This is a genomic window from Solwaraspora sp. WMMD1047 (assembly GCF_029626155.1).
Taxonomy (GTDB): domain Bacteria; phylum Actinomycetota; class Actinomycetes; order Mycobacteriales; family Micromonosporaceae; genus WMMD1047.
In genome coordinates this window covers 4,403,593-4,459,181 of record NZ_JARUBL010000001.1, presented here as the reverse complement: position 1 = coordinate 4,459,181, position 55,589 = coordinate 4,403,593, and the positions used below count along the sequence as shown (strand labels likewise).

53 protein-coding genes and 1 tRNA gene (2 of these 54 only partly in view) are annotated in these 55,589 nt (G+C 71.9%); 30 read left to right on the top strand and 24 right to left on the bottom strand.

Going from position 1 to position 55,589, the window contains the following annotated elements; all coding sequences use genetic code 11:
* Positions 1-1,113, bottom strand: the 5' portion of a protein-coding gene (locus O7627_RS20315; RefSeq protein WP_278095081.1) for a sensor domain-containing protein. Its footprint begins 135 nt before the window's first position; the window shows 1,113 of its 1,248 coding nt (coding positions 1-1,113); the start codon lies at positions 1,111-1,113; the stop codon falls past the left edge of the window.
* A gap of 140 nt (positions 1,114-1,253) precedes the next feature.
* On the opposite strand from O7627_RS20315, the gene O7627_RS20310 reads away from it, so the two are divergent.
* Positions 1,254-1,517, top strand: coding sequence for a GlsB/YeaQ/YmgE family stress response membrane protein (locus O7627_RS20310; RefSeq protein WP_278095080.1), 264 nt, complete (start codon positions 1,254-1,256; stop codon positions 1,515-1,517).
* A gap of 164 nt (positions 1,518-1,681) precedes the next feature.
* Positions 1,682-2,653: a sporulation protein gene (locus O7627_RS20305; protein WP_278095079.1), complete on the top strand. Its 972-nt coding sequence runs from the start codon at positions 1,682-1,684 to the stop codon at positions 2,651-2,653.
* Positions 2,654-2,738: 85 nt separating this feature from the next.
* Here the strand turns inward: O7627_RS20305 and O7627_RS20300 are convergent, their stop codons facing one another.
* The gene (locus tag O7627_RS20300; RefSeq protein ID WP_347404667.1) at positions 2,739-3,098 is read right to left on the bottom strand and encodes a hypothetical protein; all 360 of its coding nucleotides are present in this window, start codon (positions 3,096-3,098) and stop codon (positions 2,739-2,741) included.
* A gap of 204 nt (positions 3,099-3,302) precedes the next feature.
* Between O7627_RS20300 and O7627_RS20295 the strand changes: the two genes are divergently transcribed.
* Positions 3,303-3,704: a hypothetical protein gene (locus tag O7627_RS20295; RefSeq protein WP_278095078.1), complete on the top strand. Its 402-nt coding sequence runs from the start codon at positions 3,303-3,305 to the stop codon at positions 3,702-3,704.
* On the opposite strand, the gene O7627_RS20290 is transcribed toward O7627_RS20295, so the two are convergent.
* Together O7627_RS20290 and O7627_RS20285 are read right to left on the bottom strand one after the other, a co-directional pair.
* On the bottom strand, positions 3,688-5,943 hold the full coding sequence (locus O7627_RS20290; RefSeq protein ID WP_278098350.1) for an ATP-binding domain-containing protein: 2,256 nt from the start codon (positions 5,941-5,943) through the stop codon (positions 3,688-3,690). The two genes, O7627_RS20295 and O7627_RS20290, sit on opposite strands and share 17 nt — an antisense overlap.
* A 316-nt stretch (positions 5,944-6,259) precedes the next feature.
* Positions 6,260-7,390, bottom strand: a complete 1,131-nt coding sequence (locus O7627_RS20285; RefSeq protein WP_278098349.1) for a hypothetical protein — start codon at positions 7,388-7,390, stop codon at positions 6,260-6,262.
* A 172-nt stretch (positions 7,391-7,562) separates the two neighbouring features.
* On the opposite strand from O7627_RS20285, the gene O7627_RS20280 reads away from it, so the two are divergent.
* Both O7627_RS20280 and O7627_RS20275 read left to right on the top strand, forming a co-directional pair.
* The gene (locus O7627_RS20280) at positions 7,563-8,219 is read left to right on the top strand and encodes a response regulator transcription factor (RefSeq protein ID WP_278095077.1); all 657 of its coding nucleotides are present in this window, start codon (positions 7,563-7,565) and stop codon (positions 8,217-8,219) included.
* Between the two features lie 89 nt (positions 8,220-8,308).
* Complete coding sequence (locus tag O7627_RS20275; protein ID WP_278098348.1) at positions 8,309-9,724, top strand: ATP-binding protein; 1,416 nt, start codon at positions 8,309-8,311, stop codon at positions 9,722-9,724.
* On the opposite strand, the gene O7627_RS20270 is transcribed toward O7627_RS20275, so the two are convergent.
* Both O7627_RS20270 and O7627_RS20265 read right to left on the bottom strand, forming a co-directional pair.
* Complete coding sequence (locus O7627_RS20270) at positions 9,710-11,668, bottom strand: tetratricopeptide repeat protein (protein ID WP_278095076.1); 1,959 nt, start codon at positions 11,666-11,668, stop codon at positions 9,710-9,712. The genes O7627_RS20275 and O7627_RS20270 overlap by 15 nt on opposite strands.
* A gap of 57 nt (positions 11,669-11,725) precedes the next feature.
* Complete coding sequence (locus O7627_RS20265; RefSeq protein WP_347404666.1) at positions 11,726-12,202, bottom strand: MarR family transcriptional regulator; 477 nt, start codon at positions 12,200-12,202, stop codon at positions 11,726-11,728.
* A gap of 47 nt (positions 12,203-12,249) precedes the next feature.
* Here O7627_RS20265 and O7627_RS20260 point away from each other — a divergent pair, with 47 nt between their 5' ends.
* Entirely contained in the window at positions 12,250-12,771 is a 522-nt protein-coding gene (locus tag O7627_RS20260; RefSeq protein ID WP_278095075.1) for a VOC family protein, read from the top strand.
* A 46-nt stretch (positions 12,772-12,817) separates the two neighbouring features.
* Entirely contained in the window at positions 12,818-13,768 is a 951-nt protein-coding gene (locus O7627_RS20255) for a hypothetical protein (RefSeq protein ID WP_278095074.1), read from the top strand.
* A gap of 87 nt (positions 13,769-13,855) precedes the next feature.
* On the opposite strand, the gene O7627_RS20250 is transcribed toward O7627_RS20255, so the two are convergent.
* The 4 genes from O7627_RS20250 to O7627_RS20235 all read right to left on the bottom strand — a co-directional run bounded on the left by O7627_RS20250 (position 13,856) and on the right by O7627_RS20235 (position 16,278).
* Positions 13,856-14,035, bottom strand: a complete 180-nt coding sequence (locus O7627_RS20250) for a DUF4236 domain-containing protein (RefSeq protein ID WP_278095073.1) — start codon at positions 14,033-14,035, stop codon at positions 13,856-13,858.
* 123 nt (positions 14,036-14,158) lie between these two features.
* Positions 14,159-14,614, bottom strand: coding sequence for an Rrf2 family transcriptional regulator (locus O7627_RS20245; protein ID WP_278095072.1), 456 nt, complete (start codon positions 14,612-14,614; stop codon positions 14,159-14,161).
* Between the two features lie 22 nt (positions 14,615-14,636).
* Positions 14,637-15,737 carry an AraC family transcriptional regulator gene (locus O7627_RS20240; RefSeq protein ID WP_278095071.1) on the bottom strand — a complete coding sequence of 367 codons (1,101 nt, stop codon included), beginning with the start codon at positions 15,735-15,737 and terminating at the stop codon, positions 14,637-14,639.
* 82 nt (positions 15,738-15,819) lie between these two features.
* Entirely contained in the window at positions 15,820-16,278 is a 459-nt protein-coding gene (locus O7627_RS20235; RefSeq protein ID WP_278095070.1) for a hemerythrin domain-containing protein, read from the bottom strand.
* A 415-nt stretch (positions 16,279-16,693) separates the two neighbouring features.
* Between O7627_RS20235 and O7627_RS20230 the strand changes: the two genes are divergently transcribed.
* Positions 16,694-17,470 (top strand): glucose 1-dehydrogenase, encoded by a 777-nt coding sequence (locus tag O7627_RS20230; RefSeq protein WP_278095069.1) that lies wholly within the window; start codon positions 16,694-16,696, stop codon positions 17,468-17,470.
* Between the two features lie 91 nt (positions 17,471-17,561).
* Here the strand turns inward: O7627_RS20230 and O7627_RS20225 are convergent, their stop codons facing one another.
* Complete coding sequence (locus O7627_RS20225; protein WP_121159322.1) at positions 17,562-17,993, bottom strand: SsgA family sporulation/cell division regulator; 432 nt, start codon at positions 17,991-17,993, stop codon at positions 17,562-17,564.
* 476 nt (positions 17,994-18,469) lie between these two features.
* Here O7627_RS20225 and O7627_RS20220 point away from each other — a divergent pair, with 476 nt between their 5' ends.
* Positions 18,470-18,889 carry a TIGR02611 family protein gene (locus O7627_RS20220; RefSeq protein WP_278098346.1) on the top strand — a complete coding sequence of 140 codons (420 nt, stop codon included), beginning with the start codon at positions 18,470-18,472 and terminating at the stop codon, positions 18,887-18,889.
* A gap of 67 nt (positions 18,890-18,956) precedes the next feature.
* Positions 18,957-19,031: transfer RNA gene (locus tag O7627_RS20215), tRNA-Val, on the top strand.
* A 142-nt stretch (positions 19,032-19,173) separates the two neighbouring features.
* Here the strand turns inward: O7627_RS20215 and O7627_RS20210 are convergent.
* The 4 genes from O7627_RS20210 to O7627_RS20195 form a co-directional block, all read right to left on the bottom strand.
* On the bottom strand, positions 19,174-19,272 hold the full coding sequence (locus O7627_RS20210; protein ID WP_278095068.1) for a non-reducing end alpha-L-arabinofuranosidase family hydrolase: 99 nt from the start codon (positions 19,270-19,272) through the stop codon (positions 19,174-19,176).
* Positions 19,273-19,556: 284 nt separating this feature from the next.
* Positions 19,557-20,069 carry a hypothetical protein gene (locus O7627_RS20205; RefSeq protein WP_278095067.1) on the bottom strand — a complete coding sequence of 171 codons (513 nt, stop codon included), beginning with the start codon at positions 20,067-20,069 and terminating at the stop codon, positions 19,557-19,559.
* A gap of 252 nt (positions 20,070-20,321) precedes the next feature.
* Positions 20,322-21,359 carry an aminotransferase class V-fold PLP-dependent enzyme gene (locus O7627_RS20200; RefSeq protein WP_278095066.1) on the bottom strand — a complete coding sequence of 346 codons (1,038 nt, stop codon included), beginning with the start codon at positions 21,357-21,359 and terminating at the stop codon, positions 20,322-20,324.
* A gap of 123 nt (positions 21,360-21,482) precedes the next feature.
* Positions 21,483-22,061: a TetR/AcrR family transcriptional regulator gene (locus O7627_RS20195; RefSeq protein WP_278098345.1), complete on the bottom strand. Its 579-nt coding sequence runs from the start codon at positions 22,059-22,061 to the stop codon at positions 21,483-21,485.
* Between the two features lie 199 nt (positions 22,062-22,260).
* Here O7627_RS20195 and O7627_RS20190 point away from each other — a divergent pair, with 199 nt between their 5' ends.
* Entirely contained in the window at positions 22,261-22,920 is a 660-nt protein-coding gene (locus tag O7627_RS20190; protein WP_278095065.1) for a CatB-related O-acetyltransferase, read from the top strand.
* Positions 22,917-23,807 (top strand): virginiamycin B lyase, encoded by an 891-nt coding sequence (locus O7627_RS20185; protein ID WP_278095064.1) that lies wholly within the window; start codon positions 22,917-22,919, stop codon positions 23,805-23,807. The genes O7627_RS20190 and O7627_RS20185 overlap by 4 nt, the downstream gene beginning before the upstream one ends.
* Before the next feature lie 49 nt (positions 23,808-23,856).
* On the opposite strand, the gene O7627_RS20180 is transcribed toward O7627_RS20185, so the two are convergent.
* Positions 23,857-24,591, bottom strand: coding sequence for a class I SAM-dependent methyltransferase (locus O7627_RS20180; RefSeq protein ID WP_278095063.1), 735 nt, complete (start codon positions 24,589-24,591; stop codon positions 23,857-23,859).
* 73 nt (positions 24,592-24,664) lie between these two features.
* Here O7627_RS20180 and O7627_RS20175 point away from each other — a divergent pair, with 73 nt between their 5' ends.
* The 5 genes from O7627_RS20175 to O7627_RS20155 all read left to right on the top strand — a co-directional run bounded on the left by O7627_RS20175 (position 24,665) and on the right by O7627_RS20155 (position 32,030).
* Positions 24,665-25,255, top strand: a complete 591-nt coding sequence (locus O7627_RS20175; protein ID WP_278095062.1) for a TetR/AcrR family transcriptional regulator — start codon at positions 24,665-24,667, stop codon at positions 25,253-25,255.
* Between the two features lie 267 nt (positions 25,256-25,522).
* Positions 25,523-27,049, top strand: a complete 1,527-nt coding sequence (locus O7627_RS20170) for a family 43 glycosylhydrolase (protein WP_278095061.1) — start codon at positions 25,523-25,525, stop codon at positions 27,047-27,049.
* Positions 27,050-27,062: 13 nt separating this feature from the next.
* Positions 27,063-28,574, top strand: a complete 1,512-nt coding sequence (locus O7627_RS20165; RefSeq protein ID WP_278095060.1) for a family 43 glycosylhydrolase — start codon at positions 27,063-27,065, stop codon at positions 28,572-28,574.
* A 106-nt stretch (positions 28,575-28,680) separates the two neighbouring features.
* Positions 28,681-31,032, top strand: coding sequence for a glycoside hydrolase N-terminal domain-containing protein (locus O7627_RS20160; protein ID WP_278095059.1), 2,352 nt, complete (start codon positions 28,681-28,683; stop codon positions 31,030-31,032).
* A complete protein-coding gene (locus O7627_RS20155; protein ID WP_278095058.1) occupies positions 31,029-32,030 on the top strand; it encodes an aldo/keto reductase in 1,002 nt (333 codons plus the stop codon). Before O7627_RS20160 ends, O7627_RS20155 begins: the two co-directional genes overlap by 4 nt.
* Positions 32,031-32,045: 15 nt before the next feature.
* Here O7627_RS20155 and O7627_RS20150 read toward each other — a convergent pair whose 3' ends face one another.
* From O7627_RS20150 to O7627_RS20130, 5 genes are read right to left on the bottom strand one after another with little or no spacing between them, the layout of a single operon-like run.
* Positions 32,046-33,101: an oligopeptide/dipeptide ABC transporter ATP-binding protein gene (locus tag O7627_RS20150; protein WP_278095057.1), complete on the bottom strand. Its 1,056-nt coding sequence runs from the start codon at positions 33,099-33,101 to the stop codon at positions 32,046-32,048.
* Complete coding sequence (locus O7627_RS20145) at positions 33,098-34,105, bottom strand: ABC transporter ATP-binding protein (protein ID WP_278095056.1); 1,008 nt, start codon at positions 34,103-34,105, stop codon at positions 33,098-33,100. Before O7627_RS20145 ends, O7627_RS20150 begins: the two co-directional genes overlap by 4 nt.
* On the bottom strand, positions 34,105-34,983 hold the full coding sequence (locus O7627_RS20140) for an ABC transporter permease (RefSeq protein ID WP_278098344.1): 879 nt from the start codon (positions 34,981-34,983) through the stop codon (positions 34,105-34,107). Before O7627_RS20140 ends, O7627_RS20145 begins: the two co-directional genes overlap by 1 nt.
* Positions 34,984-35,003: 20 nt before the next feature.
* Complete coding sequence (locus tag O7627_RS20135; RefSeq protein WP_278095055.1) at positions 35,004-35,948, bottom strand: ABC transporter permease; 945 nt, start codon at positions 35,946-35,948, stop codon at positions 35,004-35,006.
* Positions 35,949-35,955: 7 nt separating this feature from the next.
* On the bottom strand, positions 35,956-37,512 hold the full coding sequence (locus O7627_RS20130) for an ABC transporter substrate-binding protein (RefSeq protein WP_278095054.1): 1,557 nt from the start codon (positions 37,510-37,512) through the stop codon (positions 35,956-35,958).
* Positions 37,513-37,791: 279 nt separating this feature from the next.
* On the opposite strand from O7627_RS20130, the gene O7627_RS20125 reads away from it, so the two are divergent.
* The 6 genes from O7627_RS20125 to O7627_RS20100 all read left to right on the top strand — a co-directional run bounded on the left by O7627_RS20125 (position 37,792) and on the right by O7627_RS20100 (position 47,572).
* Entirely contained in the window at positions 37,792-38,316 is a 525-nt protein-coding gene (locus O7627_RS20125) for a CopG family transcriptional regulator (RefSeq protein WP_278095053.1), read from the top strand.
* Complete coding sequence (locus tag O7627_RS20120) at positions 38,313-39,224, top strand: DUF4097 family beta strand repeat-containing protein (protein ID WP_278095052.1); 912 nt, start codon at positions 38,313-38,315, stop codon at positions 39,222-39,224. Before O7627_RS20125 ends, O7627_RS20120 begins: the two co-directional genes overlap by 4 nt.
* Before the next feature lie 37 nt (positions 39,225-39,261).
* Positions 39,262-40,230, top strand: a complete 969-nt coding sequence (locus O7627_RS20115) for an ATP-binding cassette domain-containing protein (protein ID WP_278095051.1) — start codon at positions 39,262-39,264, stop codon at positions 40,228-40,230.
* Complete coding sequence (locus O7627_RS20110) at positions 40,227-41,009, top strand: ABC transporter permease (protein ID WP_278095050.1); 783 nt, start codon at positions 40,227-40,229, stop codon at positions 41,007-41,009. The genes O7627_RS20115 and O7627_RS20110 overlap by 4 nt, the downstream gene beginning before the upstream one ends.
* Positions 41,010-41,177: 168 nt before the next feature.
* Positions 41,178-47,288 carry an HYD1 signature containing ADP-ribosyltransferase family protein gene (locus O7627_RS20105; RefSeq protein WP_278095049.1) on the top strand — a complete coding sequence of 2,037 codons (6,111 nt, stop codon included), beginning with the start codon at positions 41,178-41,180 and terminating at the stop codon, positions 47,286-47,288.
* A 2-nt stretch (positions 47,289-47,290) separates the two neighbouring features.
* Positions 47,291-47,572, top strand: coding sequence for a hypothetical protein (locus O7627_RS20100; RefSeq protein WP_278095048.1), 282 nt, complete (start codon positions 47,291-47,293; stop codon positions 47,570-47,572).
* A gap of 152 nt (positions 47,573-47,724) precedes the next feature.
* Here O7627_RS20100 and aceB read toward each other — a convergent pair whose 3' ends face one another.
* Positions 47,725-49,311, bottom strand: coding sequence for a malate synthase A (gene aceB / locus O7627_RS20095; RefSeq protein WP_278095047.1), 1,587 nt, complete (start codon positions 49,309-49,311; stop codon positions 47,725-47,727).
* Positions 49,308-50,579: an isocitrate lyase gene (gene aceA, locus O7627_RS20090; protein ID WP_278095046.1), complete on the bottom strand. Its 1,272-nt coding sequence runs from the start codon at positions 50,577-50,579 to the stop codon at positions 49,308-49,310. Before aceA ends, aceB begins: the two co-directional genes overlap by 4 nt.
* Before the next feature lie 184 nt (positions 50,580-50,763).
* On the opposite strand from aceA, the gene O7627_RS20085 reads away from it, so the two are divergent.
* The gene (locus O7627_RS20085; RefSeq protein WP_278095045.1) at positions 50,764-52,149 is read left to right on the top strand and encodes a short-chain fatty acyl-CoA regulator family protein; all 1,386 of its coding nucleotides are present in this window, start codon (positions 50,764-50,766) and stop codon (positions 52,147-52,149) included.
* 103 nt (positions 52,150-52,252) lie between these two features.
* The gene (locus tag O7627_RS20080) at positions 52,253-52,636 is read left to right on the top strand and encodes a GNAT family N-acetyltransferase (RefSeq protein ID WP_278098343.1); all 384 of its coding nucleotides are present in this window, start codon (positions 52,253-52,255) and stop codon (positions 52,634-52,636) included.
* Positions 52,637-52,642: 6 nt separating this feature from the next.
* On the opposite strand, the gene O7627_RS20075 is transcribed toward O7627_RS20080, so the two are convergent.
* The gene (locus tag O7627_RS20075; RefSeq protein ID WP_278095044.1) at positions 52,643-53,377 is read right to left on the bottom strand and encodes an SDR family oxidoreductase; all 735 of its coding nucleotides are present in this window, start codon (positions 53,375-53,377) and stop codon (positions 52,643-52,645) included.
* 102 nt (positions 53,378-53,479) lie between these two features.
* Here O7627_RS20075 and O7627_RS20070 point away from each other — a divergent pair, with 102 nt between their 5' ends.
* The 5 genes from O7627_RS20070 to O7627_RS20050 form a co-directional block, all read left to right on the top strand.
* A complete protein-coding gene (locus O7627_RS20070) occupies positions 53,480-54,325 on the top strand; it encodes a LysR family transcriptional regulator (RefSeq protein ID WP_278098342.1) in 846 nt (281 codons plus the stop codon).
* An 85-nt stretch (positions 54,326-54,410) separates the two neighbouring features.
* Positions 54,411-54,581 (top strand): hypothetical protein, encoded by a 171-nt coding sequence (locus tag O7627_RS20065; protein ID WP_278095043.1) that lies wholly within the window; start codon positions 54,411-54,413, stop codon positions 54,579-54,581.
* Positions 54,578-54,865: a hypothetical protein gene (locus O7627_RS20060; RefSeq protein WP_278095042.1), complete on the top strand. Its 288-nt coding sequence runs from the start codon at positions 54,578-54,580 to the stop codon at positions 54,863-54,865. Before O7627_RS20065 ends, O7627_RS20060 begins: the two co-directional genes overlap by 4 nt.
* A gap of 176 nt (positions 54,866-55,041) precedes the next feature.
* Positions 55,042-55,524, top strand: a complete 483-nt coding sequence (locus O7627_RS20055; RefSeq protein WP_278095041.1) for a hypothetical protein — start codon at positions 55,042-55,044, stop codon at positions 55,522-55,524.
* A 54-nt stretch (positions 55,525-55,578) separates the two neighbouring features.
* A protein-coding gene (locus O7627_RS20050; RefSeq protein ID WP_278095040.1) for an MSMEG_1061 family FMN-dependent PPOX-type flavoprotein crosses the window boundary here: on the top strand, positions 55,579-55,589 show its start. Its footprint extends 649 nt past the window's final position; 11 of the gene's 660 nt are visible here — the first part of the coding sequence; its start codon is at positions 55,579-55,581; its stop codon lies beyond the right edge, outside the window.

Below are 55,589 nucleotides of genomic sequence, written 5' to 3'. Positions count from 1 at the left end.
GGCGCCCCCGGCACCGTCGTCCTGGATCTCCACCACCAGCCGGTCGCCGTCGAGCGCGCCGCGCACCGTGGCCCGGCCCGCCCGGCTGTGCCGGGCCACGTTCGTCAGCGCCTCGGTGACCACGAAGTACGCCGTCTGCTCGGCCGCCGCCGGCAGCCGCCCGGTCAGCGCCAGCTCGACGTCGACCGGTACCGGAGACCGGCCGGCCACCTCCTCGACCGCCGCCCGCAGGCCCCGGTCGCTGAGCAGCTGCGGATGCACCCCGCGAATCAGCTCCCGCAGCTCGGCGAGGGCCTGCCGGGCCTGCTCGTGGGCGGTCGCGACCTGCGCGGCGGCGGGCGAGCCGGCCGGCAGGTCGAGCCGGGCCAGACCGAGCGTCATGCTCAGCGCCACCAGCCGCTGTTGCGCGCCGTCGTGCAGGTCCCGCTCGATGCGCCGCCGCTCCAGCTCGAACGCGTCGACCAGCCGGGCCCGGGACCGGGCCACCTCGACCAGCCGCTCGGTCAACTCCGCGTCGCGGGGGGCCAGCACGGCCCGGGCGATGGCCGCCCGGGCGCCCGCCCAGGCCATGATCGGGTACGTGGCCAGCGGCAGCCCGGCGAGGCCGACCAGCATGGCCCCTATCAGCAGCACCGCGGGCGTCTCGCCGCCGGCGTACAGCGGCGCGGCCAGCAGCACCAGCGGCAGGTAGAGCACGGCGAAGACCAGCATCGCGTCCACCCACCAGAGCGCGAGGGTGGCCACCAGCAGATAGCCGAACTCGCGCCAGGTCACCGGCTCGCGGGCCCGGGTGGTCAACCAGCCCCGCCAGCCCGGCCGGTCCGGCGGCCGGTGCGGGTCGACCACCGGTTCGGTGTCGACCAGCCGCAACCGGCGCCGCTCGTAGCGGGCCACCACGATGCCGAGCCAGACCATCGCCGGGAACGCCAGCAGGCCGACCAGGCCGACCAGCAGGATCACCCCGAGGAGACCGAGCGCGAACAGCGCGGCGGCGGTGACCGCGCCGAGCAGCGCGCCGGACGCCAGGTACGCCAGCGACCGCCACGGCCAGGCCGAGCGGAGCAGCCGCAGCGGCGGCAGGGTCAGCGCCTCCAACGCGGTACGGGGAACCACACTGCGACGCTACCGGTGGCCGACCCGTAGCGCGGTAGCGCTGGATATACCTTCGGTCCGGCAGGCCACGACGTCGGTTTACCGGACTCGGACGCCGGGGTAACTACCCGCTCGTTACTCCTCGACGAATGGAGCGTCCCGTGGAAGTGACCGGCCTCTTCGCCGCCATCATCATCGGCCTGATCATCGGGGCACTCGGCCGGTTGGTGGTGCCCGGAAAGCAGGACATCCCGATCTGGCTCACCCTGGCCATCGGCGTGGTCGCCGCGCTACTCGGCACCATCGTGGCCGACCTCGCCGGCGTGGCCGAAACGCCCGGCGTGGACTGGATCGAGATTTTCATCCAGATCGCCTTCGCCGCCATCGGCGTCATCCTGATTTCCCGGTTCTACAAGCGCACCTGACCCGCACCTGCATCGCGATCGGCCCGGCACCGGATGGTGCCGGGCCGATCGCTTTCAGCAATCTCCCAGGTAGGGCCGTTAGCCTCGCTGGCTGGTGTGTGCTCCACGGTGGATGGTCCACACCGGGCAGCGGCGGGACTCCGCCCCATCACAGGAGTGGTTCCATGGTCTTCAAGAAGATGTTGAGCGCCTTCGGTGTCGGCGGGCCCAGCGTGGACACCGTCCTCGCCAACCCCAACACCCGGCCTGGACTGACGCTCGCGGGGCAGGTGAACCTGATCGGCGGGGACAACCCCGCCGACATCGAGCAGATCACCCTCTCGCTGGTGGCCCGGGTGGAGATCGAGAGCGGCGACTCCGAGTTCGCGGCCGGCATGGAGTTCTACCGGCTGCCGGTCAGCGGCCCGATGCGACTGGACGCCAAGCGGGACCTTTCACTGCCGTTCGAGCTCCCGGTGCCGTGGGAGACCCCGATCACCGACGTCTACGGCCAGCGCCTGCGCGGAATGGTGCTCGGTCTGCGTACCGAGGTCGCGGTGGCCCGGGCGGTCGACAAGGGTGACCTGGACGCGGTGTCGGTGCACCCGCTGCCGGTGCAGCAGCGCATCCTCGACGCCTTCGCCCAGCTCGGCTTCCGGTTCAAGAGCGCCGACCTGGAGCGCGGCCACCTCTACGGGGTGCAGCAGACGCTGCCGTTCTACCAGGAGATCGAGTACTTCGCCGCGCCGCAGTACGCGCACGCGATCCGGGAGGTGGAACTCACCTTCGTGGCCAACCCGCACACCGTCGACGTCATCATCGAGTGCGACAAGCGCGGCGGCATGTTCAGCGCCGGCCACGACAGCGTCGGCCGGTACGTGGTCGACCACGCCACCGCCGACCAGGTGGACTGGGCCCAGCGGGTGCAGGAGTGGATGGGGCAGACGGTGGCGAGCTACAGCAGCATGGGCGGCTACGGCCAGCCGGCCGGCTATCCGGGCGGCTACCACGGTCACCGCCATCGCGGCGGGCACCGCGGCGGCGGGATGGGTGGCGTGGTGGCCGGCGCCGGCCTCGGCTTCCTGGGCGGCATGGTCGCCGGTGAGATGCTCGACGACGCTTTCGAGGGCGGCGACGACGGCGGCTTCGAGGAGTAGCCCGCCACCAGCGCCTGCGCCGGCGTGTCCCCCCGGCCGAAGCCGGGGGGACACGCCGGGCAGCCGTTACCGGCCGCGGCGGCCGTTACCCGCCGTGCCGCCAGGAACTACCGGCCTTCGCCAGGCCCCGGCTGACCAGGTAACCGATGGTCAGTAGGGCGATCAACCACCACGCCCGGTCGGCGCGGAAGATGTCCACACCGTCGGCGTTGCGGCCGACCAGCTGCGAGGCGAGCAGCGTGCCGCCCACCGCCAGCAGGTAGATCCAGAACTCGGTGCTGCGAACCGCGGGCTTCGTCTCGCTGCCGCGCATCAGCCCACCACGCCTGCCACCGCGCATCTCGGGCTGGTTCTCCGAGTGCATCGCCGGGATCTGCTGCGTGTTCATGTACTGCTCGTCCGGCATCTGACTGTTAGACGCCCGGTACGGGGTCTGCGTACTCATCTGTCCCTCCTCGGATTCGATGAGACTGCCGGTGCGATCTCCCGGTATCCGCCCATGGCGCAGCGAACTGCCGGGCACCCGCTGGCTACCCGCCGGCTCCGCCGGCAAACGACCGCCCGCCGGCCGGTTGATCCCGTCCCGCCGGGGAAGTCGACGGCCGGCGCCCCGAGGGTGGGCGGCCGGCACGACGGAGGGGGTGGCGGCGTGGGCGATCAGGAGCGGTCGCGGGATGCGGTACGACAGGCGCGGGACCGGGTGACCGGGGACGACTACGGACCCGACGCCGCCGAGGAGGTGACCCTGCCGCCCGGCGACGAGCTGATCGAGGCGGCGGAACGGGACCTCGACGATCCGGCCGACGCGCAGGCCGATCCGGACACGCTGCGCGACGGCGGCCCGACCCGCCACCGGGGCGTGATCACCACCACCGGCGGCCGGGCCGGACCGGCGAGCGTCCGACGCCGCCCCCGCCGTCCGGGCGGCAAGGTCGCGCCTACCACCACCGGCGACGCCAACACCGGGGGCCTGAGCACCCCGGCGGGCGGCAGCACCAGCGACGGCGCCAGCCAGGCGAGTCAGGTCGGCAACTTCACCGATCGACGTTGAGCACGCCCAGCCGGCGGGTCGCCCGGGTCAGCGCCACATACAGGTCGTTGTGCCCGCGCGGCGACTCGGCCACGATCCGGTCCGGGTCCACCACGACCACCGCGTCGAACTCCAGGCCCTTGGCCTGCGCCACGGTGAGCATCACCACCCGGCTGGTCAGGTCCGGCTGGTCACCGACGGCGGTGTCGGGCACGGCGGCGGCGACCGCCGGCCCGAGCTGGCCGGTGAGCGCCGCCGGGACCAGCACCCCGACCCGGCCGTCGCCGACCTCGGCGAGTTCCCGCCCGGTCAGCTCGGCGAGCCGGTCGGCCAGCCCGTCGGCCGGTACCCGCAGCTCCCACGGCGACACCCCGGCGCGGCGGACCGCCCGGGGCGGGGTCAGCGCCGGATCGATGCGGGCCAGCACCTTCGCCGCGACCGCCATGATCTCGGCCGGCGTGCGGTAGCTGACCGTCAGCTCCTCCAGCCGCCACCGGTCGCCGACGTAGCCGGCGAGCACGTCGTCCCAGGAACCGGCGCCGGCCAGCGCCCCGGTCTGGGCCACGTCCCCGACCACCGTCATGGACCGGCTCGGGCACCGGCGCATCAGCACCCGCCAGGCCATCGGGGAGAGCTCCTGCGCCTCGTCCACGATGATGTGCCCGAACGTCCACCGCCGATCCGCCGCGGCCCGCTGCGCGGTGGTCAGCTGCTCGCGGTCGACCTGCCGCTCGTCGAGGCGGTCGGCGTCGATCAGGTCGGCGACGGTGAGGATCTCGCCCTCGTCCTCGTCCTCCAGGTCGATCGACCGGGAGCCGTGGGTGATGTCGAGGACGCCCTCGGCGTACTCCAGGCGGGCCCGGCGGGCCAGCTCGTCGCGGCGCGACCCGGACCGTTCGCGTTCGCCGAGCAGTTCGGCCGCCTCGTCCAGCAGCGGCGCGTCGGACGGTGCCCAGCCGCCCGGTTCGCGCCGCAACAGCCGGCGCTGCTCGTCGGTCAGGTCGGGGGTCGCGGCGGCGATCCGATCCTCGTCGCGGAACAGGTCGGCGAGCAGCCGTTGCGGGGTCAGCCGGGGCCAGAGCCGGTCCAGCGCGGCCCGGACCTCGGGTTCGGCGCGCAGCTCGCGGCGGATCTCGGCCAGGTCGGCCTCGTCGAGCAGGTTCTCCCCGCCCAGCGGGTCCGCCCCGATCCGGTCGGCGACCTGACCGGCCAGCGCGTGCACGATCTCGATGTCGAACAGCTCGCGGGCCAGGTTGTGCGGCCGGCCGGAGCGGCGAGCCCGGTCCCGGGCCGCGACGCAGGTGGCCCGGTCCAGCCGCAGCGTCTCCCGCTCGACGACGATCTCGACGGCCTCGTCCGGCACCTCCTGGCGGTCCCGGATCGCCGCGGCGAGCACCTCGGTCATCGCCAACCGGCCCTTCAGCGCGGCGGTGGCGGCCGGCTCGGCGCGGGTCGCCACCACCCCCGGATACAGCTCGCCGACGGTACGCAGCAGCACCCCGGTCTCGGCGAGCGCCGGCAGCACCTGGGAGATGTAGCGCAGGAAGGTCGCGTTCGGGCCGACCACCAGCACACCCCGGCTGGAGAGCTGCTGGCGGTGGGTGTAGAGCAGGTAGGCCGCCCGGTGCAGCGCGACCGCGGTCTTGCCGGTGCCCGGCCCGCCCTGCACGACAAGCACGCCGGGCAGCTCCGAGCGGATCACCCGGTCCTGCTCGGCCTGGATGGTCTGCACGATGTCGCTCATCCGGCCGGTCCGGCCGGCGGAAACCGCGGCCAGCAGGGCCGCCTCGCCGGTCAGCTCCACGTGGTCGGAGGGGCGGACGCTGCGCAGGTCCAACACCTCGTCGTCGAGGCCGACCACCGTGCGGTTCCGGGTGCGGATGTGCCGGCGGCGGCGTACCCCGTCCGGGGCCGCCGCGGTGGCCAGGTAGAACGGCCGGGCCGCCGGTGCCCGCCAGTCCATCAGCAGCGGTTCGTCCGGATCGCGGTCGGCGCCGTCGGCGGCGTCGGCGGCGTCGGAGTCGGAGTGGTCGAAGATTCCGATCCGGCCGATGTAGCGGCGGGTTCCGTTGTCGAAATCGAGTCGGCCGAAACAGAGCCCGCTCTCCACCGCGCCGAATCGCTGGACCTGCTCGCTGTACATGGCGACCGTGCTGTCCCGCTGGGAGCGGGCCTGCTGGGTGCCGCCGGTGTACCGCAGATGTTCGGCCAACCGCCCGGCGGCCAGCGCGCGCAGTTCGTCGAGGCGACCGTAGAGCATGGTCACGTACCGCTGCTCCTGGGAGATCTCCCGGTCCTGGCCCTCGGGCCGCGGGTCGCGGTCCGGTTGTGCCAGGCCGGCGCCGTCGTGACGCTGGTCCGGCCGCTGAGGTGCGGAACGGGTGTCTGTGCCGCCGGATTGCCTTGACAAACCAACTCCCTGTCGAATAAAATCGGTGCTCTGAACGGCATTAATTTGCCGTTCTTTTTTGTGTCCCAAAACGTCGAAGATAGCCTGCCACAGCGCGTCCGCCAAGACGGAGGCACGGGTAGGCGGCTGTCGGCGGGATGCCGACAGCCGCCAGGGTGCCTGAGCCTCAGCGGGCCGCGGCGACCTCGTACAACCGCTGCGGGGTGACCGCGCCGACGAGCAGCCGGCCGTCGTCGGTGAGTAGGGCGCTGAACAGGTTCGAACTCAGCAGCCGGCCGCTGCCCCAGTCGCCGGAGACGGCCGGGAGCTGCTCCAGCAGTGCGGTCAGGGCCGGCTCGCGGTCGGCCGGCGCGCTCGCGTCCCCGGCCTTCGCCGGACCGTCGCCCTGGCCCGTCCGGGCCACCAGCACGGTGGTCCAGCCGGTACCGGCCGTGGTCCAACCAGCCCCGTCGGCTCCGTCGGGCTTGCCGGCCTCGGAGCCCGGGATGCCGGGCTTGCCGGCGTGGGGATCGCCGGCGCCGTCGAGCGGCTCCTCCTCGGTCACGGTGGTGCCGGCGGGCGGGTTGAACACGAACTGCTCGGGGTCCGGCCGGGCGAAGTCGACCTGGGTGAAGGCGACCTCGAAGGCCGCGTCGTCGGCGCCGGTGGCGAACACCTCGAAGCGCAGCGGAACATGCTCGGTGGCGTCGATGGCGATCCGCACCTGACCGATCAGGGAGGTGGCGTCGCGCGGATCGAGAACCAGCTCGTACGCCTCCCGGCCGGCGATGGTGGCCGACCGGCCGACACTCACCTCGGTGCTCGGGTCGATCGCGGCCAACGCGCGATCGGCGGCCTGCTGCGGGGTCAACGCCAGCTCCGCCGGGCCGGCGATGTGGCCGTCGGGTTCGGCGCGGTTGACCAGCACCCGGTGCTGCGCCTCGTTGGTGCGGCTGTTCCAGACCCACACGTCCGATCCGTTGCGGATCACGTCGGTCTCGCCGAGGGTGCCCAGCACCGCCACCCGGACCTGTTCCGGACCGGCGTACCAGACCCGGACCGTGTTGCTGCCGGCCACCAGCGCCGAGAGGTTCTCGGTGGCCTGGGCGCCCAACCCCGGCAGCGCCGGCAGACCGAGGTCGGCCCGCTGCACGACGGTGCCGGAGAGCCCGCCCAGCCGGGCGGTCTGCAGATCGACGAGGAGCTGCGCGGCGCTGCGGGGCGGCAGGCTCGGCTCGGCCGACGCGGTGAAGACGCCGACCGCGGCGCCGCCGCCCACCAGGACGGCCGCCGCGCTCACCGGCACCAGCCAGCGCATCAGGGGCCGACCGCGGGTCGGCGATTGGTCACCGGCCACGGGCCGATCGGGTCGTTCGGACATCGGGCACCTCCTGCGTTCATCCTGCCTCGGATTCCAGCCTGCGTCGCGACCACTGTGAGAGCCCTGAGAGCCGGGCCGGCCGGTTGGCCCGGGATGGCACTCTTGACGGGTGCGGTTGCTGTTGGTGGAGGACGAGGCGCGGCTGGCCACCGCGCTGCAGCGCGGGCTGCGGGCCGAGGGATTCGTGGTGGACGTCGCCGGCGACGGACCGAGCGGTCTCGACCTGGCCCGGCACGGCGGCTACGACGCCATGATCCTCGACGTGATGCTGCCCGGGCTGTCCGGTTACCGGGTGGTCCGACAGCTGCGGTCCGAGGACCGCTGGCTGCCGGTGCTGATGCTCTCGGCCAAGGACGGCGAGTACGACGAGGCCGACGGGCTGGACTGTGGCGCCGACGACTACCTGACCAAGCCCTTCTCGTACGTGGTGCTGCTGGCCCGGCTGCGGGCGCTGCTGCGGCGCGGCGCGCCGCAACGGCCGGCGGTGCTGACCGCCGGTGACCTCAGCCTGGACCCGGCCCGGCGGCGGGTGGCCCGCGGCGAGGTCGACGTCGACCTCACCGCCCGGGAGTACGCGCTGCTGGAGTACCTGATGCGTCGGGGTGGGGCGGTGGTCTCCAAGACCGAGCTGCTCGACCACGTCTGGCAGGCCAGCATGGAGACCACGCCGAACACGGTCGAGGTCTACATCGGTTATCTCCGGCGCAAGATCGGTCGGGACCTGCTGCAGACGGTCCGCGGTGCCGGTTACCGACTAGCGGTATGAGCCGGCGCGCGGCCGGCGACACGGCCGGGTCCGCCCGCCGGCGGGTCCGGGGGATACCGGTGCCGATCCTGGGCCTGCGCGCCCGGCTGATGGTGATCAGCGTCGCCGGGTTGGCGGTCGGCCTGGCCGTCGGCGGCGTGGTCCTGCTGGCCGCGCTGGGTTACACCCTGCACCGCACGGTCGACGCGGAGGCGTTCAAGACCGCCGACGCGGTGGCGATCCTCGCCGGCCAGGAGGCGCTGCCCGATCCGCTGCCGGTGGCCGGCGGCGAGGTACGCGTCCAGGTGGTCGACGCATCCGGCCGGGTCCGGGCCGCCTCCATCGGCGCCGACCGGCTGGTGCCGATGCTCTACCCCCGGGAGCTGGCCGAGCTCGGCACCCGGGACGGCCGCTACGTTCCCGGCGAGCGGCTCGGCATCGCCGGGCCGGTGCGGGTCGTGCTGGTCGCCACCGGATCGCCCGACGACCCGCAGACGGTCCTGGTCGCCAAGTCGCTCACCGACGTGCGGCACAGCCTCAAGGTGGTCCGTGGCATCCTGTTGGTCGGGTTCCCGCTGCTGCTGGTCGGGCTGGCCCTGGTGGCCTGGCGGATGATCGGCGCCACCCTGCGGCCGGTGGAGCAGCTGCGGGCCGGGGCCGACGAGATCACCGGCAGCGCCCGGTCCGGCCGGCTGCCGGTGCCGGTCTCCGGCGACGAGATCCACCGGCTGGCGGTGACCCTGAACGGGATGCTGGACCGGCTGGAGGGCGCCCGCCAGCGGCAACGCGCGTTCGTCGCCGACGCCGCGCACGAGCTGCGCAGCCCGTTGGCGAACATGCGGATCCAGCTGGAGGTGGCGCAGCGGCTGGCCGACCAGACCGACTGGTCGGCGGTCGCCGAGGACCTGCTGGCCGACAACCGGCGGTTGAGCCGGCTGGTCGACGACCTGTTGCTGCTGGCCCGCGCCGACGACGCCCCGACCGGCCGCCGATCGGCCGCGGCGCCGGTGGAGCTGGCCGACCTGCTGGCCGGCGTGGCGGCCGGCTATCCCGCCGACCGGCTGCGGGTCGCCCCGCCGGCGGCGCCGCTGTGGACCACCGGTGAGCCGGAGGAGCTGCGGCGGGTGCTGGCCAACCTGGTCGACAACGGACTGCGGCACGCCGCCGAGGAGGTGGTCCTCGCCGCGGAGCCGGCACCCGACGGGTCCGGCGACCACCTGGTGACGGTCACCGACGACGGGCCGGGCATCGCGGTCGAGGACCGGGACCGGGTCTTCGACCGGTTCACCCGGCTCGACGACGGGCGAGCCCGCGACGGCGGCGGCGCCGGCCTGGGACTGGCGATCGTCCGCGAGCTGGTGCGCCGGCAGGGCGGCGAGGTGCGGCTGCGCGACGCCAGGCCCGGAGCGGACCGGCCGGGCCTGCGGGTCGAGGTGCGGCTGCCCGGGTACGACCCGGCCGCGGACCCGTCCGACCCAGTGGGTCCGGTGGACCCGGTGGACCGGCAGGGTTCACCGGTCGGGTGAGGCGCCGGACCGGCTGGTGCAGACCGGGCGGGCCCGGCCGACCGTGTCGGTGGAGTAGACCACCGCGACCGAGAAGCAGAAGTCGGTGTTCTGGTCGAGGCCGTACACGACGAAGCTGGTCGCGCCGGCCGGCAGCTCCTGGATGGCGCTCGGCTCCTGGCCGGCCCGCCCGCCGGAGACCACCACCGGCCCTTCGGCGCCGGCCGGATAGACCCAGTCCAGCGTGACCCGGTCCCGCCCGTCCACAAGCGTCACCTCGGTCGGCGGGCTGCCGGGTGCGGCGGCGGTGGTCGGCACCGGGGTCGGGCCGGCGCTCTCGGCGCCCGGCGGTGGGCCGGCGCTGCGGCCGCCCGGCTCGGGCTCCTCGCCGTCCACCAACGCGAAGCCGGCGATCACCGCTCCCGCGCCGAGCAGGACCACCACCAGGCCGGCCAGGATGACCGGGGTGTTGCGGCGTTGGGCCGTGGGCGGCCGGTGGATCCGTACCGGCAGCGCCGCGTGCCGCCGGGCCGGCAGGTGCTGCACCCGCCGGACGCCGTCGCCGCCGTCCGGCGGGTCGCGGTGGGTTGGTGGTGGCAGCGCCCGGGTGGCGCGGGCCAGCGACGCCAGCGCCGGCACGGTGGGCGGCAGCGGCGGTACGGCGCGCGGCTCGTCCGCTCGGGCGGCCGGGTCGGGGCCGCCGCTGGACGGCTGATCCTCGTACGGCGGCCAGTCCTGCCCGGTCGCCCGGCCGGCCCAGCCGCCGCCGTTCTGCCCGGCCGGATGATCGCCGGCCCCGGTCCCGGCGGGGGACCGGTCCCAGCCGGCGGCGTCCGGTTGCGGCGGTATCCGGTACGACGGGTGCGGGGGATCGTCATGAGCCGGCGGGTACGCCGATCGGGTCGCGAGGCCGGGGGCCGGATGGGTGGTCACCCCGGTGTGGCCTGGCGGGTGATCGCCCGGCGGTCCGGGCACGTACCGCCCGGCAGCGGCCTGACCGGTCGGATGGTCCGCGACCCGGCCGGCCGGGTGCTGATCTCCGGCCTGGTTGGTGGGGTGATATTCCCCGGCCCGGCTGGTCGGGTGGTCTCCGGTCCGGTCGGCGCCGGCGGCATGCCGCCCGGTCGATTCCGCGGCCGATCCGACCGGCCGCTCGCCGCCGTGACCGCCGTACTGGCGCGGATGGCCGAGGTCGGACGGGTGGCCGGGGGTGGCCTGTTCGGTGGTCGGCCCGGCCAGCGGCTCCGGCCCCGCCACGGCGTCCTCGTCGGCGCAGACGTGGTCGGGGTTGGCCGCGGCCCGGGCCAGCGCGGCGACCTGGGTGGCCAGCGGGTGGTCGGCCGGCAGGTGCTCCCGGCAGAGTTCCCGGGCCAGGGCGAGGTGCCCGTGCCCCTCGGTGAAGTGCCCGCAGTCGCGCTGCATGGCGCCCAACCTGGCCAGCATCTTGATGCCGCTGAGGTGGCCGTCGCCGTACACCTCCCGGTGCAGCTCCCAGGCCTCCTGCAGCCGGGTCCGGGCGACCTCGCACTCGCCGCGGGCGTACTCGACGGTGGCCAGGTCCGCGTGCGCCGCCAGCACCCGCAGCGACTCCGGGCCGTCGGTGGCGGTCAACTCGATGATCACGTCGCGGTAGAGCAGCGCCGAGCGGTCGTGGCTGCCGACCCGGTGCAGGACCGCGGCGAGGGTGGCCGCGGCTGCGACGGTGCGCTGGTCAGCGGGGCCGTGGAGCCGGCTGGCCGCGGCGTACGCGAAGGCGGCCCAGCCCCGGGCCGAGTGCGGCTCGCCGAGCGCCACCAGGACCCGGGCCTGCAGTCCGGCCGCGTCCGCGAGCTCTGCGGAGGCGTTGGCCGGACTGGGATCGGCGTTGGCCAGGGCCGCCCCGAGCAGTTCCTGGGCACCGGCGAGATCGCCGGCGGCCACCAGCTGGTTGGCCTGTCTGGTCAGATCGCCGAAACCGGAGGACACGCCCCATCGTGCGTGTCCGGCGACGATGAGTACAAGAGCCGGTTGGCGACAGTTTAGTCATGTTGTCGGGCGATCCGGGTCGAGATGGTCGGCGAGCGCCTCGCTGATCCGCCGGAGCTGGTCGATCTCCGCCGGGCTGAGCTGATCGAAAAGGTGTCTCCGTACCCCCTCGACGTGGCCGGGGGCGGCCGCCGCCAGGGCCTGGAAGCCGGCCTCGGTGAGCACCGCCACCTGGCCGCGCCGGTCGGTCGGACAGCTCTCCCGGCGGACCCAGCCGGACTCCTCCAGCCGCGCGGCGGCGTGCGACAGCCGGCTGCGGGAGGAGCTGTTCAGCTTGGCGAGTTCGCTCATCCGCAGCCGTCGGCCGGGTGCCTCGGAGAGTCGGACGAGGATCTCGTAGTAGGCGTGTGGCATGCCGGCATCGCGCTGCAGTTCGCGGTCGAGGGTCTCCATCAGTCCGCGGGAGGCGGTCAGGAACGCCCGCCAGGTCCGTTGTTCGTCGGGATCGAGCCACCGGGTCATGACGCCGATCATACTCGGACTGGTTGAATTCTCAACTAAAACGCGCTACGGTCGTGGTCATGGGCATCCATCGACTCAACCACGCGGTCCTCTACGTCAGTGATCTCGCCCGCAGTGTCGCCTTCTACCGCGACGTGCTGGGCTTCCGGCCGATCCCGATGACCCCGGACGGCTTCGCCGGCGCGGCCTTCCTGCAGGCACCGGACTCCACAAACGACCACGACCTCGGCCTGTTCGAGATCGGCTCCGCCGCCGGGCCGTCGCAGGCCGGCCGGTCCACGGTCGGCCTCTACCACCTGGCCTGGGAGGTCGACACCCTCGACGAGCTGTCGGCCACGGCCGCCCGGTTGGCCGACGCCGGGGCGCTCGCGGGCAGCTCCGACCACGGCACCACCAAGAGCCTCTACGGCCGGGACCCGGACGGACTGGAGTTCGAGGTGGTCTGGCTGATCCCCGCCGACCTGCTCGACGACCGGGCGGTCGAGGCGCGCAAGCGGATCGGTCGGCTCGACCTGGCCCGCGAGAAGCAGCGCTACGGCGGACAGACCCGCGGCGGCGTCGGCGTCTCCGTACCGTCCTGACCGGGTTCGGGTGACAGCGGCCCGGCCACCGGGGTAGAACCTCTGCATGACCGCCGCCCCGATCGCCGTGCTGAAACGGGAGCTGCTGGTCCGCCTGCTCGACTCCTGGACCCCGTACGCCGCCCACCGGTCCCGGCGGCTGACCTACGCGCAGGTCGGTGCCGACCCCGACGGCGCCCGCACCGATCTGCCGCTGCGGGTCTTCGCCGAGTTCGCGGACCTGCTGCGGGGGCGGCGGATGGCGGTGTTGTCGCTCGGACCGGTCGCCGACGAACCTCTCGACCGGGTCGGCACCGCGCAGGCCGAGTTGCCGGCGGAGGTGGGCGTCCACCTGCTGGCCGGGACCGCCGAACGGCTGCCGGTCGCGCTCACGGCCGCCGGGGCCGCCGGCGCCCCGATCCTGGCCTTCGTGGACGCCGAGTTGGGTGCGGCGCCGGCACCGGCCGTGCTCGCCGCCCTGACCGATGCCGGCCGACCCGCCGAGTTGCTGCTGGCCCTCGGCCCCGAAGCGCGGCGGCAGTGGCGGGAGATGTCCGGTGGGGACGACCGCGCGCCGCTGCTGACGGCCGGGTTCCCGTTGGCCACGGCGGTGGAGCTGGTCACCGGCGTCGACCCGGACGCCGCCGGGCCGGTCGAGCTGGTCGTCTACGGCACCGGGTCGGGCAACCGGCTGACCGCCTTCAAGGACGCGATGTGGGCGGTGGACGAGTTCGCCGGGGTGCGCTACCGCGATCCCGGCGACCCGGACGCCCACCCTTTGGACATCTCGCTGAGCCCGCATCCGGGTCCGCTGCGCCGGGAACTGCTGGCCCGGCTCGACGTGGTCGGCGGCGCGTCGCCGGTGGTCGAGTTGCGCCGCTTCACCCTGGAACAAACGGTCTACCGCGCCGCCGACACCACCCGGGCGTTGACCGCGCTGCTCGCGGCCGGCCAGGTGACCCGCGAACCGACGCACGGCCGGCTCGGCGGCGACGTCGTCATCCGGCTCGCCGGCTGACCGGCCGGCCCAGCGGCGAAGAACGGCGGAGACGTCGGTGGGCGCCACCCCGGCCGGGGTGGCGCCCACCAACGCGATATCCGCCCGTCAGCTGCGGGACTTGTCCTGCTTCCAGGAGAGCGGGCCGGGCAGGTCCACACGGTGCGCGCGGGCCCGCGAGTTCCAGGACCAACGGCCGATCTTGATGCTCCACGACGAGAAACCGTTCTCGGTGAAGTTCAGGATCAACGGGCCGTACCGCTTGCGCTTACGGAACATCAGACCCATCGCTGTGCTCCCTTCGTTCTTGTCAGATGTCGACCGGGGTGCCGGGTAGATGCCCCGAACGCCTGTTCGCCAAACCTGCGCGTCGATCTTGCGCAGCGGAGCCGCCAGGTCCTGATCGGAGGGTCAGCGTGGCTGCCAGGCGTCCGGGCGGGCGGTGAGCTTACGCACGTGCGCCGGCATTCGGCCGCTGACCAGTTCGGCGAGGCTCACCTCGTCGACCACCTCACGGACCGCCGCCCGCACCGCGACCCAGAGCCCGGGGAGGTTCTCGGCCGCACCGGCGTACGTCGTCTCCTCCGGGCGCAGACCGCGGACCCCGGCGAGCGGGCCGTCGACCGCGCGCAGCACCGTACCGATGGTGATCTCCCGGGGTGGCTGCGACAGCGTGTAGCCACCCTCGGCCCCGCGTTGGGCCCGGACGACCCCGGCCCGGCGCAGGTCGGCGAGGACCGCCTCCAGAAACTTGCGGGGCATCTCCTGCTGCTGGGCGATCGCCAGGGCGGACAGCAGTGACGGGTACGCGGCGGCGAGGCTCAGCGCCGCCCGGACCGCGTAGTCCCCGCGCGCGGATATCTGCACCTGCCCATCATGCCCGCTCGGCTCACCCGCTGTGACGCTGGCCGGGCAGCCGCGGCGGGCGGGGCTCGGCGGCGGGCCGCCCGGCCGGGTCCGACCGGCCGCCGCCCAGGGTGGCCCGGAACGCTCCGGGACTCTGCCCGACCTCACGCTGGAAGAACCGCCCGAAGTTCGTCGGTTCGGGGAAGCCGAGCCACCGTCCGATGTCCGCGATCGGCGTGTCGGTGGCGGCCAGCAGCCGCATCGCCTGCAGGGCGACCCGGTCGTCGATGACCTGTTTGGCGCTGCGTCCGGTGACGGCCAGGCAGGCCCGGGTGAGGGTCCGGACCGAGCAGTCCAGCCGCTCCGCGTAGTCCTCCACCCGCCGGGTGTCGCGGTGCGACCGCTCCAACTCGTGCCGCAGGCGCTGGTACGTACCGGCCATGCCGCCGCTGACCGCGCCGTTGCCGGAATCGCGTACCGGCGGGCCGTCGTTGCGGGGGCGGCCGGGCGCGGTCGCGCCGCCCGGGTACCGGTCCAGGGTGAGTAGCCGGCCGGCCGCGGGACGCCCGGCGCCGGCCCCGGCGCGGTCCCCGGTCCGGGCCGGCGGTCGGTCCGCGCTGCCGGTGCGGGCGCCGTCGGTGGGCAGCAGGGCGAGGCGCAGGAGCAGCACCGCGAGCTGGTGGCGTAGCAGGTCGGCGGCGGGTTCGCCGGCGCGGTGCCGCTGGCAGTCGACCACCAGTTGGCTGACCTCGTTGATCACCGCGTCCTCGTCCTCGCCGGCGAGCTGCCAGTACCCGGTCCCGTGCCGGATCGTGGACGGGTCCGCGGAGCCGAGACCGGTCAGCACCTCCGGACGCCAGGTCACGATGATGGCGTCCAGGCCGGGCTGCCCGCCGGAGCGGACCACCTGGCCGGGCCGGGCCCAGATCAACGTCCCGGGCCGGCAGGGGTGGACCTGGAAGTCGACCTCCTGGGTTCCGTGCCCGACCGTGCAGAGCAGCAACAGGTGCTGGTCGAGCAGCCGAGGTCGGCGCAGACGGCTGGTCCCGGAGAGATCACGCAGGGTGATGGTGGCAATGCCGGCGTCGCCGTGGACGGGCGGTTCCCCGTCCGCCTCACCGGTGTGCTGACCGAAACGGACCATCTCCCCGACGGTAACCGGAGGCGCCCACCCGCGCACCCCCGCGCGCCGATGCGGACCGCCCGCCACCTGCGGCTTTCCGGATTCATCCCGAGGTGTCGTCGATGCCGTACACGCGCAGTTCCTGGCGGCGACGGGCGTCGAAGATGGCCGTCGCCGCGGAGAGCGTGTCGGGATCGATCCGCCTACCGGCGTGCAGCAGCAACTCGGCCTCCTCCTCGCCGACGTGCCGGGTGAACACCATGGTCAGCTCCCGCAGCGCGCGGTCGAACTCGGCGTCGTCCGGATCGGCCGCCCGCAGGATCCGCAGCCGCTCCTCCACCTCGCCGCTGGCCGGTACCCCCCGGTGCACCTCGCCGTACTCGACCGGGTCGGTGCCGGCCAGAATCGGGTACACCTTCTCCTCGGCCCGCAGGTGGGCGGTGGCCCGGGCGACCGTGTCCTCGACGAGCGTCGCCCGGTCGGCGGCCGGATCCCGCATCCGGTCGAGAAGCGCCGCGAGCGTCCGATGGTCCTGTTGGATCAGGGTTACCGCGTCCGACATCGCAGACCTCCTCCGGTTACCCGTCATGGGCGGGGGCGCGCGCCACCCGCCGACCGGTGGTCGTCGGCGCTGGGTACCCGGCGGGTCCGCCGCGAAACGCGGTCCCGCGCCATCGGGGCGCTGACCGCAGCGGCACGTCGACCCAGCTGCCATCGGTGATGGTCACCCCGGCTCCCGGGGGATTGGTATGCAGATTCGCCCGCAGGGCAGGCCGTCGTGACCGGGAACGTCGAGGAACCGCCAGCCGGTGGTCGCCGGGGCCACTGCGGCGGCGGCGGTCGGCTCGGTGTTTGATGGTGGTGCGGCGGCGGCCCCACCGCCGGCGAGTGCCAGGGTGAGCAGGGCGGGCAGGGGCGGTAGCTGAGGTGTTGGCGCCGTCACCAGAGTGATGCCGAACGATTTTCAAGGGGTGCGCATGGCGGGACTCTTCTCGGTCGAAGGCAAGACGGTGCTCGTCACCGGCGGGTCGCGGGGGATCGGCCTGATGATCGCGCGCGGCTTCGTCGAGGCCGGCGCCCGGGTGATCGTCTCGTCCCGCAAGGCCGAGGTCTGTGCCGAGGTCGCCGATCAGCTCTCCCAGCTCGGCCACTGCGAGGCGATCCCGGCCGACCTGTCCAGCGACGCGGGCGCCGCCCGGCTGGCGGCGGACGTGCTGCGTCGCGGGCCGGCACTCGACGTGCTGGTGAACAACGCCGGCGCGACCTGGGGAGCGCCGCTGGAGGCCTACCCGGAGAGCGCCTTCGACAAGCTGTGGGCGGTGAACGTCAAGGCGGTCTTCCGGCTCACCACGGCACTGTTGCCGGCGCTGCGCGCCTCGGCCAGCGCCGACGATCCGGCCCGGGTGATCAACATCGGGTCGATCGACGGCATCCGGGTGCCATGGATGGAGGTGTACGCATACTCGGCCACCAAGGCGGCCGTGCACATGCTCACCCGCAGCCTCGCCCACCAGCTCGCGCCCGAGCACATCACGGTGAACGCGATCGCTCCCGGCCCGTTCGAGAGCAAGATGATGGCCTTCGCACTGGACGATCCCGCCAGTCGCGCCACCATCGAGCACCAGGTGCCGCTGGGTCGGATCGGTCGTCCGGACGACATGGCCGGGGCGGCGATCTACCTGGCCTCCCGGGCCGGGTCGTACCTGACCGGGGCGGTGATCCCGGTCGACGGCGGGATCACCACGCACGGTTGACCCGGTGAGCGCGACCGGGCGCCGTACGGAGTCGGCAGCTCCGTGCGGCGCCCGGCTGGCGCTGTGCTTCCCGGCCCGCGCCGGGTGGTGGTCAGCGACCGGCCAGCAGCCGGTTGACCGCCGCGTCGACGTCCAGGTGCTCGCTCTCCCGGCCGCGGGGCACCACGACGTAGGTGCGGCGGAGGAAGCGGACCAGAACGCTGCGCGGAACCTCGAAGAGGGCGTTTCCGTCCGGCGACGAGAGAGCCAGCGCAACGAAGTCTCCGCGCGGTGTCGCCCAGGGCCACACCCGGACGTCACCAATTCCGGCCGGTTCGTCCAGCCCGGTCACCAGAAGTTCACGGGCGAAAGACCAGCTGACCGCCTCACCCCCGGCAGATTCGGCATGAAACAGGACATGAACCGCATATGGATCGGCTGGGTCGTACCGTAGACTGGCGCGCACCGGCAGTGCCGTGGCGTCAGGTGCGACGAGTCTCAACGACGTCTCTACCTCGACTGTCGTGGGTCGGATGACACTCATGGACGTTCTCCCCCCGGCACCGCTGCGGGACGTATGTGTCCCGCTTTTCCCATCCTCAGGTGATACTCGTGGTTACGCTCCGCCATACGCCGATCTCACCCAGTAGTGGGAAGACGATCCCTAAACGCCGCTCGAAATCCAAGATTTAGGTAGGATGTCTAGTTCTATCCAGGTAACCGATCCCCACCCGGTGCCGGATGGTTCGGACGTCGACTCACTCCGGTAACGTCCAGTCGTCCTGTTGAGTGACGGGCTGGCGTGACACTGGGGGTCGAATGACCACGAAAGCATCCTCAATGGATCGCCTCACCGCGGCGTCGGCGGCTGCGGTTGGCTCGCCGCCGGACGGGGTAGCCGGTCAGGGGGAGCCGATAGGGGACCTGGCGCATGGGTCCGCCGGGGCGGGGAGGAATGCCATGCCGAAGGACAAATGCGCCGGACCGGGACACGCCCCGGCCGATGAGGACGGGGACACCATGCTCGCGGCCCCCCGGCAGCGCAGCACCGTGCGGCAGCGACTGCGGACCACCCTGGAGCTGATCCGTTCCAATCCCACCGGCCGCCTCGCCCTGAAGGGCGTCGTCTCGATCGCCGGCGCGCTGGTGGTCGTGATCGGCATCGCCCTGATCCCGTTGCCCGGCCCCGGCTGGCTGCTGGTCATCGCCGGCCTGGGCATCTGGGCGATCGAGTTCCACTGGGCCAAGCGGCTGCTCGCCTTCACCCGGCGCAACGTCCAGGGCTGGACCAGGTGGGTGACCCGGCAGTCCTGGCCGGTACGCATCATGATCGGACTGGTCGGCGTGGTCTTCGTCAGCGGCGTCGTGCTGCTGTCGCTCAAGTTGAGCCTGGGCATCGACGTCATCGCCCGGGTACTGGCCTATCTGGCCACCAACTGAGGCCCGGCGCGCGGGGGACCCGGTGGTGCGGGCGGCCGACCGGATCGGGTACAGTCAGGCGCGCTGAGGGCGATTAGCTCAGCGGGAGAGCGCTTCGTTCACACCGAAGAGGTCACTGGTTCGATCCCAGTATCGCCCACCAGGTCAGAGGCCGTGCCCCATCGACGGGCATGGCCTCTGCTCATCCCTGGGTGACAGCATGGGATGACGAAGCTTTACCTCCGTCGTTGTGTCGTCAGTACTGCAGGGTCAGCAGGCCCGGCCGGTACGGCAGCGGATCGTAATCATTGCCGGATCTTGGGTCTCGTCCCGCTGTTGGCCTTACTGGTGGCCGTGAACGAACGGAAGTAGCGGCCATTCGCTCCGATCGCCTCGACGAGCATGAGGTACCGGCTCTGGCCCCGGAGCTTGCACCGGCGGAGAAGAGGTACCTGTTGCGGTCGTCGGCGATGAGCGCCTGGTAGGACGATGGCAGCGAGCAGGTGGCCGGCGGCGGGGTGGCCGGCACCGGGGGCGGACGGCCGTCGCGTCGAGGTCGAGCCTCTGGCCCGGTACGGCTCCGCGTGAGGGCTTCCACAGTTCACCAGTGACCTGCGAAAGCCCTCGTCCGGCGCCGCGCGGCGTACCGTTGGCGCACCTCACGGACCTGTTGTCCGCAGGCGCACCGCTACGGACGGACAGCCGCCACGGTGAAGGTCCAGTCGTCGAGCCACGCCGCCGTGGCGCCGCCGACCACCGCGACCTGCACACCGAAGCGGTAGCTACCCGGTGCCATGACCGCCGAGGTGCGTTCGATGGCATGCCCCTCGCCGGTGTCCGCCGGCGCCGAGTCGAACGCGAAGTCGGTGCCGACGACCGGATCCAGTTCGGTGATCACACCGGCCGGGGTGACCAGGATGATCCGAACCGAGCACCAGCCGGCGTTTCCGGCGCACCGCGCCTCGGCGGTGAACCGGGCGTCGAACATGTGCGGGCTGGTGATCGTCATCGAAGTCCACGACGTGGGGACGGTGACGAAGGCCGCCGAACCGGTCGTGAACGGGTTGGTGTCGTGGACGAACTGCTGCTGGTCGGTGACCGAGCCCGACCGCACGGTCACGATGGCGTAGGCGGCTGTGCCGGCCAGCAGCAGCGAGCCGGCCAGGGCTGTCACCACGAGCAGCCTCTTGAACATGGACATCGGCATTCCTCCGATCGGTGGTGGGATCCGGGGGAGCCGGACGTGGCCGGCCTAACCGTGACTGATGCGGTAGCCGCGTGATTGATACCGCCTGGCGGTGGTTGTGACTGGACCGTGGCCGTGGAACTCGCAGACGCGCGCCGCATTTCCACTGATCAGGGCTGTCCTGTGGAGGGCTGGCCGATCATGGTGTTCTTCTCGGCGCGCAAAATGACATAGCCGGACGTCCGGCGGAAATAGCCGCGACCGGTGTCAGCTGGTCAGCGCATCAAGGGCGAGGTCGACATCGGCCTCGGTGGAGTAGAGGTGGAAGGAGGCGCGGATCCGGCCGGCGCGGACCGCGGCGCGCACACCGGCTTGTTGCAGCCTCTCCTGCGCGCCCGGTACCTCCACGGTCACGATCGCACTGTCGCCGGACGGCCGCCCCAGACCGGTGAGGAGCCGGTTGGCCAGGGCCACGTTGTGCGCGTGGACCGCCGGCACGCCGACCTCCAGCAGCAGTTCCAGGGCCGGAGCGGCGCCGACCCAACTGAACCAGGCCGGGGAGATGTCGAAACGCCGCGCGTCATCGGCGAGGCGCAGCGGCGGTCCGTAGAAGGTGGAGTACGGGTCGGTGCCGGCGTACCAGTTGCCCGCGTCGGGGCGCATCCGGTCACGGAGGTGCGGTGCGTAGTAGGCGAGGGCGGCGCCGCGCGGGGCCATCAGCCATTTGTACGCGGCGACGACGACGGTGTCGGCGAGTCCGGCGTCGAACGGGAGCCAGCCACACGCCTGGGTGGCGTCGACCGCGACCAGGGCGCCGTGCGCGCGGGCGGCGGCCACGATCTCCTCGTACGGGGCTATCGCGCCGTCGGACGACTGCACCAGACTGAACGCGACGAGATCGGTTTCGGTGTCGATCGCGTCGCGGAGACCGGCCAGCGGGACGGTACGGACCCGGACCCCGCGCTGCTCCTGCACCAGCCACGGGAAGAGGTTGGAGGTGAACTCGACCTCGGGGACCACCACGGTCGCCCCCGCCGGTAGGGCCGCCGCCACCGGGGCGAGCAGCTGCGACGTCGCGCTGCCGACCGCGACGTCCGCTGCGCTGACGCCGATCAGGTGCGCGAACGCGGTACGGGAGCGCGACGTGGACGTATCCCAGCCCTCCCATGACGTACGCCCCACTCGCCAGTCGGCGAGCGCCTTCTGCAGGGCCTCCCACGCCGGTTCGGGCGGCAAGCCGTAGCTCGCCGTGTTCAGCCAGCCCTGGTTGGGCCGCCACAGCTGCTGTGCCCGCTGAATCTCCACGCCACCGACGCTAGTCATCGCGGTCTCCGGCGAGCAGAGCCACATCGCCGGCTCTGGCTTACCGGGCGCACAAAGGCCACTCGAAACGCGTACCCATGCGGTCGCGGGGCGGCTGGCCGCTGGTCAGGCCGTTTCTTCGGGCGGTTCACGCCGGCCCGAGTCGGGGCGGTCCGCGAAGGCGCCGGCTCTGGCCGCGGTGGCGGTCGCGCGGGCCGTCTGTTCGGCGACGTCCGGGCTGATGGACGTCCGAAGCAGAACGATCTCGTGGTAGATCGGTGCGGTGGCGGCGACCAGCAGCCGGCGGGGATCGGTGTGTTCGGGGATCTCACCGCGTCCGGCGGCCCGGTGCACGATCCTGGCGCAGCGTTCGTACCGGTCCGTCCAGAAGATCCGAAGGGCGTCGGCCGCCTGGGTGGATCGGAACGACGCGGCGATCAGGGCGGCGGTTACGGGCGGGTCCGCGGTGAGCGCGGCGTGGACCTCGAGATTCACCGCGACGAGGTCACCGTCGAGGGAACCGGTGTCGGGCGGGCGCCAGTCGTCGTTCGTCGCCTCGGTGAGGACGTCGGCCAGCAGTCCACCGACGTCACGCCAACGCCGGTAGACGGTGGTGCGGTGCACCCCGGAGCGGTCCGCCACGCCATCCACGGTCAACGCGTCATAGCCGCCCTCCACCAGTTGGGTGCGGACCGCGTCGTGCACGCGCCGACGGATCTGGGCGCTGCGTCCGCCGGGCCGGCGCACCGGGGTGGCGACTCTGCTGTCCGGCCCCGTTCCCGGTTCGCCGGGGAAACCGGTTGTTGACCGTCGAAGGACCATGCCACGATCTTATCGCTACAGACGTCGCACTAAGGAGCTGGGCGACGACGGCTCGCCGGTTCCGCCGACCCGATTGGAAGTCATGTCGCAACCAGATCCCACGGCTCTGCACCCGCTGCCCGCACATGAGCGGGTGGTTTTCCTCCGGCCGCTGGTCGAGTCCCCCCGGATCGTCGTCGGCGAGTACACCTACTACGACGACCCCGAGGACCCGACCGGCTTCGCCCACCGCAACGTGCTCTACGGATATGGCCCGGAACGGTTGATCATCGGCCGGTACTGCGCCATCGCCGCCGGCACCCGCTTCCTGATGGCCGGCGCCGACCATCCGATGATGGGCGTCTCGACCTTCCCGTTCGCCATCTTCGGCGGTGCCTGGGCCGAGCGGACTCTCGATCTGATCACCGGCATGCCCAGCCGCGGCGACACGGTCGTCGGTAACGACGTCTGGTTCGGCTACCAGAGCATCGTGATGCCCGGCGTACGCATCGGCGACGGCGCCATCATCGCGGCCGGTTCGGTGGTCACCGCCGACGTGCCGCCGTACACGATCGTGGGTGGCAACCCGGCCCGGCAGATCCGGCGTCGTTTCGACGACGCCGACGTCGAGCGGCTGTTGCGTGCGGCCTGGTGGGACTGGCCGGTCGAACTGGTCACCGAGCACGCCCGGACGATCATGGCCGGCAGTCCGGCCGAGATCGAACGCGTCTCGGTCGAGCACGGTCTGGAGCGGACCCGATGACCCAGGTGACGATCCAGGAGTACGCCGTGACGGGCGAGTCCGGCGGCCCGTACGCGATCACCACCGGCCCGGACGGCGCGTTGTGGTTCACCGTGGTCCACGGCGGTCAGATCGGCCGCCTGGTTCCCGGCGAGGAGCCCCACTGCCGGCAGCTCGATCCCGACTGCCGGCCGACGATCATCGTCGCCGGGCCGGACCAGGCGCTCTGGTTCACCGAACACCAGGCGCACCGGATCGGACGGATCACAACCGAGGGCGCGGTTACCGAGTTCCCATCGCCCAACCGCGAGGGCGGGCCGTTCGGCATCGCTGCCGGCCCTGACGGCGCGCTCTGGTTCACCGAGACCGCCGCCGACCGCATCGGGCGGATCACCACCGACGGCCGGATCACCGGCTATCCGCTACCGGTTGTCGGAGCGTTCCCGTCCGCGATCACCTCGGGGGCCGACGGCGGAATGTGGTTCACCATGAATCAGGCCAGCGCCATCGGCCGGATCGGGATGGACGGGTCGGTGACCGTTCATCCGCTGCCGACCGCGGCCGCCGGTCCGGTCGGCATCACCGCGGGTCCGGACGGCGCCATCTGGTTCGTCGAGATCGCCGCCGGGCAGATCGGGCGGATCACACCCGACGGCGCGATCGTGGAGTTCCCGCTGCCCGACCGGGCCAGCCGACCACATGCCATCACCGCTGGTGGCGACGGCAGGCTCTGGTTCACCGAGTGGGCCGGCAACCGGGTCGGCTCGATCACGATCGACGGCACGATCGAGACGTACGACCTGCCGACCCCACGCTGCGAGCCGCACGGCATCGCTGTGGGTCCGGACGGAGCCCTGTGGGTGGCTCTGGAGAACGGCTCCCTCGCCCGCGTCGATCCTCATGGTTGACATCCGGCGAAGAGCTTGCCGCTGAATCTGTGTGACGGCGGCCTGCTTCTCAGGCTGGCGCGGGCCGTCCGAGGGTCAGCGTCGTCCTGAGATCGAGCACCACGGTGCCGCCGAAGTCGTCGACCAGTCGTCCGAGGACCTCGATGCCTCGGCGTTGCAGGTGCGCGGGGCGGGTCAGGAACGGACCGAAGGTGCGCACCAACGCGAGGAAGTGGTCCCGGTTCAGCGGTAGGTCCCGTTGGAACCGTTCGACTTCGACGTCGGTGAACTGGCCGCTGTCCAGCACGTCGTGCAGGAACCAGTCCGTTGGCCGCTCGGCGGCGGTCGGGTCGAGGGTGTCCAGGGCCGCCCGGATCGCCGCGGACTGTTTCACGTCGGAGTAGCCGTACCGGTGGCCGAAGACGGCGAGGGTGCCGGTCGGTGCCAGGGCGCGGCGGGCCCGCTGGTTCCGGCTCGCCGGGTCGAGCCAGTGCCAGGCCATCGCGCAGGCGAGCATGTCGACCCCACCGGGTGGCGGCGACCACTGTTCGAAGGTGCCGACGTACACCTGCGCCCGTGGATATCTGGCACTGAGCACGGCCGCCATCCGCGGGTCTGGCTCGACGCAGGTCATCGGGGCGCCGATGGCGGCCAGCACCTCGGTGCCCTTGCCGGTGCCGGCGCCGATCTCGGCCACCGAGCCCGGGACGCCGCCGTGGTACGCCACCACGGCCTCGGCTAGCGCGGACGGGTAGCCCGGTCGAGCCGCCTCGTACAGATCGGCCGCGGATCCGAAGACATTCATGATCCTGCATCGCCCCCGTCCTCATATACGATGCCGTACGCGGGAAGGCTAACCGCCGCATACGGTGCCGTACATGGAGAGTGTGGTGGGTCACATCAAGTTCGTCACTCGCACCCCGAGGGAGCGCTGGATCGAGGCCGGGCTGGAAGCGCTCGCCGCCGGCGGTCCCGACGCCGTCCGGGTCGAGGCGCTCGCCAAGGCGCTCGGCGTCACCAAGGGCGGGTTCTACGGGTTCTTCGCCGACCGCGACGCCCTGCTCACCGCGATGCTCGACACCTGGGAGCGCGAGAGCATCGACGACGTGCTCGCACGCCTCGAACGGGAGGGTGGCGACCCGAAGACCAAGATCTACCGCGCCGGTGTGCTCACCCTATCCGACGACCGCCTGCTGCCGATCGACCTCGCCGTGCGCGACTGGGCCCGGCGCGACGACGGCGTCAACGAGCGCCTGCGGCGGGTGGACAACCGGCGGATGGACCTGCTGCGCGAGATGATCGGCACCTTCTGCTCCGATCCCGACGAGGTCGAGGCCCGTAGCCTGCTCGCCTTCTGCCTGCGGATAGGCGAGCACTTCCTCGCCGCCGACCATCCAGGCCGCACCCGGGCGCAGGTGTTGCGTCGCGCCGGTGACCTCCTGTTGGACCGCACCCCGGCGGATCAGTAGCTGGTCTCGGCGGCCAGTTGGCCGCGCTCGCTCGCGGCTCGGGCACGGCGCGTCGCCGTCGAACGACTCCTGGGTCAGCTCCTGTCCGCCTAGGCAATCGCTTTCCCAATCAGTCCCGCGGTCCTTGACATCGATGGATGTGAGCGCAAACATCATCGGTACACCGGGCACCCACACCGTCCCGCCTGCTCTCGCAGCCGCCATGTCTCCCTCGGCGGCTCGTGATCGGGCACCGTCCCCGTGCGGACGGCCAATGGAAGGATGACCATGGAAGCCTCTGCTTCCCGCCACCGCCCGGTGGGTATCCGCCGGTCGGTCCGCCCCCTGCTCGCCGTACTGGCCATCGCCACGCTGGCGGTCGGCGGCGCCGTAGCCGTCTCGACGACGTCCGCCTCCGCCGCCACCGTCGACCCCAATGCCTGGTACGTCCTCACCTCCCGGCACAGCGGCAAGGCCCTCGACGTCTACGACCGGGCTACCGGTGACGGCGCCGCGATCGTCCAATGGGCCCGCAACGACGGCGCCTGGCAGCAGTGGCGGTTCCTCGACGCCGGCGGCGGCTACCACCGGCTGCAGTCGCGGCACAGCGGCAAGGTCCTCGACGTCCGGGACTCGTCGACCGCGGACGGCGCCGAGATCATCCAGTGGACCGACCGCAACGCGGCCAACCAGCAGTTCCGGCTCGCCGACTCGGACGGCGGCCACGTGCGGCTGATCAACCGCAACAGCAACAAGGCGCTCGACGTCTGGGAGTGGTCCACCGCGGACGGGGCCCGGATCAGCCAGTACACCGACACCGGCGGGACGAACCAGCAGTGGCAGCTGATCCGGGTCGGCTCGACCGACGGCGGTACGCCCACGGCAACGCCGCCCACCCCCGGCCCGACCTCGACGCCGGGCACACCGCCCGCGTCGTACCCCGCCCCGCAGCGGGTGACCGGTGACGTCGGGGTGCACGATCCGACGATGATCCGCCGGCCCGGCGGTGGTTACCTGCTCGCCCACACCGGCGACAACGTGGCCCTCAAGACCTCGACGGACCGGGTCAGCTTCCGCAACGCCGGGCCGGTGTTCCCCAACGGCGCCCCGTGGACCACCACCTACACCGGGGGCAGCCGCAACCTCTGGGCACCCGACCTCTCCTACCAGAACGGTCGGTACTACCTCTACTACTCGGCCTCGACGTTCGGGTCGAACCGGTCGGCGATCTTCCTGGCCACCAGTACCACCGGCGCGTCCGGCTCCTGGACCGACCAGGGCCTGGTGATCGAGTCCCGCACCTCGGACAACTACAACGCCATCGACCCGAACCTGACCGTCGACGACCAGGGCCGCTGGTGGTTGAGCTTCGGTTCGTTCTGGTCCGGGCTCAAGATGATCGCCCTCAACCCGGCGACCGGGAAGCGCTCGGACAACACCCTGCTCAGCATCGCCGGCCGCAACGGCGGCGCGATCGAGGCGCCCACCCTGGTCAAGCGCGGCCAGTACTACTACCTCTACGTCTCCTTCGACCGGTGCTGCCAGGGCGCCGCGAGTACCTACCGGGTGATGGTCGGCAGGTCGACAAGCGTCACCGGCCCGTTCGTCGACCGCAACGGCACCGCCCTCAACGCTGGCGGCGGCACCCAGATCCTCGCCTCGCACGGTGCCGTCCACGGTCCCGGCCACCAAGCCGTGCTCGCCGACACCGACGGGGAATCGCTCGTCTACCACTACTACGCCAACAACGGCGCATCGCTGCTCGGCATCAACCGCATCGGCTACGACTCGGCCGGCTGGCCGTACGTCTACTGAGGGAGCAGCCGAGATGACACCGAGCGATGACGGGCGTGGCCGGCGACGCTGGCGTACCGGGCTGGCCGTGGGCCTCGCCACCGCGGCGGTCGCCGCCGGCGCGGCGGTGGCGGTACCGGCGGCGTCGGCCGCCACGGTCGACCCGAACGCCTACTACGTGCTGGTGAACCGGCACAGCGGCAAGGCCCTCGACGTCTACAACCTGGCCACCGGTGACGGCGCCGCGATCGTCCAATGGGCCCGCAACGACGGCGCCTGGCAGCAGTGGCGGTTTCTCGACGCCGGGGGCGGCTACTACCGGGTGCAGTCCCGGCACAGCGGCAAGGTGCTCGAACTGCCCAACGCCAACGACGGCGTCCAACTCGTGCAGAACGCCGACAACGGCAGCACCCGGCAGCAGTTCCGGCTGGCCGACTCGGCCGGCGGCCACGTCCGGCTGATCAACCGCAACAGCAACAAGGCGCTGGACGTGTGGGAGTGGTCCACCGCCGACGGCGCGATGGTCTCCCAGTACCAGGACCTCGGCGGGGCCAACCAGCAGTGGACGATGGTCACCATCGGGGCGGTGCCGGCGCCCGGCACCTTCACCAACCCGATCAAACGCAACGGCCCGGACCCGTGGCTGCGGTACCACAACGGCTATTACTACCTGGCCACGACGACGTGGAACTCCACCATCACGATGCGTCGGTCGGCCACCCTGGCCGGGCTGGCCAGCGCGGCCGAGCAGGTGATCTTCAACCTGGCCGGCCGGCCCAACGGCTGCTGCAACATGTGGGCGCCGGAGTTCCACCTGATCAACGGTCCGAACGGGCCACGGTGGTACTTCTACTACACCGCCGGGCAGAACGTGAGCGACTTCAACCCGACCCAGCGGTTGCACGTGCTGGAGAGCGCCGGAACCGACCCGATGGGTCCGTACACGTTCCGAGCCGACCTCGGCAACGACTGGCAGCTCGACGCGAGCATCCTCACCGTCAACAACCGGCTCTACCTCATGGGGACGTACAACGCCGGTGGCAGCTACGGGCAGAGCCTGTTCATCACCCCGATGAGCAACCCCTGGACGCTGTCGGGTAACCGGGTCCGGCTGAGTTCGCCGACCCTGTCCTGGGAGCGGCAGACGCACCCCGTCAACGAGGGTCCGGAGCCGCTGTACCGCAACGGCCGCACAATGATCGTCTACTCGGCGAGCGCCTGCTGGGGGCCGGACTACAAGCTCGGCCTGCTCACCTTCACCGGTAGCGATCCGCTCAACCCGGCGCACTGGACCAAGGCGCCGAACCCGGTCTTCCAACGCAACGACGCCAACGGCGTCTACGCGCCGGGTCACAACGGATTCTTCACCTCGCCCGACGGCACCGAGGACTGGATCGTCTACCACGCCAACGACTCGGCCGGCGGCGGCTGCGACATGAACCGGTCGACCCGGGCGCAGAGGTTCACCTGGAACGCGGACGGCACGCCCAACTTCGGCGCTCCGGCGCGGTTGGGTGTCCAGCTCACCGCGCCGTCCGGCGAGTAGCCCGCGGCGTCGGGCCGGCCCACGCCGGGCCGGCCCGACGCGGTTAGGCTCGTGATCCACGGCCGGCGAGGGCGGCGGCCACCACCCCGACGCCTGAGGAGCGCCGATGTCCACCCCCGGATTCGACCCGAGGCACGGCATCTGGGACGACCGGCCCGCCGACCGGTGGGAGGATGCGTTCCTCTCCGGCAACGGTGAGTACGGGGTCATGGTCTACGGGCTTCCGACTGCCGAACGGGTGGTCTTCAACCAGCACCGGTTCGTGCTCCCGAACGGCACCCGCGACCTCGGGCCGCCGGAGCTGGCCGACCGGATGGAACGGATCCGCGACCTGATCCTGGCCGGCCGGCGGGCCGAGGCGGGCCGGCTGATGGCGGGCGGCCAGCCACTGCGGTGGACCCAGTCGTTCCACCCCGGCTACGCGCTGACCATCGACACGCCCGGCAACGACCCAACCCCACCGGGGTACGCCCGCAGCACCGACTTCCGTACCGGGGAGGTGGTGTCCCGGTGGGCACCGGGCCGGCAGCGGCGCTGCTTCGTCTCGCGCGCGGACGCCGTTGTCGTGCAGCACCTGGCCGCCGGTGACTGCCGGCTCGGACTCACCGGCGAGTTGCCCGGCCGCCCCGCGGAGGTGCGCTACGCAACCGCCGCGTACCGCCGGGACGGGCTGCTCTTCCTGCGGGCCAGGGGCAGCTACCCGGCCGGGCTCGGCGCGGCCGGCTTCGAAGGGCTCACCCTGGTCCTCGGCGACGCCGAGATCGACGGCGACCGGATCGGGGTGCGAGGGGAGGCGCTGCTGCTGACCAAGCTGGACCGGTACGACGAGCCGACCTGGGGCACCGACGCGCTGGCGGCGGCGCTGGCCGCGACGGCCCGGCTCGGCGGCTATCCCGAACTGCTGGCCCGGCACACCGCGCTGCACACCCCGGCGTACGAGCGGGTCAGTCTCGACCTGGCCGGGGTCGACGAGGCCGACCGGCGGCTGCCGGTGGGGGAGCTGCTGGCCCGGCAGGCCGTCGAACCGGAGACGCCGCAGCCGGCGCTGCTGGAGCGGCTGTTCCACTCCGGACGGTATTTGCTGCTCAGCTCCAGCGGGGTGTTGCCGCCCCGGTTGACCGGCCTCTGGCTGGCCTCCTGGGACGCCGCCTGGGCCGGCGACTTCACCACCGACGCGAACGTCAACCTGCAGATGGCCGCCGCGAACATCGGCGCGCTGCCGGAGGTGACCGAGGCGTACCGGCGGTTGATCTCCGGACAGGTCGACCACTGGCGGCGCAACGCGCGGGCGATCTACGGCGCCCGGGGCATCCTGGCGCCGAGCCGCACCGACGGCGAGAACGGTCACCTGTTCCACTTCGACGACGACTGGCCCTGGCCGGCCTGGCTGGCCGGTGCCGACTGGCTGCTCTATCCGCTGCTGGAGCACCATCTCGTCACCGGCGAGCCGCTCGGCGAGCTGGCCGACTGGCTGGTGGCGGCGGCGGAGTTCTTCGAGGACTTCCTGACCCGGACCGACGACGCCGGCCGGGTGGTGTTCGTGCCGTCGTTCTCGGTGGAGAGCGGACCGCTCGACGGGGCCGGCCGGCCGGTCTATGCGGCGGTGAACGCCACGATGGACCTCGCCGCCGCCCGGCACGCGTTGCGTACCGCCGGCGCGGTGACCGGCTCGGACCGCTGGGCGGCGCTGCTGGAGCGGCTGCCGGACTACCTGGTGGACGAGCGGGGGGCGCTCGCCGAGTGGGCCTGGCCGGGCTACCGTCCCGACGACGACCACCGGCACGTCAGCCACCTCTACCCGGTCTGGCCGTTGCACGAGATCACCCCGGACGGCACGCCGGAGCTTGCCGAGGCGGCGCGGCGGGCGCTGCTGCTGCGCGGTGACGAGAACCTGTCGGCGCACGGCAGCCTGCACCGCGCGCTGGTCGCCGCCCGGTTGGGCGACGCGGACCTGGTCGACGCCAACCTTCGCAAGATCCTCGGTACGGAGATGTTCTTCCGGTCGCTGATGAGCTCGCACAATCCGGGGCTGGAGACCTACAACGCCGACGCCGCGCACACCCTGCCCGGGGTGCTGATCGAGGCGCTCGTCGACTCCCGGCCCGGCGTGCTGCGCCTGCTGCCCGCGCCGCCGCCGGCCCTGGCGGCCGGCACCATCCGGGGACTGACCTGCCGGGGCCGGGTCACCGTCGAGGAACTGTGCTGGCATGCCGCCGGTCTGCGGGTTCGCCTGGTCTCCGGGATCGACCAACGGATCCGATGCGCCGCCCTGGGCACCGAGCGGGACCTGACGCTGACTGCCGGCCAGCCGGTCGAGCTCACCGTCGACATCACCCGCCGGCCCGACCCGCCGGACTCTTCGGATCTTCCGGGTCAGCCCGTGCGGCCGGACGAGCCGGAGCTGCCGGGTCCGCCGAAGCGGCCCGACCGGACCGTGCCCGTCCGGGGAGCCCGATGAGCACGTGGGACGTCCCGGGCCGGGAGTGGCAGCCGGCGGTCCGGGTGGGGCTGGGCTGCGCGTCGCTGGGCAATCTCTTCAGCCCGATCACCGACGCCGCCGCCGAGCAGACCGTCGAGGCGGCCTGGCGGGCCGGGGTGCGCTACTTCGACACCGCCCCGCACTACGGGCTGGGGCTCTCCGAACGCCGGCTCGGCGCCGCGCTGCGCGGCCGACCCCGCGACCAGTACGTGATCAGCACGAAGGTCGGCCGGCTGCTGGTGCCGGACCCGTCCGGTGCCGGCCGGACCGACCCCGAGGGCTTCGCCGTGCCGGCCGACCACCGCCGGGTGTGGGATTTCAGCCGCGACGGCGTACGCCGGTCCCTCGACGGGAGCCTGCGTCGGCTCGGCCTGGACCGGGCCGACCTGGTCCTGATCCACGACCCGGACGACCACCTCGACGAGGCCCTGTCCGTGGCGTACCCGGCGCTGGCCGCGTTGCGCGACAGCGGGGCGGTGACCGCGATCGGCGTCGGCTCGAAGCGGGTCGACGTGCTGCGCCGGTTCGTCGCCGAGACCGACCTGGACGTGATCCTGCTGGCCGGCCGGTACACGCTGCTCGAACAGCCCGCCGCGACGGACCTGCTGCCGGCCTGCCGACGGCGCGGGGTAGCGGTGATCAACGCCGGCGTGTTCAACAGCGGCCTGCTGGCCACCGACGCCCCGGCCGCCGGCGCCAGCTACGAGTACGCCCCGGCGCCGGCCGCCGTGCTCGACCGGGCGCGGGCGATCGCGGCGGTCTGCGCCCGGCACCGGGTCCCGCTGCCGACCGCCGCGCTGGCTTTCGCCGCCGCCCATCCGGCCGTCACCGGCGTCCTGGTCGGCGCCGCCTCGGCGGACCAGGTTCGCCACAACGCCGCCGCGCTGGCCGCGCCGGAGCCACCGCCGCAGCTGTGGCGCGACATGGTCGCCGCCGGCCTCCTCGACGCCGCCGCCCCGCTCCCCGGCCCCGGCTGACGACCGGCCAGCGGGTCAGGGCCGGGCCGGTCCTGCCCGGTCCTGACCATCCGGTGAATCGGACCGCCGAGGCCCGGTAGCCAGCGCCGGGTCGTGCAGGTGGCAGGCGACCCACTGGTTGCCGTCCTGCCGGGTCAGCGCCGGGTCGTTGACCGGGCACGGTTCGAACCGGTCGGGGCAGCGGGTCCGGAAGTTGCAGCCGCTGGGCGGGTCGGCCGGCGACGGCAGCTCGCCGCGCAGGATGATCCGTTCCCGGTCCCGCTCCAGCCGAGGGCTGGCCACCGGCACCGCCGACAGCAGCGCCCGGGTGTACGGGTGTCGGGGCCGGTCGAACAGCGTGGCCCGGTCGGCGACCTCGACCACCCGGCCCAGGTACATCACCGCCACCCGGTCGCTGAGGTGGCCGACGGCGGCCAGGTCGTGCGCGATGAACAGGTAGCTGAGGCCGAGTTCGTCGCGGAGGTCGGCCAGCAGGTTCATGATCTGGGCCTGGATCGACACGTCGAGCGCGGCGATCGGCTCGTCGGCGACGATCAGGTCCGGCTCGGTGGCCAGCGCCCGGGCGATGCCGACCCGTTGGCGCTGCCCGCCGGAGAACTCGTGTGGGTAGCGGTTGCGGTAGTCCGGGCTCAGCCCGACCAGCTCCAGCAGCTCGCCGACCCGACGCCGGCGGGCCGCCCGGCCGGGGTGCAGGCCGTGCACCTCCAGCGGCTCGGCGACGATCTCCCCGATCGGCATCCGGGGGTTCAGCGACGCGTACGGGTCCTGGAAGATCATCGCCAGCCGGCGGCGGACCGACCGCAGGCCGCGTCGGCCCAGCGCGGTGACGTCGGTGTCGTCGAGCAGCACCCGGCCGCCGGTCGGTTCGACCAGCCGCAGCAGCGCCAGCCCGGTGGTGGTCTTGCCGCAGCCGGATTCGCCGACCAGGCCGAGTGTCTCGCCGCGGCCGATGGTGAAGCTGACCCCGTCGACCGCCTTCACCTCGCCGGTGCGCCGGCGTATCGGCCCGACCGGGGTGTGGATGGGGAAGTGCACGCGCAGGTCGTCGACCGTGAGCAGGGGATCGGTCATGGCGCGTCCCCCGGCATGTCGTAGAAGCACGCCACCTGGTGGTCCGGTCCGACGGTGCGCAGCGGCGGCACCTCGAACTGTTCCCGCGGGTCGCGGCGGTAGGCGCACCGGTCCCAGAACGGGCAGCCGGGCGGCAGCGCCGCCGGGTCCGGGGGCAGCCCCGGGATCGCGTACAGCCGCTTCGGGGGGTCGGCGCCGGGCTTCGGCAACGCCCCCAACAACCCGATCGTGTACGGATGCCGCGGGTCGTCGTAGATATCGTCGACCCCGCCCACCTCCAGCAGCCGGCCCGCGTACATCACCGCCACCCGGTCGGCCATCCCGGCCACCACGCCGAGGTCGTGGGTGATCCAGACGACCGCCATCCCGAGCCGTTCCCGCAGTTCGGCGACGAGCTCGACGATCTGCGCCTGGGTGGTGACGTCGAGGGCGGTGGTGGCCTCGTCGGCGATCAGCACCTCCGGGTCGCAGGCCAGCGCCATCGCGATCATCACCCGCTGCCGCATGCCGCCGGAGAACTGGTGCGGGTGGTCGTCCAGCCGCCGCCGCGCCGACGGGATGCCGACCAGTTCGAGCAGTTCGACGGCGCGGTCGCGGGCGGCGGCGCCGGTCAGCCCCAGGTGCAGGGCGAGTGGCTCGGTCACCTGCGCGCCGATGGTGAGGACCGGGTTGAGCGAGGTCATCGGGTCCTGGAAGATCATCGCGATCCGGTTGCCGCGTACCTGGCACAGGTCCCGCTCGGGGGCGGCCAGCAGGTCGACCCCGTCGAGCAGCACCTGACCGCCGAGGCGGGCGGGTGGTTCGGGCAGCAGCCGTAGCAGCGCCAGCGCCGAGACGGTCTTGCCGGAGCCGGACTCGCCGACGATCGCCAGCGTCTCGCCGCGACGCACGTCGTAGCTGATGCCGTTCACCACCTCGGCGACGCCCCGGCCGGTACCGATCCGCACCGTCAGGTCCCGCACCGACAGCACCGGCGCGTCGCCGGCTGGTCTCGCGTTCGTCATCAGACGGACCTGCCCCGCGATTCGATGACGGATTTCTGTTTCGGGTCGAGCGCGTCGCGCAGCCCGTCGCCGACGAAGTTGAACGCCAGCACGGTGGCGAAGATGGCGACCCCGGGGAAGATGCCCATCCAGGGCGCCTGGCGTACGAACGCCCGGCCCTCGGCGAGCATCAGCCCCCAGGCCGCGTCGGGTCGCTGCACGCCGAGCCCGAGGAAGGAGAGCGCCGCCTCGGCGAGGATCGCGAACGCCAGGCTCAGTGAGGTCTGCACGATGATCGGCGCGAGGATGTTGGGCAGCACGTGCCGGCGCAGGATGCGCAGGTCGGAGGCGCCCACCGAGCGGGCCGCCCGGACGTAGAGCTCCTGGCTGGCCACCATCGTGCTGGCCCGGGTGATCCGGGCGAAGATCGGGGTGTAGACGATCCCGATGGCGATCATCGCGTTGGTGATGCCCGGCCCGAGGATGGCCAGCACGGCGATCGCCAGCAGGATCGCCGGGAAGGCGAAGAGCACGTCCATGGTCCGCATCAGCACCGCGTCGACCGCCCCGGAGTAGAAGCCGGCGACCAGTCCGACCACGACGCCCGCGGTCAGCGAGATGCCGACCGCGACGAAGCCGACCTGCAGCGAGACCCGGGCGCCGACCAGCACCCGGCTGAGCACGTCGCGCCCCAGGTTGTCGGTGCCGAACGGGTGGTCGAGCGACGGCCCGGCCAGCCGGTTCGGGATGTCGACCCCGTTCGGGTCGTACGGGGCGAGCCACGGGCCGAACGCCGCGGCGACCGCCAGCAGGCCGAGCACCACCAGGCCGAAGACGGCGAGCCGGTTGCGCAGCACCACCCCGGCGGTCTCCCGGGCCCGGGAGCGGTGGGCGGCGATCGGTGCCCCGGCGGTGGCGGTCACTTCTGCCTCACCCTCGGGTCCAGGTAGCCGTAGAGGACGTCGACGAGGAAGTTGACGAGCAGGAACATCAGCGCGATCACCAGCACGGTGCCCTGCAGCAGGCTGTAGTCCCGGCGGATCACCGCGTCGTACGCCAACCGGCCGAGCCCCGGCCACTCGAAGATCACCTCGACCACCACCACGCCGCCGAGCAGGAACCCGAGCTGCAGCCCGACGGCGGTGACGATCGGGATCCAGGCGTTGGGTAGCACGTGGCGGCGGACGGTCCGCCAGCGGGACAGCCCTTTGGCCCGCGCGGTGCGGGTGTAGTCCTGGTGCAGCGCCTCCAGCACCGCCGAGCGGACGAACCGGGTCAGGATCGATCCGGAGATCAGCCCCACCGTCAACGCCGGCAGGGCCAGATGGCGCAGCCCGTCGACCGGGTCGTCAAGCAGCGAGACGTATCCGGACGGCGGCAGCCAACCGAGCACCAGCGCGAAGAGCAGGATGTACATGATCCCGCTCCAGAAGTCCGGCACCGAGACCCAGAGCTGGCTGAACGCGGTGACGATCCGGTCGAGCACCGACCCGGACCGCACCGCCGAGAGCACCCCGACCGGTAGCGCGATGGCCAGCGAGATCAGCAAGGCGGCGCCGGCCAGGGTGGCGGTGGGGCCGAGTCGCTGCCCCAGCAGCTCGGTCACCGGCTGTCCGCTGCGGAAGCTCACCCCCAGGTCGCCGGTGACCGCGTGCGACAGCCAGCTGCCGTACTGCACCAGCAGCGGTCGGTCCAGCCCGGCCCGCTCCCGCAGCGCCTGGTAGACGTCCGGGTCGAACCGGGTTCCCATGGCCAGCCGGATCGGGTCGCCGGGCACCAGGTGGATGATCAGGAAGACCGCGACGCTGACCCCGATCATCGCGATCACCGTCTGCAGCGCCCGCCCGAGCAGGTAGCGGCCCATCGCCGGATCAGCCGCCGAGGCGGACGGTCCGCAGTCGGATCTTTCCGTCCGGGTGCAGCTCGACGCCCTGCACCGACGGCACCCAGGCCAGGGTGGCCTCCGGGGTGTAGAGGTAGCCGTAGCTGACGTCGTCGATGATCCGCTGGGCCGCCTGGGTGTAGAGGTCCCGTCGGGCGTTGTCGTCCACTGTGGTCCGGGCCTGGTCGAGCAGCCGGTCCACCTCCGGGTTGGCGTACCCGTGGTAGTTGAAGGTCCCCTTTGAGTGGTGCTGGGCGTAGTAGGCGTACTCGCCGTCGAGGTTGTTCAGCCAGCCCAGCACGTAGCAGTCGTAGGCGCCCTTGCCCTGCTCGTCGAGCCAGCTCGCGAAGTCCAGCGTGCGGATGTTGGTCTCCACGCCGACCTCCTTCCACTGGGCGGCCAGCACCTCGGCGGCCTGCAGGGTGTGCGGGAACTCGTTGGTGAGCATCAGGTCCACCGTCAGCCCGGAGACCCCCGCGCCGGCCAGCAGTTGCCGGGCCCGGTCCGGGTCGTGGCTGAACGGGGCGTAGTCGGTGGCCCAGAAGTTGCCCGGCGGCATCGCCGACTGCACCGGGGTGGCCGCGTCGAAGAAGGCGGCCTGCGCGATCGCCTCCCGGTCGATGGCGTACGACAGCGCCCGGCGTACGTCCCGGTTGTCGAACGGCTTGCGGTCGAAGTTGCAGGTGAAGTACCAGTAGTCGTTGCTGGCCAGCTGCCCCACCTCGACCTGGTCGTTCTCGGTGAGCGCGTCGATCTCCTGCGGCGGCACGTTGTTGGTGATGTGCACGTCCCCGGTGCGCAGGTTCGTCATCGCCGTGGTCGCCTCGGCGATGAACCGGAACTCGACCCGGTCGACGAACGGTCCGTCGCCCCAGTAGTCCGGGTTGGCCTCCAGCACCACCCGGTCGCCGGGGGTGTAGCTGACGAACTTGAACGGTCCGGTCCCGACCGCGGCGGTGGCCAGGGTGTTGCCCTCGATGGCCGAGGGCGGCACGATCGCCATGCCCTTGAAGCCGCCGACGTTGGCCAGCAGGTTCGGGGTGGGCCGGTTGAGCGCGAACTCGACGGTGCGGTCGTCGACCTTGCGGACCTCGTCGACGGACTCGAACCGCCACGCGTTGGCGGCCACCTCGGTGTCCATGATCCGCTTGAAGCTGGCCACCACATCGTCGGCGCTGAACGCCGTGCCGTCATGCCACTTCACCCCCTCGCGCAGGGTGAAGGTCCAGGTGAGCAGGTCGTCGCTGACCTTCCACTCGGTGGCCAGCGCCGGTTGGAAGCTCAGGTCCGGCGCGGGTTCGACGAGCGTGTCGTAGACGTTCTCCAGCACCAGGAAGGTGGGGGAGGCGGTCGAGGTGTGCACGTCCAGGCTGTCCGGCTCGCTGGAGATCGCCACCACCAACTCGCCGCCGGTGGCGTTGCCGTCGCCCTCGCCGTCCACGTCCACCGATTCGCCCGACGAGCAGGCGGCGGTCATCAGGGTCACCGCCGCCAGCGCCGCGAGCCACCGCCGCCCCGCCGGTCGTACGCCGTGTCTGCTGTTCACCGTCTCCTCCTCGTCGCGGGTGGCTCACCTGTGTTGACGGGTGGGCCGGCGAGCATGTGGCGTGCGGTCCGTCGCTTCTGGACAGCTTCGGGCTGGGGCTGGGCTGGCATCGTCGCGGCCATCTGTAGGCGGCCCAGCGGCATCATCAACAGCCGATCTTCCGCCCGACGTTAGTCGATGCGGTGACGGCGTTCAACGCGAGCCGGTCATGTGCCACCTTGGCTCATGCTGAGCCAAGGTGGCTTGCATCTGAGCCATAACGATGCCATGATGGCTCGCATGGACCTCACGCAGTACGTAGAGATGCTCCGCCGGGAGCTGGCCGTCGCAGCCGAGGCCGCTGGCCCGGAGGCGGCGGCGCTGGCCGACCGGCTGACCGTTCCGTTCGACTCGGCCATCCGGCTGACCCTGCTGGAGGCGCTCTCCGCCGCCACCGCCGAGATCACCCAGGACCTCGCCCCGGGCTCGGTGCACCTGCGCCTGGCCGGGCGGGACCCCGACTTCGTGGTCACGCTGCCCCCGGCCGACCAGGCCGCACCCGCACCGGGGGACTACCCGGCCGAACTCGCGCCGGCACCGGACGAGCCGTCGGCCCAGGGCGCGACCAGCCGGATCAACCTTCGCCTGCCCGACGACGTCAAGGCCAGGGTCGAGGAGGCCGCCGGCCGGGAGCGGATCTCGGTCAACGCCTGGCTCGTCCGGGCCGCCGTGGCCGCCCTGCGCCCCGGCCGACCGGGCGCCGGCCCCGGCATCGGCTTCAGCGGCAGCGGCGCCGGCCAACGCTTCACCGGCTGGGCTCGATGACCCCGCCCGCATCCACCCCCGACCAGCGGCTCACCGCCACCTTCGACCAGACAGGACTCCTGATGCGAACCTTCGACGCTCCGGCACCCATCCACGCGACCGTGCACTTCGGATATGTCAGCGCCCACGTCCGGGTCACCGCCACCGACCGCGCCGACGCCACCGTCGACATCCGCCCCGGCGACCCGGCCAGCAAGGCCGACCAGCGGATCGTCGACCAGACCCAGATCGGGTACGCCGACGGCCGGCTCACCGTCCGGGGCCCCCGGATCGGCTCGATGTTCAGCCGAGACGGTGCGGTCGAGGTCACCGTCGAACTGCCGGCCGGTTCCCGACTCGACGCCGAGACCGGCGTCGGGGACCTCTACACCGAGGGCGAACTCGGCGAGTGCCGGTTCAAGACCGGCTACGGAGCCCTGCGGATCGACCGGACCGGACCGGTCGTGATCCGCAGCGGCAGCGGTGACGTCGAGGTCGACCACATCGGCGGAGACGCCGAGATCAAGGCCGGCAACGGCGGCATCAACGTCCGCCGGGTCGACGGAGCGGCGACCGTGAAGGCGTCCAACGGATCGGTCTGGATCGGCGAGGCCGGCGGCACGCTGAAGGCCACCAGCAGCAACGGCACGGTCACCGTCGACCGCTCCGACGCCGACCTGACCGCCCGGACCGCCAACGGCAGCCTGCGGATCGGCCAGTTGGGGCAGGGCACGGTCGGGCTGGACACCGCCGCCGGCTCGATCGAGTTCGGCGTACCCGAGGGAACCGCCGTCTGGCTGGACCTGAACACCCGGGCCGGCCGGGTCCGCAACGAGCTGACCTCCACCCCCGGCCCGGAGCAGGCCGACCGCACCGTCCAGGTACGGGCCCGGACCTCGATCGGCGACATCGTCGTCCGCCGCGCCTGAGCCGCCGACCCACCACCACACGGGAGGAACGACCGGGATGACCACCCCACGACCGGGCATCGAGATCACCGGCCTGCGCAAGTCGTACGGCGACAAGCTGGTCCTCGACGGTCTCGACCTGACCGTCCCGGAAGGGACCGTCCTCGCCCTGCTCGGCCCGAACGGCGCCGGCAAGACCACCGCGGTCAACATCTGCTGCACCCTGGTCGGCGCCGACGCCGGCCAGGTCCGCATCGCCGGCCACGACGTGGCCCGCGAGCCGGACGCGGTCCGGGCCGCGATCGGCGTCACCGGCCAGTTCTCGGCCGTCGACGGGCTGCTCACCGGCGCGGAGAACCTCGCCCTGATGGCCGACCTGCACCCGCTGGACCGCCGCGAGGGCCGCCGGCGGATCGAGGAGCTGCTCCTGCGGTTCGACCTGGTCGAGGCCGCCGGCAGACCCGCCGCCACCTACTCCGGCGGGATGCGCCGCCGGCTGGACCTGGCGATGACCCTGGTCGGCACCCCACGGGTGATCTTCCTCGACGAGCCGACGACCGGGCTCGACCCGCGCAGCCGCCGGGCGATGTGGGACGTCATCTCCGAGCTGGTCGCCGACGGGGTCACCGTCTTCCTCACCACCCAGTACCTGGAGGAGGCCGACCAGCTCGCCGACCGGATCGCGCTGCTCGACCACGGCCGGCTGATCGCCGAGGGCACTCCGGCGGAGCTGAAGCGGCGGGTGCCCGGCGGCCACGTACTGCTGCGCTTCGCCGATGTCGAGGAGTTGGAGTGCGCGACCCGGGTGCTGGACACCGCGATCCGCGACGACGGCGCCCTGACCCTCCAGGTGCCGGCCGACGGCTCGGTCGGCACCATGCGTGCCCTGCTGGACCGGCTGGTCGACTCCTCGATCGAGGTCGAGGAGCTGACCACGCACACCCCCGACCTCGACGACGTCTTCCTCGCCCTCACCGGCCGATCCGAAGCCGGCCGGCCGCGTACCCGCAAGGAGCTTCTCCGATGAGCACGACCGCTTTCGCCGTTCGCGACTCCCGCACCATGCTGCGTCGAAACCTGCGGCGGATGCGGCGCTACCCGGCCATGACGCTGACGCTGGTCTTCCTGCCGGTGGTCTTCCTGCTGCTCTTCGTCTACGTCTTCGGCGGCACCATCGGCGCCGGGCTGGGCCCGTCCGGCGGGCGGGCCGACTACGCCAACTACGTCACCCCCGGCATCCTGATGATGACCATCGCGAGCATCGCCACCGGCACCGCAACCGGGATCGCGATGGACATGACCGAGGGCATCATCGCCCGGTTCAAGACGATGGCCATCTACCGCCCGTCCGTGCTGGCCGGCCACGTCATCGGCAGCGTCGTCCAGACCTTGCTCAGCCTGGTCGTGGTGACCGGCGTCGCGCTGCTGGTCGGGTTCCGGCCCACCGCCGGGCCGATGGAGTGGCTGGCCGCCGGGGGGCTGCTGGTCGCCGTGAGCGTCGCGATCACCTGGCTCTCCGTCGCGTTCGGCCTCGTCTCCAAGACCGTCGAGGGGGCCAGCAACCTGCCCATGCCGCTCATCCTGCTGCCCTTCCTCGGCAGCGGGTTCGTCCCCACCGAGTCGATGCCGACCGTGCTGCGGTGGTTCGCCGACCTCCAACCGTTCACACCGATCATGGAGACGCTGCGCGGCCTGCTGCTCGGCACCGGCATCGGCGCCAACGCCTGGCTCGCCGCCGCCTGGTGCGTGGCCATCACCGGGCTCGGTTACGCCTGGTCCCGCCGGCTCTACAACCGCCAGCCCTAGCCCTAACCGGCCCGCTGATCGGCTGTCGAATACTGACTGTCCGGCGGATTGGTCGCAGGTGATTCATGAATGTCTTCCGGCTGTCGGAAATTGGCATTGCATCAAGAAAGATCAATAGGTCAGGGTGACCCGGTCTGGTGGTAACCACTTGATCACGGGGAGCTTTTCATGGGGGTCACACCGGGATTCCGGCTGCTCTGTCACGCCCTGGCCGCAGTTCTGTTCGCCTCGCTGTTGGTGGTGACGCCATTCGCGAACGCGGCGGGGGCCGCCGCACCACCGGTCGCCGCACCCGGCCGGGGCCCGGTGCAGCGGCCCCTGCCGGAGACGGCGACACCACGACACGGACTACCCGAGGGCGAAACAGCACCCGCCGTACCGCCCGTGGTCGCCGCCGCCGGCGAGCCGAAGCCGGCCAAGCGGTCGGCGCTCGCCCGGGCCGCCGCCCCGGGACAGACCATGAACGCGGCGTCGGAGCCGGTCCTGCGCGCCGGCTACCTGCTCGGCGACACCTCGCTGGTGGCCTACTTCGACGGCGACGTCGACCGGGGCAACCCGGATTCGTGGGCGCAGTGGTGGGCGACCGTGACCGATGTGGAGTCCGGGCAGGAGCAGCGCTCGGTGGTGCTGGGCCAGTCCGACCTGGCCGAGTGCCGCAGCCCACGCCGGTTCTGCCGCAGCTTCGGCGCCGCCGACGGCTGGGTGCTGGCTCCGGACCGGCGCTACACGGTGGTCATCACCGTCGGACAGCCGGACGGCTCCGAGGTGGTGTCGCCGCCGTCGAACGAGGCCGCGCCGCGCGCCACCCCCGCGCCGCCGGCGATCCCCGCCGCGCAGGCCGCCGGCTGCGGCTGCCCGACCGTGCTCGGCCCGACGCTCACCGGCCAGGCGGTCCGCGGGGCCGGCGTGAACACCGCCACCGGCGCCTTCTCGCGTACCGAGCCGGATCTGGTGATGCCGTCGGCCGGGATCGCCTTCAACGCGGTCCGCTACTACTCGTCGGCGAACCCGACCGCCGGCATGTTCGGCACCGGCTGGTCGTGGAGCTACGACGCGCGCATCGTCGCCGACGAGGGCGGCTCGGTGCGGGTCCGCGCCGAGGACGGCTCCGAGGCGGTCTACCGGCGCACCGGTGACGGCTCGTACGACCCGCCGGCCGGCATCCGGGCCAAGCTCACCGCCGTCACCGGCGGCGGGTGGCAACTGGTGCCGCCCGACCAGCGCCGGCTGCGCTTCGACGCGCAGGGCCGGCTGATCTCGATCACCAACGCGCGGGGCCTGGGCCTGACGCTCACCTACGACACCACCGGCCTGCTGACCCGGATCACCGACGCGTCGAACCGGGTGGTGACCATCGAGCACCGCACCGACCTGCGCCTGATCCGCAAAATCACGTTGCCGGACAACCGCTCGGTCCAGTTCGACTACGACGCCGGGCGGCTGGGCAAGGTGCAGGACCCGCGCGGCTTCAACACCTCCTACCAGTACGACGGCGCCGGCCGGCTGACGTCGATCACCGACGCCCGCGGCAACACCGCGATCCGCAACTCGTACGACGCCGCCGGTCGGGTCACCACCCAGACCGACCCGGAGGGTGGGCAGACCACCTTCGGGTGGACGGCGGGCAGCGAGGCCGGCGCCACCCTGCTGGCCACCACCACCGACCCGGACCGGGTGGCGATGGTGGACGGCTACCGCGACAACGTGCTGCTCTTCTCCCGCAACAGCAATCAGGACGTGGTCGTGCACCGCTACGACGGCAAGCTGCGCCGCAGCCTGGTCGTCGACCCGAAGGGCAACCAGGAGGAGACCCGGCACGACGACGACGGCAACCCGGTCGCGCGCCGGGCACCGGACCCGTTCGCGTTCACCACGGCGAGCACCTTCGACGACCGCAGCAACCTGACCGAGCACCGCGACGGCCGCGGCAACACCTGGGTGTACGAGTTCAACCAGTTCAACGAGATGACCGCGCAGCGCAACCCCAAGCAGGAACGCGGCTACACCTACGCGTACGACAGCCGGGGTCAGCAGATCAGCCGGACCGACCCGCGCGGCAAGGTCACCCGCTACGAGTACGACGCGCACGGCAACCGCACCGCCGAGATCACCCCGACCGGGCGCCGCACCGAGATGTTCTACGACCTGACCGGCCGGATGACCTCGCTCGTCGACCCGCGCGGCACGGTGGCCGGCGGCAACCGGGACGCCTACCGCACCCGGTTCGTCTACGACCAGCAGAACCGGATCCGGGAGGTCTGGCAGCCCGGCAAGCCGCAGCCGTTCCGCACCGACTACGACGAACTGGGCAACGTCGTGGTCAGCACCGACCCGCTCTCCAACTCGTCCCGGATGACCTACGACCGCAACAGCCGGCTGACCGAGGTGAAGGACCCGATCGGCAACGTCACCGCGCAGGCGTGGACGCCCGGTGGGCGGCGGGACTCGGTCACCGACGGCGAGGGCAACAAGACCTCCTGGACCTACAACGCCGAGGGCCGGGTGGCCACCGAGACCTCGCCGCGCGGCAACGCGGACCCGGAGCATGCCGAGCCGTTCACCACCCGGTTCCACTACGACTACAACGGCAACCTGATCCGGGCCGACAAGCCGTACGGCACCGACGGCGAGCGGGTGCAGGTCGACACCGCCTTCGACGAGCTGGACCGCCCCAACGAGCAGCGGGACCAGTTCAACGAGTCCACGAAGGTGGGTTACGACAACAACGGCAACGTCACCGAGATGACGAACGAGCGGGGGGAGAAGCTCTCCCACTCGTTCGACGAGGCCAACCGGCGCGACGGGTCGTCCGGGGCGGCCGGCGCCGCCCAGATCGACTACGACGAGGCCGGCAACCCGATCCGCCAGGTCACCCCGACCGACGGCGTCATCACCTGGCGGTACGACGACGACGGCCGACCGATCGCGATCACCGAGCCGCGCGGCAACGTCGCGGGCGCCGACCCGGACCAGTACACCACCCGGTACGCCTACGACCGGGCCGGCAACCTGGAGTCGGTCACCGACCCGCTGGACAACGTGACCCGCACCGGCTACGACGCGCTGAACCGGGTGGTGTCGCTCACCGACGCCAACAACAAGACCACCCGGTACGGCTACGACGCCGCCGACCGGCTGGCGACGGTGACCGGCCCGGACGCCCAGCCGCACCAGTCCACCTCCTACGGCTACAACGCCAACGGCCAGGTCATCAAGCGGACCGATCCGCTGGGGCGGGTGGCCAGCATGGAGTACGACCGGGCCGGCCGGTTGACCGTGTCGACCGATCCGCTGGGTCGGCGCCGGGATCTGGTCTACGACCGCGACTCCAACCTGATCGAGCAGGTCACCGCCCGGCAGGTCGAACCGGGCGACCCGGGTGGCCCACGGCCGGACCCGAACCGCCCGGCGCGGACGATCTTCTACGGCTACGACAACCTCAACCGGCTCGTCTCGAAGCAGCTCGGCGCCGGCGGGGACCGCTACACCTACGCCTACGACGCCAAGAACCGCCCGGTCGAGGCGGCCGACCCGACCGGCCTGCGGACCTGGGAGTACGACAAGACCGACCGGTTGATCAGGGCCGTTCGCGGCGACGACATCTTCGGCTACACCTACGACGGCGACGACCGGGTCAAGAACCGCACCTACCCGGACGGCACGGTCGTCACCGCCGACTACGACGCCGGCGACCGGGTCCGGGCGCTCACCGTCGCCAAGGCCGGCACGTCATCGCGGTACGGCTTCGACTACGACGTCTCCGACAACCTCACGACCGTCACCTACCCCGAGTCCACCGGCGTCGTCCAGGACCGCGGCTACGACCGCGCCGGCCGCCTGACAAGCGTCGACAACCACCGGGGCGACCAGGTGCTGTCGGCGTTCGAGTTGACCCCCGACCCGGTGGGCAACCCGAAGCAGATCACGACCCGGCGCGGCGAGCCCGGCCAGCCCACCATCACCGAGACCACCGCCTACGAGTACGACGCCGCCAACCGGATCACGGCGGCCTGCTACGGCGCCCAGACCTGCGCCGGGCCGGTGGCCGAGCGGCTCGACTACACCTACGACCTGGTCGGCAACCGCGCCACGCACAAGGTCACCGCGCCGGGCGAGAACACCACCACGACCTACACCTACGACGCGGCCGACCAGCTCAAGCGGGAGGTGACCACTGGCAGCCGTTCCACCGAGCGCAGCTTCGACTACGACCTGGAAGGCAACCAGATCCGCGCCGGTGCCGACCGGTACACCTACGCCCTCGACCACACGATGACCTCGGCCACCATCGGCGGCCGGACCACCGACTACCGCTACGATGCGCTCGGCAACCGGGTCACCGCCACCAGCGGCAGCGGCGCGGACGCGCGTACCCAGGAATGGGACTGGGACCTCAACGCGCCGATGCCGATGCTGGCCACCGAGTCGGAGACCACCGGCGCCGGCACCACCACCCGCGGCTACCTGTACGACCCGGGCGGCAACCCGTTGGCGCTGCTCGCCCCGGACGGTGCCGCGTACTCCTACACCCAGGACTGGCTCGGCGGCGTCGCCGACGTGCTGGCCCCCGACGGCGCCCAGCAGTGGGCCTACGAGTACGACCCGTTCGGGGTGGCCAGGGGCGAGGGACTCACCGACGGTGGGCGCAAGCTCTCCGCCGACGCTCCCGCAAACCCGATGCAGTACGCCGGCGGCTACCACGACACCAGCCAGGGTGACCGGTACCAGCTGCGGGCCCGCAACTACGACCCGGGCACCGGCCGGTTCGACGCCACCGACCCGGCGCCGACCGCGGCGACCAGCCCGGCGATCTCCTCCTACGCGTACGCGAACAACCAGCCCACCGTGCACACGGATCCGACCGGCCTGCGGGTGGACGACGGCGGCGGGGGCGGCGGCGGAACCCCGACCGTCGACACCCCGACCGAGCCCGTCACGCCGGGCGGCACCGAGCAGTGCGAGGCCAACAGCAGCGACCCGAACTGCGTGGACAACCCGGCCTACCTGGGCGCCAAGAATCTGGTCACCGAGGCGGAGGGGTTCATCGCCCAGATCGCCGACGAGATCATCAACCTGATCCTGGATCTGGTCGGGTTCAACGACGCCAAGAAGTGCGTCACCGAGGGCGACATCGTGGCCTGCATCTCGACGGCGCTGCAGGCGGTGCCGTGGGGCAAGATGTTCAAGGCCGCGAAGGTCATGATCAAGGCTGTCGGGGTCGGTCGGCGACTTGTCGAGTCGTACGGGAAACTCCGCGCCGCCCGGGCCGCGCTGGCCAAGATCCCGCAGAAGGTCCGCAAGGCCGGCGCGACCGCGGACGAGGCGGCTGACGCCAACAAGTACGCCAAGCAGGTCGCGAACAACGCCGGCGGGGCGAAGACCGCCGGGGCGCAGGCCAAGAACACCACCCGGAAACAGACCGAGGGGCTCAAACAGCGTCAGGCGAAGCAACGGCAGGAGAACACGGGCGGGGAGAGTTGCAAGATCGCCAAGGGGCGTGGGGTCAACTCATTCGCTCCTGGCACGCCGGTGCGGATGGCCGACGGGTCCAGCAAGCCGATCGAGCAGGTCGAGCCCGGCGACTCGGTCGTGGCGACCGATCCGGAGACCGGGGAGACGAATCCTCAGCAGGTGACGGCGGCCGTCGAGGGCACCGGCACCAAGCACCTGATCGACCTCACCCTGGTCGGTGCCGGCGCCGGAGGCGGCGGTCCACCTGCCACCGTCACCGCCACCGACGGCCACCGCTTCTACAGCCCCACCCGCGGCTGGGCCGAAGCCGCCCACCTCAAAGTCGGCGACGAACTCCGCGACGAGTTTGGCACCCCGGTCACCGTCGCAAAGCTCTCCCGCCACACCCGCCAGGCCACCGTCCACAACCTCACCGTCAACGACACCCACACGTACTATGTGGAAGCCGGCACCACGCCCGTACTGGTGCATAACTGCGATACTCTCTATCACTACACCGATAAGAGAGGTCATGACGCAATCCTCGCGAGCGGTGAGCTGCGTCCTTCTCTGAAGGCGAACAACCCGAAGGATGCCCGCTATGGCGACGGGCAGTATCTAACTGACATCAAACCCGGAACTAAGACGCTAGGGCAGCTCTCCGCAGCCTTCCTGAGGGTCCCATGGGCTGGACGCAAGTTCACCCACTACATTGAGATCGATGTGAGAGGGCTCGAAGTGGTCCAGGGAAGGCCGGGAGTCTTCGTGGTCCCGAATAGTGGGCCACTCGATCTAACTGGGCGCATCGTCAGCTCCGGGAGGAACTAGGGATGAGGTACGTCAAGGTCGAGTGGGAGCACGACTTCCCGGATGACCCTGTGCTCTACTTTAGCGAGATCGGTGAGGATGACTACGAGATCCGCAAGGTCCAGCTCTACCGTGATGGAAGGACCGAGTGGGCCAACGGGAACCACGAGACGGCAACGGTGGGTCTCGCGGAGATCCCATTTCCATCGGTTGAGGAAATTTCGAGCCAGTCCGACTGTCGAGCTGAGCTGATAACCTCGGAGGAATTCGAGCGTGCTTGGAGCGCCGCGCAAGCCAGTGCCTAACCGTGTGGTGTGGCTGTGCGTCTAGCCGCGGTGTTGTGCCGTTCCCGCCCCTCCGTCTCGGATTGATGGAGGGGCGGGCATCGCCAGTTCTTGGCGTGGCGGCGGCCCGGGAGCTGTCTATGCCTTGGATGAAGCACACCAGGTGTCGGGTGTCACCTGTCGCGAACGCAGGTGGCGGAGCCGGCTGTGGTGAAGAAGGCGGGCAGGTCCTCGCCCAGCGCGGTCGACTCGAACAGCTCTGCCGAGGCGACCGCCCGGTCCCGCTCGGCGCCCTCGCGATCGCCCGCGAGGGCGTCGAGTTCGTCGGCGAGGATCGACCGGACCAGCTCCTCGGTGACGGTGCCGCCGTCGGCCAGCGGAGTGCCGTGCTGGATCCACTGCCACACCTGGCAGCGGGCGATCTCGGCGGTGGCGGCGTCCTCCATCAGCCCGTACAGGGCGACCGCCCCGGTGCCGCCGAGCCACGCGTCGAAGTAGCGCAACGCCACCGCCACGTTCGACCGCAGCCCGGCCGAGGTGACCTGGCCCGGGGTCTTGTCCACCGCCAGCAGGTCGGCGGCGGTCACCGCGACCTCGTCGCGCAGCCGCTCGTGCTGGTGCGGCCGGTCACCGAGCACCCCGTCGAAGACCTCCCGGCAGACCGGCACCAGGCCGGGATGCGCCACCCAGGAGCCGTCGAACCCGTCGCCGGCCTCCCGTTGCTTGTCGGCCCGGACCTTCGCCAGCGCCGCCTCGTTGGCCTGCGGGTCCTTGCTGGGGATGACCGCGGCCATCCCGCCGATGGCGTGCGCCCCGCGCTTGTGGCAGGTCCGCACCAGCAGTTCGGTGTACGCCCGCATGAACGGCACGGTCATCGTCACGTCGGAGCGGTCCGGCAGCACGAAGTCCGGCCACTGCCCGAAGTTCTTGATGACGCTGAAGATGTAGTCCCACCGGCCCGCGTTCAGCCCGGACGAGTGCTCGCGCAGCTCGTACAGGATCTCCTCCATCTCGAACGCGGCGGTGATGGTCTCGATCAGGGTGGTGGCCCGGATGGTGCCGATCGGCAGGCCCAGGTAGTGCTGGGCGAAGACGAAGATGTCGTTCCAGAGCCGGGCCTCCCGGTGGGTCTCCAGCTTCGGCAGGTAGAAGTACGGCCCCCGACCGGCGTCGATCTGCCGCCGTCCGCAGTGGTAGAGGTAGAGCCCGAAGTCGACGAGGCTCGCCGAGATCGGCCGGCCGTCGACCACGATCCGCTTCTCCACCAGGTGCCAGCCGCGCGGCCGGACCACGATGGTGGCCAGCTCCTCGCCGAGGGCGTACCGCTTGCCCCGGTCGTCGGTGAAGTCGATCCGCCGGTCCAGGGCGTCCATCAGGTTGAGCTGCCCGGCGATGACGTTGTGCCAGGTCGGCGCGGTGGCGTCCTCGAAGTCGGCGAGCCACACCTTGGCGCCGGAGTTGAGCGCGTTGATGGTCATCTTCCGGTCGGTCGGGCCGGTGATCTCGACCCGCCGGTCGGCCAGGCCGGGGGCGATCGGCGCCACCCGCCAGTTCGGGTCGGCCCGCACCCCGATCGTCTCGGGCAGGAAGTCGGGGAACTGGCCGGTGGCGTACCGGGCGCGGCGGGCCCGCCGGGCGTCCAGCAGCGCCACCCGGCGGGCGGCGAACTCGCTGTCCAGCGCGACCACGAACTCCAGCGCCTCGCCGGTGAGCACCTCGTCGAACCGCTCGGCCATCTCGCCGGTCACCTGGTATCTCATGCGAACTGCTCCTCTTCGGTCGAGCCGCGCAGCGCGGTGGTCTCGGCGGCGGGGTTGAGCACGGTGCTGATCAGGTCGAAGTAGCCGGTGCCGACCTCGCGCTGGTGCTTGACGGCGGTGTAGCCGGCCGACTCGGCGGCGAACTCGCGCTCCTGCAGCGACACGTAGGCCGGCATGCCGTCGGCTGCGTACCCCTTGGCCAGGTCGAACATGGAGTAGTTCAGGGCGTGGAAGCCGGCCAGCGTGATGAACTGGAACTTGTAGCCCATGTGCCCCAGCTCCCGCTGGAACTTCGAGATCGTCGCGTCGTCGAGGTGCTTGCGCCAGTTGAACGACGGCGAGCAGTTGTAGGCGAGCAGCTGGTCCGGGTACTCGTGCTTGATCGCCTCGGCGAAGCTGCGGGCGACCTCCAGGTCGGGCAGGCTGGTCTCCATCCAGAGCAGGTCCGCGTGCGGCGCGTAGGCCAGCCCCCGGTCGATGCACGGCTCGATACCGTTGCGGACCCGGTAGAAGCCCTCGGCGGTCCGTTCGCCGGTCAGGAACGGCCGGTCCCGCTCGTCCACGTCGGTGGTGAGCAGCGTCGCGGCCTGCGCGTCCGTCCGGGCGATGATCACCGAGGGGACGCCGGCCACGTCCGCCGCCAGCCGGGCTGATTCGAGGGTACGCACGTGCGCGCTGGTCGGGATCAGCACCTTGCCGCCCAGGTGGCCGCACTTCTTCTCGGCGGCGAGTTGGTCCTCCCAGTGCACCCCGGCCGCGCCGGCCACGATCATGGCGGTCATCAGCTCGTACGCGTTGAGCACCCCGCCGAACCCGGCCTCCGCGTCGGCGACGATCGGTGCGAGCCAGTCGACGTCGGTCTCGCCGCCCTCGGCGGAGGTGATCTGCCCGGCCCGCATGAGGGCGTTGTTGATCCGCCGCACCACGGCCGGCACCGAGTTGGCCGGGTAGAGGCTCTGGTCCGGGTAGGTGTGCCCGGACAGGTTCGCGTCGGCGGCGACCTGCCAGCCGGAGAGGTAGATCGCCTTCAAGCCGGCCCGGACCATCTGCACCGCCTGGTTGCCGGTCAGCGCCCCGAGGGCGTGCACGTAGTCCTCGTCGTGCATCAGCGCCCAGAGCCGCTCCGCGCCGCGCCGGGCCAGGGTGTGCTCCTCCCGGACCGGCCCGCGCAGCCGGAGCACGTCGGCGGCGGTGTAGCTCCGCTCGATGCCGCTCCACCGCGAGTCGGTGGCCCATTCGTACTGCAACTGTTCGGTATCGGTGCGCATTCGATTCTCCTCCAGCGGTCGGCCCCGTGCAGACACCGTGACATGGGCCGGGCGGGCCGGTCGAGATACGGAAACAGCGAAGAATTGAAAAGTCTTCGGCCCATTTTGCTAACTTGCGAAAGGGTGACTTTTCATCGCTGCTAAGCTGGGTGGCACGCGGCTCACCAGGGCAGGAGGCGTTCGCATGGCCAAGACATTCGGCGGCGCCCGGCTGCGCCGGCTGCGCGAGGACCGCGGCATCAGCCAGATCGAGCTGGCCCGCCAACTGAACATCTCGGCCAGCTACCTGAACCAGATCGAGCACGATTCCCGGCCGTTGACGGTGCCCGTACTCATGCGTATTACCGAGGTGTTCGGGATCGACCCGACCGTCTTCGCCCCACACGACACCCCCCGGCTCGTCTCCGGTCTGCGGGAGGCGCTTACCGCCCGGGCCAGCATCGCCGACCTGACCGAGCTGGCCAGCCGACTGCCCGAGGTGGCCGAGGCCGTGATCGACCTGCATCGCCGCTACCGCCAGGTCGACGAGCAGCTCGCCGAGCTGGTGGGGGACCGGGACCTGGTCGGCAGCAGCCCGCACGACCAGGTCACCGAGTTCTTCTACCGGCGGCAGAACTACGTACCGGCGCTGGACGAGGCGGCCGAGGAGCTGGCCGCGCGGATCGGCCTGCGCCGGGGCGAAGCCCGCGCCGCCCTGTCCGGCCGGCTCGCCGACCGGCACGGGGTGCGGATCTCCCACGACGACGGCGGCTCGCTCGGCGGGGAACTGCACCGCTACCGGCCGGCCACCCGCACCCTGCACCTGTCCACCTCGCTGCGCTCGGGCCAGGAGGCGATCCGGATGGGCGCCCAGATCGCCCTGCTGGAGTACGCCGACGTGATCGACGAGATCATCGAGGAGGAGCGGTTCGAGGACGTGCAGACCCAGATCCTGACCCGGGTCGGGCTGGCCAACTATTTCGCCGCCGCGCTGGTGCTGCCGTACGAGCGGTTCCTGGCCGACGCGGAGGCCCGCCGCTACGACATCGAGCTGCTCACCGAGCACTACCGGATCGGCTGGGAGACGCTCTGCCACCGGCTGAGCACGTTGCAGCGGCCGAAGGCGCGCGGGGTGCCGTTCTCCTTCGTCCGGGTCGACCGGGCCGGCAACATGTCCAAGCGGCAGTCCGCCACCGGCTTCCCGTTCTCCCGCACCGGCGGCACCTGCCCGCTGTGGAACGTCTACGAGGCGTTCGGCGCCCCGGAGCGGGTGGTGACCCAGGTGGCGGAGATGCCGGACGGGCAGCGCTACCTCTGGATCGCCCGCACGGTGACCCGGCACCACGGCGGCTACGGCCAGCCGGGCAAGACGTACGCGATCGGCCTGGGCTGCGAGGTCCGGCACGCCAACCGGCTGGTCTACTCCGCCGGCATGGACCTGTACGCCGCCGACGCGGCCATCCCGATCGGGCCGGGCTGCAAGACCTGCGAGCGGATGACCTGCCCGCAGCGGGCCGCGCCGCCGATCAGCCGCCAGCTCGACGTCGACGAGAACCGCAGCACCTTCATCCCGTACCCGCTCCGCGACTGACCCGCCACCGGCCCCCGATTGGATCTTTGCCGGGGGTGTCCCTCGTCGCGATGATGGGTCGGTGAGTGACTACCGGCTGAGTGAAGATCCGACCGAGCTCGACATGGAGCGGGTCGCCCACTGGATCGGCACCGACGCCTACTGGGCCAGGGGCCGGACCCGGGAGGTGGTCGAGCGGTCGTTCGCCGGTTCCGTCCCGGTGGGGCTCTACGCCCCGGACGGGCGGCAGGTCGCGGTGGCCCGCGTCGTGTCGGACCGGGCGACCTTCGTCTGGCTCTGCGACGTGTACGTCGACCGTGACCACCGGGGCCGTGGGCTGGGCACCAGGCTCGCTGCCTGGTCCGTCGAGTGGGCCCAGCGCCACGGCATCAAGCGGGTGGTGCTGGCCACCCTCGACGCGCACGAGGTGTACGCGAAGGCCGGGTTCGCGCCGCTCGGGTATCCCGAGCGTTGGATGGAGATCGACACCCGGCCGCCGTTCGGCTAGCTCCGGTCACCAGGGGATCACGCCGTCGTCGTTGTAGAACGACCCGGTCGGGCCGCCGTCGGGCAGTGTGGCGAGTCGGATCGCGACCGCCGCCGCCTCCCGGGCGGGCCGCCCCTGGCGGCCGGTGAAGTCGGTCGCGACCAGGCCCGGGCAGGCGGCGTTGATGAGGATGCCGGTGCCCGCGAGCTGTCGGGCGTAGTGCACGGTGACGGCATTGAGGTACGACTTCGTCGGCGAGTAGGCCGCCATGATCGGCCCGACGTTGACGTCCGGGTCCGCCTGCCAGGTCACCGAGCCGACGCTGCTGGAGATGTTGACGATGCGGGGGGAGGCCGAGCGCCGCAACAGCGGCAGCATCGCGTTCGTCACCCGGATTACGCCGTAGACGTTGGTGTCCACGACGGCGCGGACGACGTCGAGGTCGAGGGTGGTCGGGTCCTGTGCCCAGCCCGGTCCGGTCGGCCCGGAGATGCCGGCGTTGTTGACCAGCACGTCCAGCCGGCCGCCCTGCCGCTCGATCAGTTCCGCGGCCTCGGTGACACTGCGGTCGCTCGTGACGTCCAGCGGGACCACGAACGCGTCAGCTCCGGCGGCGTACAGCGTCTTGACGGCCGCCTCGCCGCGGGCCTTGTCGCGGGCTCCCACCGCCACCCGGTAGCCGAGGGCGCCCAGCCCGGCCGCGATCTCGTACCCAAGTCCCTTGTTCGCGCCGGTAACCAGCGCGGTCTGCTTGTCGCTCATGACGCCGATGGTGGCTCGCCGGCCGGCGGCCCCGTTACACCAGTTGGGTGCGCTGCGATACCCGGCCGGTATCACCGCGCTATCGTGGCTGGGGTGGAGATGCTGGAGACCCGCGAGCTGAGGTACTTCGTCGCGGTCGCCGAGGAGCTGCACTTCAGCCGGGCGGCCGAGCGGCTCGGCATCGCCCAGCCGCCGCTGTCCCGGGCGATCCAGCAGCTCGAACGACGCCTCGGGGTCACCCTGCTCGAACGCGACCGCCGCGGCGTCGCCCTCACCGGCGCCGGCCAGACACTGCTCGACGAGGCCCGCGCCATCCTCGACGCGAGCACCGCCGCCGCCCGCCGCACCCGCCGCGCCGGCTCCGCCGCGACGGGCCGCCTGACGCTGGCGACGAAGGCCGGCGCAAACCACGAGCTGCTGCGGAAGCTGCTCGACGCGCACGCCGCCGAGCAGGACGCGGCCGAGATCGAGGTGCTGCTGTGCGGCATGGGCGACCAGGCGCGGATGCTGCGTGACGGCCGCGCCGACGTGGCGCTCATGCAGCGGCCGTTCGACGCCCTCGCCGGCTTCGACACCGAGGATCTGCTGACCGAGCAGCAGGTCGCCATCCTGCCCGCCGGACATCCGCTCGCCGCGCGTGACGCGCTGACCATGGCCGACATCAGCGGCCTGCCGGATCTGCCGGTGGCCCGCTGGCCCGGTCAGGACGGCAGCTACGAACCCGGCCCCGGCCCCGAGATCCACGACCTGTCGCAGCTCGCCCAGCTGATCGCCCTCGGACGCACCTCGGCCGTCCTCTGCGCGTCCTCCCGATCGTGGCTGTGGAACGCGCACGCCGCCGTCCCGCTCACCGACGCGCCGCACGTCACCACCGTCCTCGCCTGGCCCCCGCACAGCCGCTCCCGCGCCGTCGCCGGCCTCGTCCGCACTGCCACCCAGCTTCACTAGAATCGTCAAGACTCGTCCGCGCGCCGGTCGTCACCTTGCTTGCGGCCGTCCGACAGCCATCGATGCCTACTACAGCCCCACGCAGGTGTCGCTGCCCAAGGGCGACGAGTTGAAGGCTGTCATCGGGATGATCGAACCCGGTCTTGTCGTCCTGCTGCTGATCCGCAGGGACAAAACAAGCACCCTCTGGCGGATCACGGAGGTTTACTGGCTGCCACCGTCGCAGCATGAGCACTTCTGGAAGGAGTTGTCATGAGCATGACCGTCCCCGACCCTGCTGAGCTGAGCACCGAGGAGTTCATCGCGCTGTCCCGGACTGATCCGGAGACATTTGCGGCCATGGTTCTGACTCATGGCACCAAGACGGTGCCGCCAACCCGGCCAGCCGATGAACCGACGACGAAGCTGACCGCATTCCGGCTCGAGATCAGCAAGCTCGACGCGCTCGACCAGCTTGGCCAGCGCGACCACCTCACTCGAACCGACTTGCTCCGCGAGGCCGTCGACCTGGTGCTCAGAAAACATGGTTGGGCAGCGTAGGCGACACCGAGTACAAGCACCCCGCATATACAAGCACCCGGAACGCGGGCCGAGATCCGAGCTCATCCAGGCACGGACGACCAGCCCGGCCGGCCTGGAGGACTCAGCAGCACTGGCCGGGACCGATCGGATCATGCTGGCTCGCCCGGCTGGTCCCGGGTTCATAGACTCCGGCTGTGCGGGCCTTTCTTGCGGTAGCCGGGACGATCCTGGTGTTGGGTGCGGTGGCGGTGGCCGGGGCGCGTTGGATGGCGGCCGGCGAGCCGGTTCCCGTCGCGGCGCCGGCGGGTTCGTCGACCGTGCTGCCCGAGGGCGAGTACACCGCGGTCGTCGACAACCGCGCGTCCGAGGTCAGCATCGATCTGCGCAACGGCCGCGGCGATCCCGAGGTCGAGACCTACGCCATGCCGCCCACCACCTCGTGGGACCAGCTTCGGTCCAGCGTCGCCGACCAGCTCGGCGACTGGGAACAGGCGGGGGACTGCGCCGACACGGGCGAGCGGCGCATCCAGTGCACCTGGTCGGAGCCGACCCGCTGGTGGCCCCGCCAGGTGCGGATCGTCTTCCTCCGGCCCGCCCGGCCAGGCGACGCCGACGACTACACCTGGCCCGACAACACCTTCCTGGTGGTCGGCTCGGCCTGCGGCGCCAACCGTTGACGGCGCGCAGGAATGGCATCGCGGGTGCCAGATCGGTTCGTTAGGGTCGGCGACATGACGTCAGG

What these genes read in the sequence shown, in the direction of transcription:
- O7627_RS20305 (WP_278095079.1), top strand. Translation starts at nt 1,682, where the DNA reads ATGGTCTTCAAGAAGATGTTGAGCGCCTTCGGTGTCGGCGGGCCCAGC.
- O7627_RS20300 (WP_347404667.1), bottom strand. Translation starts at nt 3,098, where the DNA reads ATGAGTACGCAGACCCCGTACCGGGCGTCTAACAGTCAGATGCCGGAC.
- O7627_RS20290 (WP_278098350.1), bottom strand. Translation starts at nt 5,943, where the DNA reads ATGCTCTACGGTCGCCTCGACGAACTGCGCGCGCTGGCCGCCGGGCGG.
- O7627_RS20285 (WP_278098349.1), bottom strand. Translation starts at nt 7,390, where the DNA reads ATGCGCTGGCTGGTGCCGGTGAGCGCGGCGGCCGTCCTGGTGGGCGGC.
- O7627_RS20275 (WP_278098348.1), top strand. Translation starts at nt 8,309, where the DNA reads ATGGTGATCAGCGTCGCCGGGTTGGCGGTCGGCCTGGCCGTCGGCGGC.
- O7627_RS20265 (WP_347404666.1), bottom strand. Translation starts at nt 12,202, where the DNA reads ATGATCGGCGTCATGACCCGGTGGCTCGATCCCGACGAACAACGGACC.
- O7627_RS20260 (WP_278095075.1), top strand. Translation starts at nt 12,250, where the DNA reads ATGGGCATCCATCGACTCAACCACGCGGTCCTCTACGTCAGTGATCTC.
- O7627_RS20255 (WP_278095074.1), top strand. Translation starts at nt 12,818, where the DNA reads ATGACCGCCGCCCCGATCGCCGTGCTGAAACGGGAGCTGCTGGTCCGC.
- O7627_RS20250 (WP_278095073.1), bottom strand. Translation starts at nt 14,035, where the DNA reads ATGGGTCTGATGTTCCGTAAGCGCAAGCGGTACGGCCCGTTGATCCTG.
- O7627_RS20240 (WP_278095071.1), bottom strand. Translation starts at nt 15,737, where the DNA reads ATGGTCCGTTTCGGTCAGCACACCGGTGAGGCGGACGGGGAACCGCCC.
- O7627_RS20235 (WP_278095070.1), bottom strand. Translation starts at nt 16,278, where the DNA reads ATGTCGGACGCGGTAACCCTGATCCAACAGGACCATCGGACGCTCGCG.
- O7627_RS20230 (WP_278095069.1), top strand. Translation starts at nt 16,694, where the DNA reads ATGGCGGGACTCTTCTCGGTCGAAGGCAAGACGGTGCTCGTCACCGGC.
- O7627_RS20225 (WP_121159322.1), bottom strand. Translation starts at nt 17,993, where the DNA reads ATGAGTGTCATCCGACCCACGACAGTCGAGGTAGAGACGTCGTTGAGA.
- O7627_RS20220 (WP_278098346.1), top strand. Translation starts at nt 18,470, where the DNA reads ATGCTCGCGGCCCCCCGGCAGCGCAGCACCGTGCGGCAGCGACTGCGG.
- O7627_RS20210 (WP_278095068.1), bottom strand. Translation starts at nt 19,272, where the DNA reads ATGCTCGTCGAGGCGATCGGAGCGAATGGCCGCTACTTCCGTTCGTTC.
- O7627_RS20205 (WP_278095067.1), bottom strand. Translation starts at nt 20,069, where the DNA reads ATGTCCATGTTCAAGAGGCTGCTCGTGGTGACAGCCCTGGCCGGCTCG.
- O7627_RS20190 (WP_278095065.1), top strand. Translation starts at nt 22,261, where the DNA reads ATGTCGCAACCAGATCCCACGGCTCTGCACCCGCTGCCCGCACATGAG.
- O7627_RS20185 (WP_278095064.1), top strand. Translation starts at nt 22,917, where the DNA reads ATGACCCAGGTGACGATCCAGGAGTACGCCGTGACGGGCGAGTCCGGC.
- O7627_RS20180 (WP_278095063.1), bottom strand. Translation starts at nt 24,591, where the DNA reads ATGAATGTCTTCGGATCCGCGGCCGATCTGTACGAGGCGGCTCGACCG.
- O7627_RS20175 (WP_278095062.1), top strand. Translation starts at nt 24,665, where the DNA reads ATGGAGAGTGTGGTGGGTCACATCAAGTTCGTCACTCGCACCCCGAGG.
- O7627_RS20170 (WP_278095061.1), top strand. Translation starts at nt 25,523, where the DNA reads ATGGAAGCCTCTGCTTCCCGCCACCGCCCGGTGGGTATCCGCCGGTCG.
- O7627_RS20165 (WP_278095060.1), top strand. Translation starts at nt 27,063, where the DNA reads ATGACACCGAGCGATGACGGGCGTGGCCGGCGACGCTGGCGTACCGGG.
- O7627_RS20160 (WP_278095059.1), top strand. Translation starts at nt 28,681, where the DNA reads ATGTCCACCCCCGGATTCGACCCGAGGCACGGCATCTGGGACGACCGG.
- O7627_RS20155 (WP_278095058.1), top strand. Translation starts at nt 31,029, where the DNA reads ATGAGCACGTGGGACGTCCCGGGCCGGGAGTGGCAGCCGGCGGTCCGG.
- O7627_RS20150 (WP_278095057.1), bottom strand. Translation starts at nt 33,101, where the DNA reads ATGACCGATCCCCTGCTCACGGTCGACGACCTGCGCGTGCACTTCCCC.
- O7627_RS20145 (WP_278095056.1), bottom strand. Translation starts at nt 34,105, where the DNA reads ATGACGAACGCGAGACCAGCCGGCGACGCGCCGGTGCTGTCGGTGCGG.
- O7627_RS20135 (WP_278095055.1), bottom strand. Translation starts at nt 35,948, where the DNA reads ATGGGCCGCTACCTGCTCGGGCGGGCGCTGCAGACGGTGATCGCGATG.
- O7627_RS20125 (WP_278095053.1), top strand. Translation starts at nt 37,792, where the DNA reads ATGGACCTCACGCAGTACGTAGAGATGCTCCGCCGGGAGCTGGCCGTC.
- O7627_RS20120 (WP_278095052.1), top strand. Translation starts at nt 38,313, where the DNA reads ATGACCCCGCCCGCATCCACCCCCGACCAGCGGCTCACCGCCACCTTC.
- O7627_RS20115 (WP_278095051.1), top strand. Translation starts at nt 39,262, where the DNA reads ATGACCACCCCACGACCGGGCATCGAGATCACCGGCCTGCGCAAGTCG.
- O7627_RS20110 (WP_278095050.1), top strand. Translation starts at nt 40,227, where the DNA reads ATGAGCACGACCGCTTTCGCCGTTCGCGACTCCCGCACCATGCTGCGT.
- O7627_RS20105 (WP_278095049.1), top strand. Translation starts at nt 41,178, where the DNA reads ATGGGGGTCACACCGGGATTCCGGCTGCTCTGTCACGCCCTGGCCGCA.
- O7627_RS20100 (WP_278095048.1), top strand. Translation starts at nt 47,291, where the DNA reads ATGAGGTACGTCAAGGTCGAGTGGGAGCACGACTTCCCGGATGACCCT.
- aceB (WP_278095047.1), bottom strand. Translation starts at nt 49,311, where the DNA reads ATGAGATACCAGGTGACCGGCGAGATGGCCGAGCGGTTCGACGAGGTG.
- aceA (WP_278095046.1), bottom strand. Translation starts at nt 50,579, where the DNA reads ATGCGCACCGATACCGAACAGTTGCAGTACGAATGGGCCACCGACTCG.
- O7627_RS20085 (WP_278095045.1), top strand. Translation starts at nt 50,764, where the DNA reads ATGGCCAAGACATTCGGCGGCGCCCGGCTGCGCCGGCTGCGCGAGGAC.
- O7627_RS20080 (WP_278098343.1), top strand. Translation starts at nt 52,253, where the DNA reads ATGGAGCGGGTCGCCCACTGGATCGGCACCGACGCCTACTGGGCCAGG.
- O7627_RS20075 (WP_278095044.1), bottom strand. Translation starts at nt 53,377, where the DNA reads ATGAGCGACAAGCAGACCGCGCTGGTTACCGGCGCGAACAAGGGACTT.
- O7627_RS20060 (WP_278095042.1), top strand. Translation starts at nt 54,578, where the DNA reads ATGAGCATGACCGTCCCCGACCCTGCTGAGCTGAGCACCGAGGAGTTC.